Consider the following 56,645-nt stretch of genomic DNA (forward strand, 5'->3'; position numbering starts at 1 on the left):
GAGAACGTCTCTTTTCAAGATAGAGAGTATTTTGCACGGCTCTCGTCAGGGGAGGACTTTCTCCTACTTTCTGCTTAGCCTTATGCTACGATCGATCTTCTTTCCGCAAATTATGTCCGGTGTTCTCTCCCGTTTTCGGAGGAGTGCTGCGTGAGCCGGCAGATGCTTCTGTTGGGCGTTTGTCTTTGTTGTTGTGCTTGGACATATGGTTCCCTCCCTTACTCGATGAGTGGCTGCCTATGTAGTATGTCCCCACCTGTGAAATGAAAAAACACCTTGACCCGCTATGCAGGCCAAAGTGCTTGTTTGTTGTTTTATGACAATGAGAGAATCGAATTATTTCACGACTAATTTTGCTACCATTTTGCCATGATCCGGTCCACAGATCACGTTGCAAAAGATGGTGTACTCACCGGCTGTATCGATTTTCATCGTTTTGCTGCCATCTTTTTGAAGGTCTACATCCAGCCCTTGGATACCAATACCGTGAAAGCCTTCTGTCGACTTGAAGTTGATCGTGAACTCTTCGCCAGCTTTTACTTCAAAGGTTTCTTGATTGAATTTCCAGTTACTAGCTTCGATATTCACTTGTGTACCAGTAGTCGCCGCAGGAGCCGCTGCATCCGTGCTAGCAGCTTCCTTGTCTCCGCCGCATGCCGTCATCAACATGGCAGACAATGCAACTGAAGAAATCAATAGACCCCACTTCTTGTTCACGTTTGACCCCTTCTTTCTTCTTTTTCTACACTTCCATCTTACTCGATGAAATCAATCCAAAATCTGGGATCGTGTGAACGAACAGTGACGAATTGGGGAACGATTGATGAACACGAGCGTTCATGATTGATTGATCGCGTACACCGTGATCTCTGGAAAGCAATTCAGCCGGATTGGCAGCCTGGAAGTACCAAGCCCGCGACTGATGCCAAATACGCCAACGAATTGATCCTCTTTTTGCCCGATATGAAAATGCTTGTAGGCACCAACAGTACGATTGAACAAGCGAATTTGTCCCCCGTGGGTGTGTCCGGTCAAGAGAAGGTCAGCTTTCAAACGCTCGTTGTGAATCAATGAGATTATCTTGGGAGAGTGGGCCAAAAATATCGTCAAGTTCGCCTGCTGGAACTCTTGCCTCGGACGCCGTTCATTGCCGTAAACCGAATTATCGAAGCCGTATATCCAAATGCGACTGCCGTCCTTTTCGATCACGGCACTCTCGTTTTCCAACACCGTCATCACCTGCTGCCAGGCCTCTTTTTGGGAACCGTAGACAGCATCGGAATAAACCTTTTTGCGAAATCTTCCTACTTCTCTCTCGTAATTGCCAGGAACGAAGCATATCCCATCCTCGCTCTTTATTTTCGCTAGCTCATTCAACACACGCGTCAACTGCCCGCTGTGCTGTGTCAAATCTCCGGTCACCATCACCAAATCCGGCTTGTGAACATTCACCAGTTTGTGCAACTCTCCATTCCAAAACCGTGTTCGTCCATGAGGATCGGAAAGATGAACCAATGTAAGTGGGGGTACAGAAGGGATCGTCAGCTTCACTACCGATGTTTTGACATAAGTCGTATGGTAGGCAAGAAAGATTATTCCTACCAGGATACACAAAATAATCGTTGTCATCATTTTCGGAACAATCCTCTCTTTTCCCCGTCTTATGATTTAGAGGAGTGGATCAGTGATGATTATTAGGAACGCTCAAGGTATGCTTACTTTTTTCTCGTTCGTGATTCTTTTCACCTTTTTTATCCAGCCCTTTCCTGCGTCGGCCTGTAGTTGTGCCAGACCTCCTGACCCTTTAACAGCAAAGGATCAGTCTGCTGCTGTATTTACAGGCAAGGTGCTTCAGGTAAATGAGCGAACTGACTCGCTTCGTTGGCTTCCCTTTTGGGATAAACCAGAGCGAGGGGGCTTTGATGTTATTTTCGAGGTGCAGTCCACGTGGAAAGGAGTGGATCAGACACAAGTTCAGATCGTCACTGGCGGTCTTGGAGGCGGATGCGGCATTCCTTTTCAACCAGGTCAAGAATATCTTGTCTATGCCTCTTATTGGGAGCTAAATGAGCTAGAAACCAATATCTGTACACGAACAGTCCTCAAAGCAGATGCAGGAGAAGACTTGCAAGTATTGGGGTCTGGAACAGTGCCTGTCCCTTCAGCAAATCTTAATTGGAATGATGATTTAACCTCGGTTATTGTCATCATCTCAGGAGGAATCTTGTTCTATCTCATTTGGTTCCAAACAAAACGGAGACGATAGATCACCTCGTCTCCGTCCTCACTATATTTCATGGAAGATATGCCTTTGCCCGATACTCCGAGAGATTAAAGGACTGCCAGCTATTGTCCTCATACAAAATCTCTTTCCGCTCTTGCAGCAACTCCATGAATTTTTCTTCTACCTTTTTGTCCCGCACAAGCTCCATAACCACTGGTATGGCGTCATAAGACAGCTCGCTCAAATACTCGATATCGATGTGTCCAGTCGCATGATAGCGCTGTACATTGTTTTTGGCAATGATGACGTCCATATTGATGTAATTCAGAATGACGTAACTCACGAGTGTCACAATCGCGTAATACTTGATCAGAGAAAAACCGTTACGCCAAATTTTCAAGAGAGCAATGATAAACAGCACAAACAGAAAAATCATGAAAACGTGAGCTAACAGCCGCGTATGCGTATACCCATAAGCATCCTCATACAATGAGAGGCGAAAATAGGCGGACACGAGCATGAAGCCCGTGCAAATCGTCAGCATACTCAGCAGAACCTGAATGATCCGGTAGAGCATTGCTTTTGCCCGTGATGCGAAGTACATCGTGCATAGGAGAATCAAGAAATTAATAACGGTGACCGTCACCAGCTCATTGAAGCCATTTCTAGCATACTCGGCGTACGTCAATTCATCTGGTAAAACTCGCTTCGCCCCGCTGAACAAATACGATATCTGAATGTATGTAAACGCTGTGTACACAATATTGATGATCGCCAGAATCGTTACGAGAATCACTCCGTCCCAGACGATCTTTTTGTCATCTTCAGGTACAGGCAAATCCACTACTTCTTCTCGTTTCCCGAAAAGAGAATACATGTAAGCAAACACAAGGATCGTAATGAGCCCGATTAGCAGCATTCGAAAGATTGCTTCAAGTGAATTGACATCAATCACCCTCCGCGGGATTTGACCCAGAAAATGTCCAAACACACTATCCGCATTCGAGAGCAAGGAAAGTACAATCACCAGTAGAGGCACCGAGATGCCGATTCCGATGAAAACCTTCTTCATCACCCCATACTTCTCCTGATTCACCCTACCCTTGATCCATTCCTTTGTCAGCCTAAATGGCAGGCGCGTATGCTTCGGGGTGTAAAGAAGCAATGTCTCCATCATTTCCATAAAAAAGCCTGCCTCGTACCATTTCGCTTGATGACGCTTGGTGATCAGGATCGTTTGGATCACGAATAGTAGCGGGATCAGCAACAGATTGAACAGGTGAAAATGCGGATTGGAAAATAGAAAAAAGGTTAGCGCCAATAGAAAAATCGGAAGAGTCCATATCCAGTCGAATACTTGCTTTCGAGAAAAGCTTATATGAATACGTTGTCTAGCCTGCCAAATAAAAAGAACGTATAAGCCGATTACGAACAATAGATACGAGATACCCAATCCTTTACCGTAAAACATCCAGTCAAACAGTAAACCGATCCCAAATGCCCCCAGCAATAGCCACTGCAAGCCTTTTTGTACTTGCTTAACATCAGCCAACTTCTTCACTCCTTACTCATGCTTTTGCCCTAAAAAAGGTAAGAGCAGACTCCACGAAGGAGCTGCTCTTGTAAGTACGTGCAAATTTGGATAAATGTTACATTTTTAGCCAAGTATATCTACTTTAAATTTTCGGCAATCATCAGTAAATCTTTTTTCGTCGGGGCAGAATTCATGGCACCCACTTCGATGAGTCTATTCTTGTCCTCTTGGTAGACCTTTACGACCTTCTCTTCAGTTCCATCTATTAGCTTCCTAGCTATATACATTCCCTCATATTTTTGCACTTTCACTTTTTCTACGATGGCATCCTCTCCTGCTTCTTCCTCAATCCATTTCACACCCTCAAAGTTCGTGATGGCGATGTATACGTCCCCGTCCTTCTCTGCTCCTGCACTCCCTTTGTACAACGTAAAGACTCTATTTATTACCGGCTTAGGAGATACTTTTCGCATGACGATTTGTTTCTTGTCCTTCTCCGCCTCTTTGTGCATTTCTGCGAATAATTCTGGTTGGCTATAATCAAATGGATACTCGACATGTCCTTTTACAAACTTGTAACCACCTGCTATCTCTGCTGGTACTTCATAAAAGCTGCTCACTTCTTTCTGCAACGGTGCTGTGGTCAGATGTTCGACAGGAATATATGTGAAGGAAACACGTTTTTTCGGATTGTCCGGTCCAGGTATATAAATAGCTGCACCTTCTCCTGGCTTAAGCGAATTTCGTGCATCTTCAAAGGTCTTTATACTTTCAGCGCTACCTTTTTGTAGTGGAGTAGTAGTTTGTTGCACTTTCACAACTGCTTCCCCTTTTTCATTCTTCAATTCGTATACCTTCATGGCTGCATAGGCAGACGTTCCTCCGAACACAAGAATGGCTGCAACAATTAATCCCAATCTTTTTTTCATTTGTTTTCCCTCCGATATACTTTTTCGTTCCTTGATTCTTTGAAGGACCTGTTCCTTGACATCGAAATCATCGGCGGCGGCGGTTAGCTGTTGTTTCCAATCATCGGGTTGCTGAGATCGAGTCATGTCTATCACCGCCTTCACTCACGAGCATGTAAGATTTACATTTTTTCAATGCCCGTTCATACTGTTTTCGCAGCGTAGCTGGCTTTGTATCAAACAACAAGGCCAGCTCGTCGTAGCTGCGTTCTTCCACCACACGCAAGATCAGCAGATTCCGCTCTTTTACAGATAGCTTTGATATTGCTACATGAAGAGGGTTGTTCAAATACTCCGTATCCTCTACTTTCTTTTCCCCCTCATGGCGACTGACCGTCTGAATCCCCGCTCGCAAAAAAGTGACCACGCGATTCAGCCTCGCTCTGTTTAAGAGGTTCAGACAATGATGATACGCAATCTTATACATCCATGCCGAGAAAGAAACGTTGTGTCGATAGCTATCTAGCTGCTCGAATGCTTTCAAGAAAACCTCCTGGACAGCATCCTCCGCTTCCTGTCGGTGTCCCAGCATGTGATAGCAGTACACGAACAACGGCTTTTGCATCGCATCGATGATCAAACCAAATTGGTCGATATCCCCGGCTCTGACCTCCTTTAGCGCTTGCTCCATTTCGTTATGATCCAAGCCCTCTCACCTCCGATTCGCACGTATAACAAACAAAGGCGTCATTTTGTGACACGATTTGGAAATTTTTCTTTCATTAAGGAAAATCCGCACAAAAAAATCCATACCTTCGTATGGATTTCAAGTGTTATTACCATTTCACCTTATATAGCTCCTTGTTCTTTTTCATGTAGAGGACATATTGTTTCGCTACGTTAATCTCTACAATGGCATCTTTCTCGAAATCGACGATTTTTTCTTTTTCGTCCGAATCGATCTCTGCACGGTACAACGCATTGTCATGAGTACTATAGTAGATGCTTCCATCCACTACTTCTACGATATATCCGTTGAGAGCTTTCATATCCTTTAAGATCTTTCCATCCTTGGTCATGAGGACATGTTTAAAATTACTATCCCGAAAAGAGATCGCATCAGTATAGACACCAATCGGGCTCTGGTTTATATATATTTTTGTGTCATCATCGGTCAGTTTTGTTTCGTCCGTTCCGTCCAGCCTCATTTTATATAGTCCCTGATCCACACTGTCGTGAAAATAATACCAATCATCTGATACGGTTGCGAAATCTACGTTTTCTCGTACTATATCTTTCTTGTCAGATTTTCGTTTTGACTTGTACAATACGAATTTGTTATCACTTGTATACGCCGTAAAGTGTATATAGCCATCTACAACGGATAGGGACGTAATTTTTTTCCCTGCAAACTCGAGTGCTTCTGGCGTATTCCGTCCATGTTTGATCGTGTAAAGCGTGCTTTTGAATATCCCTCCAAGCTCTCTTGGATCCGTGACACGCAAGTAATAAATCCCATCCTCATCCTGATGAATTTCACCCGTTAAATGATTGGCCTTGCTTACTTTCAGTGCTTCCTGTTTTTCCAATCTATCCTTGTAGATTGTTCCTCTCGAATGGTTGCCATTCTCAGGAACATAGTAGTAAATCCACTTCGAGTTGATACGGATACTGCCATCAACCAATGCCTCTATCTCTTGTCCATCTTCATCTTCCATGAACAGACTTAACTTAATAGTATATTTCCCTGGCTCCTCCGGGATAAATGTTCCCGTAACCTCATATTTTTTACTTTTTTCTTTTATTTTCACTTCGTCCATCTCAAGCTCTTCGTCGGGGCCTTCGATACTGAATCTCGCTTCTTCTTTTATCTCCCCCCTCTTGGCAATCGTTGCTGTTATCGTGACCTTCTGACCAACTTCTACTTGCCCACGGGGAGAGAACGCAAGACTACCTCCCACTACCGCTTTTGACTCGGGAGCCCCATGAATCGTCGGAGGGACTGCACCATATAAAAAAATAAGCGAAAAAAAGATCGTCAAAATCCGTCTTATCGTCTGCATGCTGAAGACATCCTACCTTCCTTTTGTATGTACATTCCATTTATTTCTAACTATATGAAGAGAACCATATTTTGTAAAACACTTTGTCCTTTTCAATAAAAAAACCTCTTGCATTCGTGTCAGTTATCTGCACGAATACAAGAGGTCTCTGTATGCAATTTTAGTCGTCACATTTCTCCGCTTTGCCTTCGGCGAGTGCCGTCTTAAACGAAGATCCACACCCACAAGAAGCGACAGCATTCGGATTCTCGATGGAGAAGCCTCCGCCCATCATCGATTCCTTGAAATCGATCTCTGTACCTTTAATGTATGGATAGCTGTCCTTATCGACAACAATTTTCACACCGTTTTGCTCGAAGGTCTCGTCGCCTTCTTTCATCTCTTCGTCCCAGCCCATCCCGTAGGTAAAGCCGCTGCAACCACCTGTTCTGACACCTACCCGCAAAAACACATCGGGCTTGCCTTCTGCTGCCAGCATTTCTTTTACCTTCAGACTGGCGCGCTCTGTCAATGTAATCATGCTTCTTTCCCTCCTTCACAGGCTCATCGTTCCTGCACTTGTTACAACCAGTATATTCAGTTTACTAAGAAACGCTTCTTCCCACAAGGTTCCCCTGCACTTTACGCGCTCATTCTCTCTTTACAAATAAATAAAGAAGGGTTTCCCCTTCCTATGCAAAATGTGCATTGTTTTCCATTAGATAAAATCTATAAGCTTTCTTCCGGTTCTCTGCCTTAGACAGACTATGATCGATCTGGTTCAGTTCGTTGTGTAGTTGATCAATTTGTATACTGTATTCTAGGACATCTGGATGATCTAACCCAAACTCTAACCCCATATTTACCATACGCTGTCGAAGGAGTTCGATTTTCTCGAGCAAAACGTCCCGCATTTGAAGCTCCTCCTAGTAATAGATCAGGCTTTCTTACTATATTTTACAAGAACAGCTAGAATTTCGCAAACAAAAATTCCTTTATTTCCGAAAATATACCAAAAATACGACGGTAATGGTTACATTTTTACATTCGCGACTTCCTACAAGAGAGTTGGAGAACTTATGATATTGTTCGTACTTACCAAGAGGTTTATAATATAGGTGCTCTTGTTGCCCGAGATTTACTCTATTCCTAAGAGCCTTTCCACTCCCATGGAACGAATATCGATTGGGTACGACTGGATTAAAGCTCTTTCATCTAAGAACCATTGACTTTGAAAGGAAGTGTTTGGAATGGCGCTTGAAACGATTGCCATACAAGACAAATCTCTCGCCGGAATCGCTGAAAAAGTTATGCATGGCGAAAGACTTACCTTGGAAGACGGTGTCACCCTTTTTAATTCCAACGATCTTTTGACGATTGGACAATTGGCTAACGTTGTTAACTATCGCAAGAATCAGGATAACGTTTACTTTTTGCAAAATCTGTACATCAACCCAACCAACGTATGTGAAGCTCATTGCAAATTCTGTGGCTTCCGCCGCGATGAAGGGGATGAAGGTGCCTACACGATGAGCATGGAAGAGTTGCTTCATTATGTAGAAACTCGCTTCCATCCCGGTATCCGTGAATTCCATATCGTTGGCGGACATAACCAGCACAAGCCATTTGACTACTACCTCGACACCCTTCGTACCTTGAGAAAAGCGTACCCGGATGTGACGATTAAATCGTACACAGGTGCAGAGATTGAGTTCTTCTCCCGCATCTCCGGTCTATCCATCCGCGAGGTTTTGCAAGAGCTGATGAAAGCTGGTCTCCAAAGCCTTACTGGTGGTGGCGCTGAGATTTTGACTGAGCGCTATCGGATGAAAATGAGCCCGGAAAAAGCAAGTACAGACATGTACCTGCAAGTACACCGCACGGCTCATGAGTTAGGCTTGAAAACACATACCACCATGCTGTACGGCTCCATCGAGACATTGGAAGAGCGCGTGATCCACATGCTCCGCCTGCGCGAGCTGCAAGATGACACAAACGGCTTCATGGTGTTCATTCCATTGGCAGTTCAACCGATCAAAGCAACAGCAGGCATCAAACGCCGCAACTCTGCCATTGATGATTTGAAAACAATGGCAATCAGCCGTTTGATGCTCGATAACTTCCAGCATATCAAAGCATACTTCATCAACATCGGTACCCAGCTCACTCAACTTTCTCTGCAAATGGGAATTTCCGATGCTCACGGAACCTTGATCGAGGAGCGCATCAGCCACTCAGCCGGTGCACTTACCCAGCAAGCTCTGACTGTAGATGAGTTGGTTTGGTTGATCAAAGGCGCAGGAAAACGCGCCCTGGAACGCGATACCTTCTACAACGTGATCAAAGAACATTAATCCATAAAAAAGCTGATGCTCCAAATCACTTGGGCATCAGCTTTACTATTTTGATACGCGCACGGTTGATCATGCTCCCCAATGAACATCCTAAGAGAACAATCTACAGAGGAAAATCTGCATCCAGCAGCTCTTCTTCCTCCCGTAATTTATTCTTGATTTTTACCAGTAATTCATCTGCTGTTGGAGCTTGTACCAATGTGCCGTTTACGAGCGCAAATGGCTCCATGTAGCATTCACCGCAATACCCCAGACAGCCGTACTCGAGTACGTCCACATCCAGCTCAGGATCATTTTCCAATGCATCCACGACGGATTGCGTATAGGAGGAAACATTGCTCGCGCAAAATTCTACTAGTGGTTTCATCTATTGTCACCTACCGATTATTTCGACATCATCATGTACTTTATTGTACCGCGACTTTGATAAAAATCCAGCGGAGAAAACGGGAAAAAGATTCTGCTTGCATTTTTAGTGAAAGAGACTAAAAATAGAGTGGGTGCTGTAAAAAACGGACAGAAGAAAGGACTAGACCTTCTATGAAACGACTTGTGATCCTTGGAGGAGGATACGGGGGTCTTCGTATTATTGAGCGAGTCCTGTCCCCTGATTTACCAGATGACGTGTTTATAACCCTCGTAGACCGTATGCCGTTTCATGGCTTGAAAACAGAGTATTACGCTCTGGCGGCAGGTACTACACCGGAATCTCACCTGCGTGTTACATTTCCAAACGATCCACGCCTGACCGTCAAATACGGTGAAATTGCTGGCGTGGAATTGGACGAGCAGGTCGTCAATTTTGCTAACGGGGACACCCTCTCCTACGATTGGCTAGTAATCGGATTGGGTTGTGAGGATCGTTACCATGATATCCCTGGTGCTGATCAATTTACATGTTCGATCCAAACCATGGGAGCTACTCGCAACACATACATGGCAATCAATAATGTGAACCCATACGGTACGGTTAGCGTTGTGGGCGGTGGTCTTTCCGGGGTGGAAATGGCTGCTGAGCTGCGCGAGAGCCGTCCCGACCTGAATGTACGCATCATCGACCGTGGTCAAAGCATTTTGAGCCCATTCCCGAAAAAGCTTCAGGAATATGCTTCTCAATGGTTCATTGAACACGATGTACAGCTTGTTTCCATGGCAAATGTCACTAGCATCGAGCAAGGGATCGTGTACAACCACAATCAGCCTGTTGAAAGTGATGTTATTGTATGGACAGCAGGTATTCAAGCAAACAAAATCGTGCGCTCTCTGCCGATCGAAACAGACAACATCGGACGCGCCAAACTAAATCAGTATCATCAAATCCCATCCCATACGAACGTGTATGTAGTAGGTGACTGTGCAAGCACCATCATCGCGCCGAGCGCGCAAACAGCCGAGATCCAAGGCGATCAAATTGCCTTGATGTTGAAAAAAGACATCAAAGGTGAGGAGTATCCAGCTTCATTGCCTGCTCTCAAGCACAAAGGCTTCCTCGGTTCCCTCGGCAAAAAGGAAGGCTTCGCCAGCATGGGAAAAATGTCTCTGGTCGGTCAGATGGCTCGTGTCATCAAGAGCGGTCAGCTATGGATGTATAAAAAGCATATGGGATAGTGCACAAGCCTGTTGGCCGGATGGCCTAACAGGTTTTCTTTTTGTATATAATCTCCAAGCGAAACCCACATAATATGCTAGACCAGAATAACTAGCTTGGAGGTTTTTTCAATGGAACCAAATACATACGAGGATATGAAAGATACGCTGGCTGACAATTACATGCCGATGACTTCCTTTCGAAGTGGAGTCGAAGAAACAGTCAGACCAGATGTAGAATGCTACACCATTCAAATTGTAAACATCGCGCTGGTCGGAGATTCAAAATCATGGGTTCTGGTAGATGCAGGGATGCCACAATCTGCCGAACAAATCATCGAGATTGCCCGGGAGCGCTTTGGGAAGGAAGCCAAGCCAAGAGCCATCATGCTTACTCACGGCCATTTCGATCATGTCGGGGCAGTCATCGAGCTCGTAAAAGCGTGGAAGGTTCCTGTCTATGCCCATTCGCTTGAAATCCCTTATTTGACAGGCCAAAAATGCTATCCGGAGCCAGATGGAACGGTTGAGGGCGGGCTGCTTGCGAAGATTTCGCCGTTGTTTCCAAATGAACCAATCGATTTGGGCAGCCATGTTCATCCTTTGCCCGAAGACGGGAGTGTTCCCGGAATGCCTGGATGGCGCTGGATACATACACCTGGACATTCGCCAGGGCACATTTCCTTCTTTCGTGATGAAGACAGAACTCTCCTCGCAGGAGACGCTTTTGTTACGGTAAAGCAGGACTCATTGTATCAAGTCGTGACTCAGCAAAAGCAATTGACCGGTCCTCCTGTTTATTTGACAACCGATTGGCAGGCAGCTCGGCAATCCGTCGAAAAGCTTGCCAATCTCGCCCCTGCGTATGCAATCACCGGTCACGGTCCACCTATGTATGGCGAGGAGCTGGCCGATGGATTGGTCCAATTGGTTGCGGAGTTTGATCGGGTAGCTGTCCCCAAGTATGGACGTTATGTGGACAAGGAGATGTAGGCAGACAAAAAGGCTGACGTCGGGGTGGTATGGGCGTCAGCTTTTTTGGTAAGACGATACCTTCCTATTCAACCAACTTAGGCTGGAAGCGCTTGGCCAATAATCGCGTAGCTTTCGCAGGATCAATCTCGTACACAAGTAGCTCTTCGCCCCCTGAAGCCGCCACACATAGCCGTTCCCCGGTCGGCGAGATCAGCGTCGTCGTCACTTGTTGATTCGGAATCGCGTAGTTCACGCTGGCAAAGTAGATGTTGTTTTCCAAGCTTCGGCAAACCATTGCCCCGTTGTAAAAATCGGGATTGCTGACTTCTCCTGTAAACATCGGATGGAAAACGATGCTGGCCCCGCGGCGTGCCGCCCACCGTACCGTCTCTGGATATCGCCATCCCTCATGACAAATGACAATGCCAAACGACACATCCTCTATCGTAAACAATAGGCGCCCTTCGCCCGGAACATAGTCAAACTGATCCTCCTCTGGATCGATCTGATTTTTTATTTGCAGCCCAAGATCTTCTCCCTGTTTCCCCACAACAAAGGCGACTAGATGATAGCCGCGCTCATCCTTCCATTCCATCGGTAAAATGACGGCGAGCTGGCATTCCTTCGCCAGCGCACGAATCTCTTCTAAAGCTCTGCGTTGTACCTCATGATTGTATGCCTCCACTTCATAGCCTACACCACGCAGCCCTGGAATCACCGATTCAGGAAAGCAAATCAGATCGCAATTGTTTTGCGCAGCGTTGATCATCTGCTGTTTGATGATCGCTAGCCCCTCCGCCGCTGATTGGGGGAACCTCGTCTGAGCCAAGCCTATTTTCATGGGGGATACCTCTTTCTATGGAAGATTTACTAGAGAAAAACAAGGAAAAAACAGGAATTTTCAATATCATTCCATTATACAAAATAATTCTTCCCATGCAAAAAAACCGTCAAGATTATTCCTGACGGTTCCCTTATTTTGCTGGTTTATCGCTTTTGGACACGTAAAACTGGTACTTTTTTCGGTTCAAAGGTGTCTGCCAGTACCTTCTCTTGAATAACGTTCAGCTTGAGCAAACTCGAAATTTTCCCGGTATCCGCCTTCGACATGAGGCGCCAAAGCGAAGGATCTGGCAAGGCATTGTAAAGGCGTTCATCGTTGTATTCTCGCCGGTCCTGATAGGAGATCAGCAGCTTGTATTCTCCTTCCTCTGCGCTGCCTGCTTCGCTGTAAGCTTCAAGTAGCTTACTACGTAGCTCGTTCAACTCTTCCTCTACCTGCTTTTGAATTTCCTTTAACTCGTAGTAGCGAGCAATCGGTTGGTCCATCCGCTCTTCCTCCTTTGGTTACCCCTGTACCCAAAATCCATATGAGAAAAAGTCGGTTGATAGAACCATTCGCTGGCTACGAAAAACAGCCTCCTTTTTCATTTCCGTCATGAAAAGGAGGCTGCGTATCAAACTCTATAATTTTTACTTTTCAATCATTGTGTTGATCGCTTCACCCGGGTGTTTTTTCAAGAAAGTAGAGTACTCTACTTCCCATGGATTCCATTTGCCTTCCCCTTGGTAGCCCCAGACGGAATTGATACGAGAAACGGTATCTGTGTTGTTCATTCCTACTAGACGTTGTTCCCCTACCAGCTCAAATGTGCCGTTCGCATCCATATCGACTGGAGTCAAAGAACCGAATGGATAGGAGAATACAGAAACAGCATCTTCGGTTGGCTGTACTTTCCCTGCTTTGTCATACAGCTTGGCCGCTACGTATACATCCTGGTTGGCACTCACGTCAAGCGTCAGCGGCTTATCCAAGTGGGAGCCTTTGCCCTCTACTTTAAAGCCATCCACGAATTTCCCCTCGTAACGGATTCCTTCATTTTCCTTTTCACCAAAAATCACGGCTGGCTTGTTGTTTTCAAAGGTAGCGATTACGTGGCTGTAAACACCGCCGCTTCCGCCAGTCGCTGTTTTCACAAACGCATCCGCAACATGATCACCCGTGAAGTCTACGAGAGTCAGCTCGCCTTCATAGCCGCCCAGCTCTTTGATATCCGTTTGGCTATAAGCGCCGGATTTTCCGTCTTTCACTACGATGTTCATATTGGAGGAATAGATGTCGTCCGCTTTTTCCTTTTCGCCAATCAGGTATACGACGTCATCCTTCTTATCGCCATTCACGTCAGCCGTTTTTTGATCGATCACATAGGTGTTTTTCGCGAGCTTCAATTCAGTTGCGGCAGAGAACAGCTTTCCTTTTTCAGAGTCTGCGTGGGCTACTTGTGTATTTATTGCAGAAAATCCAGCTACGCCTACAACTCCTGCAAGCAGCAAATATGTAACAGGCTTCATCCATTTTTTATTCATCGTTATGGCCTCCACTAGATGGTAAGTTATTGGTTACATTTACTACTATAGGACGAAGCCTGCTCTATTTCGTTACAGAATGTTTACGAATGATATACAAAAAGTAAACAGCACGTTATCCAGCACACTTTGAAGTGCTGATAGATGAACGGTGTGATTTCAACTGGAATTTAAACTATCAAAAAAGCGACCAGACGTAAGCATCTGGTCGCTCCTTTTATTCGGCATCTGCTGTCGAAGCAATCGGCTGCACGCCCATGCTCTCCAGCTTTTCATAGATATCCTTTAATTTCGGATTTCCCTCACCGACAATTTCCCCGGAAATTACGACAAGCGGATACCATAAATCTTCCTCGATAATGCGATTCGCCCAGCTTTTGTCATCGTCTGTCTGCGGCTGTTGAAAGTCGCTATAAACGATGCGGATGCGGTCACTCCCATACTTGCGAGAGAGTGCCGCCTCCAGCCACTCGGCTGTTTCCTTTGCAGATGGCAAATTGACGCAGCTTGCGCACAATTGCTCTGTCCCAAAAACCTTGATATCGACAGTCACTATATCCGCCCTCCCCCGGGTCAGCTAGCTTAGGACAATGCTTGGTCTAGGTCCTCGATCAAGTCCTGGACATCTTCAATACCAACAGAGATGCGCACCAAGCCATCCGTAATGCCCAGCTCAGCACGGCGCTCTGCCGGGATAGAAGCATGTGTCATGCGTGCAGGTACGCTAATCAAGCTCTCCACTGCACCCAGCGATTCTGCCAGCGTGTAGTATTTTACCTTTGCCAACACTTCGTCAGCACGCTCTGCGCTGCCTACGTCGAAGGAAATCATGCCGCCAAAGCCACGCGCTTGCTTTTGAATCAGCTCATGACCGGAATGGCTGGACAGACCAGGATAAATGACGCGTTTGATGTCGCTGCGCTCAGACAGCCATTTTGCCAGCGTACGAGCATTGTGCTCATGCTCTTCCATACGAATTCCCAGCGTCTTCATACCGCGCAGCAAGAGCCAAGAATCTTGTGGTCCAAGCACACCGCCAATAGCATTTTGTACAAAATGGAGGTCTTCGCCCACTTGCGCATCTTTTGCTACGACCAGACCTGCTACTACGTCGCTGTGTCCACCCAAATATTTGGTTGCGCTGTGGAACACGATGTCAGCACCGAGATCCAGCGGATTTTGCCAGTATGGTGTCATGAACGTGTTGTCTACCACGAGCAGCACGCCTTTTGCTTTCGCGATGCCTGCCAACGCGCTGATGTCGCTTACTTTCAGCAGCGGGTTTGTCGGTGTTTCCATAATGATTGCTTTGGTTTCCGGGCGAATTGCCGCCTCTACCGCTGCCAGATCACTCGTATCTATATAAGTTGCTTCCAGACCCATACGGGAGAATACACGCGTAACGACACGGTAAGTACCACCGTATACATCGTCACCTACTACGAGATGGTCGCCTTTGTTGAACATGGAGAGGATTGTGGAGAGTGCCGCCATACCAGAACCAAATGCAAAGCCGCGTGCGCCGCCTTCGATTTCTGCGATGTACGTTTCCAATGCGTGACGGGTCGGGTTCCCGGTACGGGAGTATTCGAAGCCCTTGTGAACGCCAATGGCTTCCTGTTTATACGTACTTACCTGGTAAATTGGAACGGATACGGCTCCTGTATGTGGATCTCCATCGATTCCGCCGTGGATCAAACGAGTTTTGATACGCATCTTAAATTCCCCCCTGGTAAATTTTCTTGCTTAGATAACGTTCGCTGCCGTCGGCAAACAGGGTAACGATATTCGTCCCTGGAGCTGCTTCTCTTGCTTCGCGCAGTGCCGCTGCCATGGCTGCACCTGAGGAGCTTCCTACAAGCAATCCTTCCTTGGCAGCCAACTGCTTGACCAGATCGAATGCTTCCACATCGAGAATCGTGTGAATGGCATTGAAGTAGCTCGTATCCATGAATGGAGGCAAAAACTCCATGCCGATCCCCTCTGTTTTATGCGGGCCGGATTCTCCCCCATTCAAGATGGAACCTTCTGGCTCGACAATGACCGTTTTTACGTTTGGGTTTTGTTCCTTCAAGTAACGAGCAGCACCCATGAAAGTACCGCCAGAGCCTGCACCTGCCACAAATACGTTTACTTGGCCATCCATTTGACTCCAAATTTCCGGACCTGTTGTCTTGTAGTGTGCGTCTGGATTCGCCGGGTTAGCAAATTGCTGTGGAACAAAAGCACCCGGAATCGATTCTGCGAGTTCTTTTGCCTTGGCGATTGCACCCTTAATCCCCAACTCTGTCGGTGTATTGACGACTTCTGCTCCGAGGGCACGCATCAGCTCTTGCTTTTCCTCGGAAAACTTCGCTGGTACGCAGAAGATGACTTTATAACCAGTTCCTACAGCGGCCAGCGCTACACCAATTCCTGTATTTCCTGCTGTCGGTTCGATAATGGTACCACCTGGGGCCAATTGGCCGTTCTCTTCTGCGGCACGAATCAATTCCATGCCGAGTCTGTCTTTTACGCTGCCTCCTGGGTTAAAATACTCCAGCTTGGCGAACAAGCGGACACCCTCAGGGAGCTCAAATTGTGTAATTTCGACGATCGGCGTATTACCAATCAGTTCCTTCACATTGCGAAATACGTTCACGAAGATCTGACTCCTTATATTGAAGTACTTGCTTCTTTCTTTTTCATTATAACATGCAAAGATTACAAAAAGTCCATGCTACTAAACTTCGGTGTGTCGGCTGAACTTCAAAGTGTCAACAGGGCATGTAAGCCATGGATTTCTCTCCATGGTATGATTATAATAAAGGAGAGGTTTTGGAAAGGAGTGAATGTAACATGGATATCATGGATCAAGTACAAGAAGTTCTCGATAAACTGCGCCCTTACCTGCAACGTGACGGCGGAGACGTACAACTCGTTGATGTAGAAGATGGCATCGTGAAGCTGCGCCTGATGGGTGCTTGCGGTAGCTGCCCTTCCTCTACCATCACCCTGAAAGCAGGAATCGAGCGTGCACTGGTGGAAGAAATCCCAGGCATCAAAGAAGTTCAACAAGTATTCTAATCCAGTCACATCGACATGAAAGCAGCTACAGCAAACGCGTAGCTGCTTTTTTCATTTCCCCTTCTCCCTTCCTTTTTCCAAAAAGGCAATGACGCGCTTCCCGTATTCCTCAGGAACTAATGCATAGCTGCGGACATGACCCGCTCGCGGTACGATCCAAATCTCGGAATCTTCGTCCTGGGTCAGCTCAAAGAGTCGTTCGCTATTAACCAGTGGAATCGTCGTATCGCCTGTCCCGTGTATAAAAAGAATCGGTTTGTTCGCTTGCTGGACTGCCTGATACGGATTGACGTCTCGCGGGTTGGCACCTAGCAAAACAGGACATAAGGTAAGGATGAGCCAGTTGAATGGAAAGCGGGGCAGGCCCGTCCACTGCGGCAAGTTCTCAGCCAAGTATTCACGCAAGGAATAGAACGGTGAATCTGCCACAATCGCAGTGATGCGCTCATCCGTTCCACCTACCATCAAGGAGGTTGCGGCCCCCATAGAAAACCCGACGAGACCGAGTTTGTGCTCCGGCTTCTTCGCTGCTGCAAAATCGATGGCCCCAAGCAGGTCTTGCTGTTCTCGAAGACCAATCGTCGTCAGTGCTTTGCTGGACTCCCCTGCATTGCGAAAGTCGAACATCAATACATCAAAGCCAGCCTGAACCAGTCTTGCCGCCAGAGACAATGCTGGCAAGTGTGGCTCTAATCGGTTTTGACTGTACCCATGAGCAAAGACCAGCGTCTTTCCATTCGAAACCCGCCCATTTTTTTCTGCGGACAAGTACCATCCAGCCAACGAAATCTTTGTTTCCCTGCTCGAAAAAACAACGGGCTCCACCTGTTCGATTCCATAATCTCGGGGTTCCATGTGAATCGGTTTTCGTACAGGATGTGTCAAGCTCCAGGTTACGTGAAACGAAACAGCTACTGCTGCAAGCAAGAGAAGCGTGAAGAGTCCTGAAATCAAAACAAAGAACGTGTTCATACGGCAGTTAGTGGTCCCCTTCCACTTAGCACCGCTACGATATTAGCAGCAGCCAGCCTCGCCATCTCTGCCCTCGTTTGCACAGTTGCACTACCGATATGTGGCAATGCGACTACATTCGGCAGTCGCAAGAGCGGGTTATCCATCGGGACAGGCTCGACCGCAAAAACGTCCAGGCCTGCTGCCCAAATTTTTTTATCTACCAACGCTTGGTACAGTGCAGACTCATCGACTGTCCCACCACGAGAAACATTGATAAACACAGCCGTTTCTTTCATGAGCGAAAATTGTTTTTCCCCCATCAACATGCGTGTGTCCTCTGTCAGCGGTGTAAGCAGAACGACGTAATCGGATTCTTGCAGAAGCTCCGCCAAATCAGCATACCGTGCTCCTGTCTCTTGCTCAGCCTGCGGTTTGCGATTCCGGTTGTGATACAAGATCCGCATGCCAAATCCTTTGGCGCGTCTCGCAACCGCTTCCCCAATTCGCCCCATCCCAATAATCCCGAGAGTCGAACCATATACATTTTGCCCAGCCATAAGGGTCGGACTCCACGATGTCCATTCCCCCTGCAATAAAAATCGATTGGCTTCCGTCAATCTGCGGCCTGTTGCCATCAATAAAGCGAAAGCCAAATCGGCTGTAGACTCTGTCAGCACATCGGGCGTGTTGGTTACGATGACCTCGTGTCGTCTGCACGCTTCCAAATCAATATTGTCGTAACCGACCGCCATATTCGCCACGATGCGGAGTCGTTTTGTACACGCCAAAAATTCCTCGTCCACTCGTTCTGTCAGCATGGTCAAGACGGCATCTACATGTTCAATCTTTTCCAGCAACAATTCACGCGGGATCGGCGTATTTTTTGTCCATTGCTCGACCTGGGCTACTTTTTCAAGCATCGCGATCACTTCAGGATTGAGTTTCCTCGTAACGAAAACTTGTTGCTTGCTCATCTTTTTTCCTCCACAACCAATCAATTTGTGGAATGGATACGCCATAATGCTGTGCAATGAATAGCGGGTACTTTCGAAGTCCGTCTTCCATTTTGGTTAGCTCGTCTTCCAACTGCGTTTGCCATGCTTGAATGTTGACTTCCTGACGCTCTTCTACCGGCAACTCCATATAGGTCTCCACGAGCTTCAAAAACCTGCCTGGGTAGAGCATGAGCGCAAAAATCACGGCATATTCATCTGGCTGTAGAGCGGACACGCTGTTGTAGCCGTCGAGAAAGCTGGTCACAGCCTCTTCATTCCAGCCGTTTCGCTTTGTCTCGGCTTTGATCCACTGCCCCACGTCACGAGTACGCATATCAAGAACCCAGTTCCATTCACCTGCCATTAGACGTACATCCTTCTCTTTCCATAGCATATACCCTTGATCAAAATTTTGGTAGGCTACTTTCCCGAGACTAGCTGTTTCCTTCACGACTTTGTCGTATCCAGCATCCAACAAATATTGAACGGACAATTCACCGAGCTGGGTAATGTACGTGAAGCAAGTCAACAAATACTCATCCATTGGCGTGAGCTCTACATTTTCCTCATCCATCTCATCCCGATAATCATTATAATTCCGTAGCTTTTTGCGCCACGTACTCGGCCAGTTGCCAAGAGAGCTAAAGGGGATAAACATCTTGTCAGATGAAAAATCACTCGTGGCCAGGTGGAACTGTGCGAGTGATTGGCCACTGGCATAATATGGATTGTCGGGTACCGCTTCCCGCACGCCTCTGTATAAATAGTAAAGCTGCTCATCATCAACGATGTGAGCCTGCCCGCTTGTTGTGTTCACCAGCTTTAACAGGCGAATGTTCTGCTGTTGACTCAAATGCTGTTTTACTTTCTCAATAAACTTGCTTTTGTATTTATATCCGGCTGGCGCCTCGAACAAGTAGTAAAGGCCTCGATCCGTTTCCAGTACCTTACTTGCCCCCGTCGTGCGATATCCCTGGAGTTCAAATCCGTACTTCTCCTGAAGAAGCTCTTTTTCTTCCATACAGTCGTTCACCCTCCTTGCATACTGCTCTTCTGGCATTGTATGTCGTTAGATCGGGATAGGTGCCTATCTGTATGCAGATACTAGATACATTCATGCCGACTTTCCGGTGGCTGAAAAGTCGGCTTTCTTAACACGCATGTTAAAAAGGAGGAACGACAAGCATGAGTGAACATCCACTAAATAGCGAGAGTTGTCTGGACTTCGTGATTGAGCTGTTGAAAAAACGAGGAGTCAGTATGAACGACATTGCTGAAATTGTCATGTTCCTACAGTCAAAATACATCCCGGACATCACCTTGGACATGTGTCTGGACAGTGTTGCTGCTGTCTTGAAAAAACGCGAGGTCCAAAACGCGTTACTGACCGGGATTCAACTCGACATCCTCGCCGAACAAAAGCAGCTACTGCCTCCGCTCCAGGCGATTATTGAATCAGATGAGCCTCTATATGGCATAGACGAGGTACTCGCCCTCGCCATCGTCAACCTATACGGGAGCATCGGATTCACCAACTTCGGTTATGTAGACAAGCTAAAGCACGGCAAACTCGCCGATCTCAACGACAAGCGTTTTGGTGTCCATACTTTTTTGGACGACCTCGTCGGTGCGGTTGCAGCCGCCGCCTCCAGTCGTATTGCCCACCGCCAGAAGCAGCAGGAGGAATGCGCAGAATCATAATGAGATTCGTTGCTGCCATTCAGGCAAATCTGCCGCAATATGGGTAGGCGCAGCGTGATGCTTGTCTGCTTCTTCACGCGTGGAATAGCCTGTCAAAACGAGTAAGCTGTCCAAGCCGCTGTTGGCTCCTGCCTCAATGTCCGTATATAAATTGTCCCCGACGATCAGCGTGTCTGCCGCAGCAGTACCAAGCTGATCCAAAGCGTAACGGACGATGATAGACTCTGGTTTGCCCATCACGATTGGTTTGGTCGCGGAGGCAACGGAGACGGCTGCCACCAGTGAACCATTGCCGGGGAACAAACCGGCATCCGTGGGCAGGGCTGCATCTGCATTTGTAGCGATAAAAGTGGCTCCTGCACGGATCGCGCGGGCGGCGATCGCCAGCTTTTCATATGAAAAAGCCCGATCAATCCCGACAATGACATAAGCCGGATCTTCTTCTGTAATCACATAGCCTGCATCCGTCAGTTCATCATGCAAGCCTGCCTCTCCAATCACGTAGACGCGTGTACCCGCTGGTGCCTGCTCTCGTAAATAGGTAGCGGTCGCCATGCTTGTGGTATACACGTCCCGAGCCTGTGCTTCTATGCCCATTGCTACCAACCGTTCTGCGACGTGCTGTACAGAGGCTGAAGAATTGTTGGTCAGGAACAAATACGGAATCTGATGTGTTTTTAAGTGGGTGATGAATGCTGCGGCTCCCGGAATCGCTTCTTTTCCCCGATAAATCGTCCCATCCAGATCAAGCAAGTAGCCTTTATATTGCTTCACTTTGGTCCATCTCCCATCTGTTGTCGTAAGCCGGTTGTTCAAGCTCTCCCCTCTTAGTGTAAACCTTCGTCCTTCCTATCGCAAAAAAACAGGAAACGGCCTTCCACCGCTTCCTGCTTTTTGTCTAAATCGTCGCTTTCTCTCATCGCCACAATTCTGTCCAGCCGAACAATCCACGTCAGTCCCGTTATTTTTTGAATCTGACCATGATTGGCGTGCCGTCTTCCAGGTTCATTTCCCCTTTATGACGGACATACACGACCTGGTTTCCCGGAAATGTCGGTGGATTTTTGGGATCAAAATCCCGCCAGTTTTTTTGCTTGCCAACTGCGTACTCCATGTATTGCGTCGCGTTGACAAGCACATTATTATCATCATCCGCCTGTACATCCGGCGGCAACTGCTCGATTTTTCCGTTACGGATGCCAAGCTTCTTAATTACTTTGTCGTGTTGGTAGTCATATGCTTGGATGACGACATCATTACCGTACACTTGCAAGCGCAGCCCTTGCTTGAAAGCCCCTCCATCCGGCGTGACCTTTTCGCCCCCGTCTGGACCGGCTGACATCCATCCCGTTTCAATGCCAGCCGTGTTTACGACGGTAAAGCCGCGTTTGTCTCCGCCTTTGACTTTCTTTTTGCCTGCCCAGTCCGGCAGGTTCAGATCCCAATGGGTGTGGCTTGAGAAGAAAACCACTTGCGGATAGTCTTTCAAGATGTCAAGGAGCTTGTCCACATTCAGGTAATCGTTCTTGTATGGATTTTGTTTGGAGCCCGAGATACTGTCCGGGAGCACATGGTGGGAGAATACAAAAATAGGCTTATTCTTGTCCTTCTTGCTATACCGCTTCAGATTATCTTTCAGCCAATCCAGTTGCTCGTCGCTCATGTATACTTCATCCCACAATTTTGGATCGTGGTATTTCATATATTTTTCTGTACCGAGGAAGAGAAAGGGATATCCATTGATTTCTTTTTGGTGATAAACTTTGTCTTCTCCGCTAAATTGGTAAAAGTTATCGAACAACTCTTCTTCCGTTGTGCCGTTTGGCCAGCTACTTTGTGCAAGCGTTTGGGGATTTTTCCACTTCGGCACATAAAACTCATGATTGCCGATGCTGTACCACACGTTTTCAGGGTGAGGATTTTTATCGAGCACATCTTGCACGGCTTGATATTCAAAATCGTAGCCGCGAGGAGTAATATCACCGTTAATGATCAGCGCTTCGGACTTTGGATTTTCCTCATGGATGTCTTGCAAAACGTGATCAAAATCTCGGAGGTCTCCTTGGATGTCACTGATCACGTCAAAGGTCATCGTCATCTTTTTCTCAGAAAAATTGTCTTTTGCATGAGCGGAATCAACGACTGGCAGGATTCCACCCAACAAGATGGCAGAAGCAGCGATACTTGATACCATTTTTTTCATTACGGATCTCTCCTCATCTGTTTTTCGTCACGACGACAATCCGAATTACCAACATTAACTTGATATCACCCCGCCTTTCTGTTGTTTTTCTGTGTGTTTTGTTGCTTCTTTACACCATAAATAGTAGATGTCCAACATAAAGAAAACGTTAAACCAACATTAAGATTGCTAGAATGGAGCAAAAAGGTACTTAATGCCTGCCTGAGTATAGAAAAAAAGACACAGGACCCTAACCGAATCCTGTGCCGTGGAAATCTTGTAAACAAAAGAAAAAAATCCACCCAACTCGAGTGGACTTTCGTTATGGCTTGCTTATTTCGCTTCCTTGATGTGAAACACGCATTTGTCTCCGCCTTTTGCCATGCACGTGGTTTGCTCGACATTGGCATTCAAAACCCGGCGGAACAAGGAAAGCTCACAGCTACACGCTTGGTTGAATTCACGGGCTACTTGCGAGATTGGGCAATTGAACTCCTGAATCCGATAACCGTCTCCATTTTCGTCCTTTTCCCATTCCACCATGTAGCCTTTATCGTTTTGCAGCTCGGCCAGCTTGGCTACACGATTTTCCAAGTCACCTTGCATGTGGGAGCGATAAGTCTCCTCCAAACGATTCTCGCGGCGTCTAAATAGCATCTCTATTTTGGACAAACCGTCGATTTCCTTTATGTCCTGTAAAAAATCTAATGTCAAATGAGAATAATTGCGCGGAAACAGTTCGTCTGCTTCCTGCGACAATGAATAAACATTCGTTGGGCGCCCCATCGCTTGACGAACAAGCGTAGACTTGATCAAATTATCTCTCTCCAGGGTGTTCAAATGACGTCGAACCGCCATTTCCGTAATCCCTAGCTCGACGGCCATGTCGCTGACAGGGAGTGAACCTTTGACCTTGAGCATGTGCAGGATTTGATCACGAGTGGACGTTCCTTCGTTTGTCATACGTATCACCGTCCTTTCTCCCTATTGTAGTGGATGAAGACGTTTTAGTAAACAAACGAAAGTCTTTTGTATAAAATATCCGCTACGTTGGTGATGGATTGAAAACACTTTTTAAAACAGTTCTTTTTTCAGGAAGGCTCTCACCTGTGGCTCAAACTGACGAATGGTACCGGCAGCCTCTTCTACCAGGCTGTACATCTCATTGACCGGCACACTTGTATAATCATTGACCAGGTGCTTGCGGAAATCAGTTACACGTGTCAGGATCAAAGCCTGTTCATTCGTGATGACTTGCTCATCCCGCAAAATTTCCACGATGTCGCTGTAGCTTCCTGGATCTCGCATAATGAATCCGTCGATCAGTGCGTTTCCGACATCCACTATTCCTTCGATAGACAAGTGCAGGGCTCGCTCCATCGCTGCAACAGCAACTTCATCTGCCAAAACGGCTTTGGCTCCTCGTTCGCTGAGCTTGTCCAACAGATCAAGCATACGAGACATATGTTCCAATACTTGGTCGATTCGTTTTGTATTCACGTCGTACATATATTTCTCCTTACTTTCGCTTTTTTGATTTGCGTTTTGAGTAGTAAACGGTAAACACAAATGTTAGCACCAGGACGAGAAGCACCAATTCCCCTTCCTGCAAATAGGAATTGCTCACCGGTTTCACCTCTTTTCATCCCTCAGTATACCAAATTTGTACGACCTGTCACGAATCACGTTCGTCTTTTGGTGCTGAAAAGACGACTTTTTGATCGTTCACTTTATGTTACAATGATGGGGTGAATTTTTGCCGGCAAGTATAAGGGGAGGAACACACTGTGGAACGCGAATTGGCTCTGGAAATTGTGCGGGTAACCGAAATGGCTGCACTCGCCTCTTCTCACTGGATGGGACGCGGGAAAAAGAATGAAGCAGATGGAGCAGCGACCAGCGCCATGCGCGCCATGTTTGACACGATCAACATGAGGGGTACCGTCGTCATTGGCGAAGGTGAACTGGATGAGGCCCCCATGCTCTATATCGGTGAAAAGCTCGGTAACCCGGAAGCAGGCGGTCCTGAGGTAGATGTGGCAGTTGATCCGCTTGAAGGAACGACGATTGTCGCCAAGGGTCACAACAATGCCATGTCTGTTATCGCCATTGGCGACCGTGGTACACTGTTGCATGCACCAGACATGTACATGATGAAAATGGCCGTCGGCAAACGAGCTGCCGGACTAATCAACCTTTACGATCCCGTGGATAAAATGATAGAGGTTGTAGCAAAAGCAAACAACAAGCGCGTGCAGGATGTGACCGTCATTATTCAGGAACGCGACCGCCACCAGGCGATTATTGACGCCATTCGTGAAAAGGGTGCGCGCGTGAAGCTTTTTGGAGATGGCGATGTGGGTGCGGCGATTGCTGCTTGTCTGCCGCATACAGGGATTGACCTGTTCCTGGGGATCGGTGGTGCGCCAGAGGGTGTGATCAGTGCTGCGGCGATCAAGTGCCTGGGTGGCGATATGCAAGCCCAGCTCAAGCCACAAAACGACAGCGAGCGCGAGCGCTGCATCAAAATGGGGCTCGTCAATCCGGAGCAGCTCTTGACGCTGAACGATCTGGTCAAAGGGGACGACGCCATTTTTGCAGCAACAGGTGTCTCTGATGGAGAGCTGTTGCAAGGCGTGCGCTATCTCGGTGATGATATGGTGGAAACTCATTCGATTGTCATGCGTGCCAAAACCAAAACCATTCGCTTTGTCCGCGCTGTACACAATACCGAACACAAACCAAATCTTTTATGGAAGTAGAGGGATACCTATATGGCAAATGATTTGTTCTACTTGTACGACGAAGCTGAGGATACTCGAACGCGCTTTGTCAGCTTCACAGGCGAAGCTACGCGTTTTGACCTCGCGATTACCACGACCAACCGTTTTTATGGGAAGGCGATTGTCATCAATATTCAAAATGGACGCTCCGCTATTATTGGACATGATGATCTGGAAGAAGAAGGCTATCTGGAATTCGCGTTCAACTTGAATGAGCGTGAAGCAGAAGAATTGAAAGCATTTTTGGAAGCAGCCATTTAATTACCAAAGGAAGAGCCATTGCGGGCTCTTCCTTTTTTATTTGTAGCCCCCGCCCATTTCCTGCTGGACAATGCTCCTTACAGGCGTATGCCTCGTATACTGCTACTGCACAGATGCACAGACAGATAACGAGAGGAGTGCGATTCGCATCATGCAATCTTATCCATACGACCAAAGCTCATACGACCAAAACCAATACGATCAAACTCAATATGATCAAACTCAATACGATCCAAACGAATACGACCAAAACCAATTTGTTCCTGCACAATATGACCAACCTCCTTATTACCCAGCAGACCAGGATTTTCGATACATTCCAGAAGATCAGGCACATCCAGTCTTTTTCCGTAGAAGACGAGGTCCTGAAGTCGTTGTCGTCCCACAGCCATATCCTTGGTGGGGATGCAATACATGCTGGCCTGGCTATTGGCCCACATGGGGCTGGCCTGGTTGGGGTGGACCCGGTGGCTTTGGTGGACCCGGTGGCTTTGGTGGACCTGGTGGCTTTGGTGGACCTGGTGGCTTTGGTGGACCCGGTGGTTTTGGTGGACCCGGTGGTTTCGGCGGACCCGGTGGTTTTTAGATCGAAAAATGAAAAGAGCCCTGAGATACAGGGCTCTTTTTTATGCTTCGGTTATGTTGATTCATTTTTAGGAATCACGCTTTGGTGTATTTGGTCCTGTTGGGACTTTATCGCGTTCGCGATTGGGTTTCAATTGATTGGGACGGCGCTCTCGTGAGTTGGCGTCCTTGCCGTTTTTATCGGGTCGATCCTTTTGAAACTTTGGCTTCTCCCCGCGCTCATTTCTGTTGCGATCAGCCCCAGCATTGTTCTGGCGATCCTGTTTATTTTGACGCGGGTGATAGCGTCTGCGCTCTTTTCGTTCTACATAGGGCGAAGAGCCACCCTCTTCACGGGGAATGTCCTGACGAATATCAATGATGACATCAAAGGCAGCTTCGTCTTGCCCGCTTTGGTCGTCACCGTTGCCAACGTTTGCTTTTACCTTGCGCAAAACGAAGTACGGACAACCAAAATTGCAGAACTCATGCAGGTACTCATCCAAAGCGGCGATCCGCTGCTCGAACGGTACTTTGCGATTAGCGTCAGTATAAAACCCACGAAGACGAAGCTGACCATAGCCCCAGTCCCCTACAATATAATCGTACTTGTCGAGGATATCGCTATAGCGCTCCTTGAACGCTTCAAGGTTCCAGCCGTCTCGATTTACTTCCATGACTTCATAAGTACCGGCTTGCGTGCGAATCAAACTCGCTTCCTCCTTACGCATGTATACTACGTCCATCTTATCATATTTCACGCAACATGAGCTAAATTTCCCACGATAACTGACCTGTGCCTTTGGACATTCTATCGTGTAGGGGGTGTTACCATTGAAAAAGACATGGTTGTATCCTGCAATTGCAGGTATTGTGCTCTTGGCTTCTGGTTGTGCAAATAATGCTGCGCCTAATTACACGCATCCGAACAAGACGATGTCGTACCAGTCTGCTCCGCACGTTCGAAATTTTGATGGAATGCACGTCCGTAACTACGATGGCATGCGCTCGACGAACATCGACGGGTATCATCACACTCGTAATTACACGGGTACAAGCACCACTAATTTCGACGGGCTTCATACCCGCAACTATGACGGAACACGTGATGGACTTCACGTCCGTAATGGCATGGGTCTGACCAACAATGCTGGGATTAACTATGGTGTATATCCAAATGGTGCCTATCCGCATGCAAATGTAAACAACTACAACGCCTACACAAGCGGTATGAGACCGTACAATGCCTTTACGGATCATAAAGCAGGTATGGGTACAGCAGGTGTTTACAATACTCCTACCGGAAGACACCATTCCATTTATCAACAGCATGCTTGGAACCGCGGTGGAGCAGGTGTCATGCAAACCGGAATGCCACACATGGGCTATGCGCAGACTGACCGTCAGCATATGAAAACTGCCAGTGTAACAAACGTCTACGTAGACCGTGATGCATTGGCAAAAGCTGTAGGGAATGTCACTGCAAGTTGCCCTGGTGTTCAGCGTTCTACGGTCTTGGTAACGGATAAAGAAGTTTTTGTAGGTGTGCACACACAAGGAGCAGATGCGCACACAGCGAAAAAACAGGCAAAAATGAACGCCGAATCGGTTTCACCACGCTATTACAAAGTGTATGTTACCGATAATCCGAATGACATCCAAGAAATCGCTCGTGTAGCAAGCCGCTCCAGCAACGTGAGTACAGCGCGTACAGAAGATGCGAAAAGCATTGATACGCTTATCAAGCGTATGGGTGGAACATCCCATAACGTGTCTACTCACAAAGCTACAACCAGTCGCTAAAGCCCTCTCCCCCATGTAGTGAAAAACCCCCTCTTTTCCGCTCGTATGGGCGGTTGAGGGGGTTACTTATTATTGCGCTTTTGGCATAGATTCTTTCGCAATCGTTTCCTTCGCGGCACTCGCCTGCTCGTGAGCGTGATACGAGCTGCGCACTAATGGACCTGACTCCACGTGACTAAAGCCACGCTTCATGCCTTCATCCTTCAAGTGAGCGAATTCATCTGGATGGTAAAACTTTTCTACCTTCAAATGCTTCTTGGTCGGTTGCAAGTACTGGCCAATCGTCATGATGTTGACGTCGACAGAACGCAGGTCATCCATCGTTTCGATGATTTCCTCCATCGTCTCCCCTACACCAATCATCAGACTGGACTTGGTCGGAATGCTCGGCTGGAATTCCTTCGCCTTTTTCAACAGTTCCAGCGTCCGATCGTATTTGGCTCTTGCCCGTACGCGATCTGACATCCGGCGAACCGCCTCAATGTTGTGGTTTAGTACGTCAGGCTTTGCGTCCATGACCACTTTTAACGCATCCCAGTTCCCCATAAAATCAGGAATCAATACTTCCACGGAGGCAAATGGCAGTCGACGACGAATCGCACGAATCGTATCGGCAAAAATCTGTGCGCCTCCATCTGCCAAATCATCACGAGCAACTGAAGTAACAACGACATGCTTCAAACGCATTTGTTCTGCTGCTTCTGCTACACGTTCTGGTTCAGCTATATCCAGCTCCGTTGGTAATCCAGTTTTTACTGCACAAAACCGACAGGCACGGGTACATATATCACCCAAAATCATGAAAGTTGCTGTACCGCTTGCCCAGCATTCATGAATGTTGGGGCATTTTGCTTCTTCACAAACGGTATGTAGCGTCTTCGTGCGCATGGTTTGCTTAAGCTCTTTAAAGCTGGCTAGTTCTGATCCTGAAACAAGGTTGATCTTGAGCCACTCCGGCTTGCGTTGCGTCATAGGGCTCACTCCTCATGTGACATCATGGTACAAGACAATAACAATCTCCATTATAGAGGTTGGATTTCGGAGGGGCAACCTCTTTCCTCCCCCGGAAACAATTACCCGATCCGATGCACGGCATGGTGGTTCCCTTGACGAAGCAATGGCCCAAGCATGCGCAGCTCTCGCTCATGACATGTGAAGAGAAACACCTGCTGTTCTTGTGCCAGCATCACTATATAGTCAAGCGTTCGACGCAGGCGCTCGTCATCATAATGGACAAAGTGATCATCGAAAAAGAGCGGCAATGGCTCCGACTGCTTGGCATGATGCACCAAGGCCAAACGTTGGGCAAGGTATAGCTGATCAATAGTCCCTGTAGAACATTGATCCTGTTCGAGCACCATTTGCTTGGTCGGTTCCAGCAAACGGACGGCAAATCCGTCACGGGGATCGAGTCTGACATCCCGATACGCTCCCCCTGTAATATGCTCGATGATCTCCGAAGCCTGCTGGTTCACAGCAGGTGTGCTATCCCGCCGCCATTCCCCTACTGACTCTTGCAGCATTTCCCGAGCCAACTGAAGGGCATCTCGCTTATTTTGTAGCTGACGAAGTGCTGCCTGCGCTTCCTCAAGCTCATCAGTCGCGCGAGATAATGACAGGCTCTCATGAACCGCCATCTCCCCATTTCCTCTGGCTATTTGTTCCCGCAGTTCCTGTAGTCTTTCCTCAATCTCCACCATCTCGATGCGCAATTTGCCTTGCTCCGTCTCAAGCGCGTTTTTTTCCTGATCCAGCAAGGCCCGAAGTGCCTCACCCCAGCTTGCAGACAAATCGGCCTCCTGCTTCGTTTTGGCCATCTCCGATAGAAGCTGCTCAGATTGTTGCTTGCGTGTGCTTTTCAGTAGCTCTTCCCGTCTTTCCAAAAATGTATCCCAATTACTCGCACCCCATCGCTGAACGAGTGTGGCGAGTTCAGCATCGAGTGAAGCGATCTCTTCTTGTACCCTTTGACTTTCTTGTACCGTATCATGATCTGCTGCCTGTTTAGATCCGCCCGTACTCCCTTTTACTCGGAGCAAGAAAACCCCAAAGCCGAACAACAACAAAGCGGCAGTCACAGAAATTCCTCCCAGAACGGGTTGTCCACTCACAAAGCCGATTCCCCCGAGAACAGATAGTATCCCTGCGCCGACCCACATGAGTACAGCTCCCCGCTTCCTTTTCGCTTGATTGCCTTGTCGGGAGCTGCGTGAGGCTGTACTTCGCGGACTTGTAGAAAGGGCGGATACAGCCAGGGTCGCCAAACGAATATGCAATGCTTCTCGCTGCTTGAGCCATTGTGTGCCTTTTTCATAATCATGTTGTAAGGGAATGAGACGTTCATCACCCTGTTGTACAGCATCCGTCGGCATGTTTACCTGAGTAAAACCGCGTTTTGCCTCTTCGTGAATAGCTAACTCAACCTCAGAGCGAGCTGTTTGCTCCCACCACGCCCAGTCTTGTTGACTGACAGGAGCATGACTTCGTTGCCAGCGTTCCTGCAACGCTTTTGCTTGTCCGGTTGAGCGCTCCAGACGCTGCTGCAATCGGTTCCGCCGCTGCTCTAATTGCTGACATTCTTCTGTGGCTTCCGCGATTTGCAGCGTCAGTTGGCTGATCGTTCGCCACGCTGCTTTTGCGCTTTCCTTCTCCAGCTCTTTTTGGGCCACCTTCGTAGCGGCTTTTCCCAAAAGGGTATTTTCGGCCCGTTCTTTTTTGCCGATGAGGGCAACCTCCCGATCCAGCTCCGCCAAAATTTGTTGGACAGCCGGATTGGCTTCTTCCGCAGTCGTAAAAGTCGGAATCAAATGTTCAGCCGCCTGAAGCGGTTCCCTCCTGATCCATGTCAAATCCGTAAATAGACTGCGTGTAAGGCCCGTATGCTTTTCGATAAAATTCCGTTCCTTGCGTCTGTCTTCCAGATATAGATCCGTCATTTCCGTCCATTCGGGGTCCAAAAAGAGGCGCGCCTCCTCCCGTTCCTTCGTTAACTGGCGATGCAGGCGATAGGTTTTCCCCGCTAATTTGTACGAAATAATCGTTTCATACGAGCCACTCTGCCACGGACGGTATTTTTCATATTCAGGCAAGTATCTCGCTGATTTGACGTAATCGCGCTTCATTCCATACAAGGCAGCGAAAATACCTTGTAGGATCGTTGATTTTCCTGACTCATTGGGGGCATAAAACAGATTGATGCCTGGAGCAAAACGAAAAGTAGCATCCTGCCATTTTCCGAAGCCCCTTAGCACTAGCTCCTCTATTTTCATCGAATGGTCCCCCCAATCCGCGCCAAAGCCTCTTGCTTGGCTAGCCTGACGATTTCTCGCTCGTCCTTATTTTGCGCACGGGACTCTGCCTCTGCCAGTTTGGAAAGCCATCTCCCCCAAACGCCACCCTCTGCGATCAGCTTGTCCTCATCCACATCAGGCCAGGTCCGGTCTGTCAACTGCAGCACAAAAAAACGGGAAAATCGTTGTTGAAGAACGGACAATGGAGGCTGAAAATGCGCAGCACGTTCTCCTGTCAGCGTGATGTACATCAGATCGGAATCCTTTTCCTCTGCGAGTTGCTGCTCCATTCTGTCAATGAGCTGCTCAGTGGTTTCAACTCCTTTTCCTTCGATTTCCAGCTTTCGAATTTTACGTGACTGGACAGGAATCGCCGTGAGCTGCAATCTGCCATCATGATCCAGCTCTCCATACAAGACGTTTCGTTCTCCCGCTTCCTTACTCGTCAATCCTTCTGGAGAGCCTGGGTAAGCTGCGAACGGTTGTTTTTTGACAGGATGCATGAATTGCTCCGGCTTGTGGATATGTCCCATCGCAACATAGTCCATGCCCGTCTGTACGAGCTGCTGCAAGGTTACAGGCGCATACGGATGATGCTCTTCGTCACCTGAATTGGAGAGCACACTGGCATGCAGAACCATCAGATGATGGGCATACCCTTCCAATTTGCCTGGAAACGTATCGAGTGGCGATTCGTACACATGTGGCTGCCCGAAGCCCCAGCCGTAAATCACACACGACTTTTCGGGAAATTCATACACACCCCATTCCGGTGTAAACCAGTAGACGTTTCCTGGCCATTCCAATGTTTGATAAAACGAATCTGCTCGCCACGGATCGTGATTGCCAGGTGCGATAACGACAGGGATTGGTGCGATACTGGCAAACAGATCACGTAAAAACATCGCAGTTGATCGTCTTCCCCCGTGGTACTCTAACAAATCTCCGGCAATGAGCCAGAAGTCTGCTCCCTTTTGCCGAACAAGGTCACGGATTCTTTTCATCGTTTGACGAAAATCATCCTGACGCAGCTCGTAACGCTCCCCCAACATTTGAAGCGGCGCATCCAGATGGACATCCGCTGTATGAATAAATGACAGCAAGACCAATTTCACTCCTCACATGAAACAGACGAACATACTTTCCCTTTATGATACAGAGGAAAAGGCTGGATGAAAAGCATCTGTCAGAACGAAAAAACTTCCGCCAGTAATGACGGAAGTTTGGAGTATTGGTTTTCACTTGAGCAATTGGAGGAATTCACGCATGAAGCCTGGCAAGTCTGGCCATGCGTGTCCGGAAACAAGATTGCCATCGACATGGAGTGTTTCTGTTTGGTAGATCGCTCCGCACGCTTCTACATCGGGTCTGCATGCCTGATAAGCTGTGATTTCACGTCCAGCTAAGTGCTCGCGAACAATAGTCAATACTTGAGAGCCATGGCAGATGGCTGCGACTGGCTTGTTCGTCTCGAAAAAGTGCGCCACAATCGGCTTCAGGTGTTCATTGAGCCTGATATGCTCAGGTGCTCGTCCACCCGGAATAATCAAGGCGTCAAACGCCTCAGGGTTAATGTCTGAGAATGCAACATGGGCGGGAAGCTGATAAGCTGGCTTTTCTGTGTATGTCTCACTGTGTGCTTCGAAATCATGGCAAACGGTGTGCAGGGTTTTCACGCTTGGTGCTGCAATAACCGTTTCATACCCTTCTTCTAAGCAGCGGTAATACGGATAGAAAACCTCCAGTGCCTCTACAGCGTCACCTGTTACAATCAACACTTTTTTGCTCATCACACAGCCTCCTCAGGTCGATTTTTTAAGGAATACACTCCTCCTGATTTCAATTCTTTGGCTGTACGGTGTGCTCCTGCCTCCTTTCCTGCAAATTTACAAAACTTTCCTCAACAATTGCCAAAAAGCTTTCCAAAAGTATCTTGGATAATCCACTCCAACTGGTAGAAACTACAACAAAAGACTACGAGGCTGGAGGGAGACGGCATGCGAGTTTTCCGCCTAATCATTCAGATCAGCTTGTGCGTGGTTGCAGCTATTTCACCACTAGAATCCGTCGCCGGAATTGCTCCGTCCGCCAATAAGCAAGACCCGGTTCTTCAAGAGCGCTTGCAAGTTTTTTTGCGCTTGGAATCAATGTATGGTATTCCGTGGAATTATTTAGCAGCCATTGATCAATACGAGCGAACCATGAAAATACGCCGGAAAAAGCAGGAGCAAGAAAACGTTTCGCGGCTAACAGCTTTGGACATACCTAGCGAACGTTGGGCAGGTGCATTTAATCCTGATGCAGAGGATACGAATCCGGTATCCATTCAATTTTTTGAAGGCATGGGGATGGATGGCGATGGCGATGGTGTCGCAGATCGTCACAACGATCTTGATGCACTCACGACCTTCATTCATTACCTATCCCAATACGGCTTCTCCCACCAGGATTGGCAAATTGGTCTCTGGTCGTACTACCAGCGGGATCGTTCCGTAAAGACGATCAGGCAGTTCGCGCAGGTGTATGCAAAGTATCAACACCTGGACCTAGATGAGCGGCATTTTCCTATCCCCGCGAGGTACGATTACAGCTACCGCAGTACATGGGGGGCTCCGCGCGGCTGGGGTGGGCGTCGTATCCACGAGGGGACCGATATTTTTGCGAGTCACGGCACCCCTGTACTCAGCACAGCGTACGGAGTCATCGAAGTAATCGGCTGGAACAGGTTTGGCGGATGGCGAATCGGCATGCGCGATATGGGCAATGTGTATCATTACTTTGCCCATCTGTCCTCGTTTAAAAAGGGGTTGAAGCCGGGTGACATCGTGGAGCCGGGTGAAGTCCTTGGATATATCGGCAGCTCTGGATATGGGAAGCCCGGCACCTCAGGCAAATTCCCTCCCCATCTGCACTACGGTATGTATCGGGAAACAGGTGGAGCAGATTGGTCATTTGATCCCTATCCGTATTTACGACGCTGGGAGCGGCAAAAGAAGCGGCAATGAAGTCGCTTCTTTTTTTATGAGCAGCTCTTTTGATTGACAGACATCTTTCGTAAAAATACAATAAAAGCAGAAAAACTGGACAATCGTCCAAAAAAGAGGTGAGAAAGTGACTACCCAGAAAAAAGCCGAAGCAAAACGGGCATTTCTGATTGAGCAAGCGACTGCTTGTCTGGCTGAAAAAGGGTATGCACATGTTTCCTTGCGTGACATTGCCAAGGAATCTGGCGTCTCACTTGGCATTCTGCATTATTACTTTGCAAGCAAAGAAGAGCTTTTACTCGCTGTTATCTCTAGCTACAAAGGACGTTTTATGGAGGAGTTGGAACGCGAAGTGCTCGCAGCTCCATCTGGCGAATGGTCAGCAGCTCTAGCCCGTGTCTTGTGCCGGAGTCTACAAGAGGATCGGAAGCTGCATCGGCTCTGGTATGACTTGCAGGTACAGGCCATGTACGTTCCTGCGTTTGGTGAACAGGTAAAAGGGATTCGGTCCCGTCTGCATCAGCTCATCTCTCGAATGCTCGTACGATTGCAGCGCGAAGAACAATCTTCATTGACCATAGACGAAGATTATGCCATCTCACTCATTTACTCTGCAATCGACGGATTCCTTATTCAATTTTTGCTCGATGAGTTACAGAAGCCGGAAGAAGCGATTGCCCGTTTTGAACAGGCCTTTGTCCATTTGATGCATACATTCTTCTCTTCTGAATCTTTATCTTCTGAATCGAGGTGAATCATAATGGCTGTCATGTCCATGCAAAATCCCGCCACTGGTGAGCTACTTGGCTCTTTACAGGAAGCGACTCCAGAACAAGTAGAAGACGCGATGGCACGCGCGCGTCTTGCCTTTCCAGCTTGGTCCACTACTTCGTTGGCTGAGCGTCTGGACTATTTGACACGGTTGCGGCACTATTTGGTCGATCACGGTGAAGAAATCGCCCGAAAAATTAGTGAGGCTACCGGAAAAGTTACATTGGAAGCGTACATGACCGAAATTTTCGTCACTGTCGACACGATTCGTTTTTATGAAAAACATGCCTATCAGATGCTGGCCGATCAGCCGGTACCAACCTCTATCGTGCTGTGGCCGAAAAAATCGTATATTCACTACAAGCCAATGGGTGTCGTCGCGGTCATCTCTCCGTGGAATTATCCGTTTCAGCTTGCCATCATTCCTGTATTATCTGCCCTCGTAGCAGGCAATACCGTTATTTTAAAACCTTCCGAGGTGACTGCTTCTACCGGACTGCTCATTGAAGAGGTGTTTTCCGCTGTTTCTATGCCGGATGGTGTCGTGACCGTCCTGCATGGGGGACGCGAAGCTGGACAGGCGCTGGTAGCTGCGCGCCCAGATAAAATCTTTTTCACAGGCTCTGTCGCGACAGGCAAAAAAATTATGGCGGCAGCGTCGGAACATTTGATCCCGGTAGAACTGGAGCTAGGCGGAAAAGACCCGATGATCGTGTTTGAAGACGCTCATTTGGAGCGGGCAGCAAATGGCGCGGTGTGGGGGGCTTTTACGAACTCCGGACAGGTATGTATGTCTGTCGAACGGCTTTTTGTCCATGAAAAGGTATACCCTGAATTTCTCAAGCTGGTTACCGAAAAGACAAAGGCATTGCGCCAAAGCTATCCGAATCAGGCCGAGGTCGGTTCGATGACGTCTTCCCAACAAATCGGCATTGTCCGCGAGCATGTAACCGAAGCACTGGCTACGGGCGCGACCGCAGTCACGGGAGGACTTCCTTCCACTGGCAGCATGTATATCGCGCCGACCATTCTCACAAACGTGACATCTGACATGAAAATCATGCGGGAAGAAACCTTTGGTCCAGTGTTGCCGATCATGACTTTTGCCACCGAAGAAGAGGCTGTTCGACTGGCTAACAGCTCACCGTACGGGCTGAATGCCTCGGTATGGTCAGCCGATCAAACAAAAGCGGATCGCGTAGCTCGTCAGCTCGACAGCGGCAATGTGTGTATCAATGACGTCATTATCAGCTACGCCAATCCCCATCTTCCTTTTGGCGGGGTCAAACAGAGTGGCATCGGCCGTTATCGTGGACCTTCAGGGTTGCAAGCCTTTACGCACAGCATTTCTGTCATCCATGATCCGGGTAAACGCAAGCGCGAGTTCAATTGGTATCCGTATACGAAAGATCAGGAGCTCACCTTTATTGGTTTGACGAACCTGTTGTACGGCAAGCTCCAAAACGTAAATCGCCGGACTTTGGGTGCAATCTGGCGCGAATTCAAGCGTCTGTTCTAACCACCCCGGAATGCAGCTACTCCTTATTTCAGTGTGCCAAAGCCGACTACATCCACATGAACCTCGACGTTGAATTTCGCTTTTTTATAAAGGGCGAGACCCGTTTCGCGTGTCCACTTGCCATAATACTTTTGGCGAATGCTCTCCTCGAGCTGCGCCGGGTCAACCCCTTGCTTTTGAAAACGCACCAGCATCTCCATGCTTTCCTTTTTGATCCGTTTCTCAAGCTCCTGAACCATGGTCCGATATTGAGCCCGCTTCTCCAAATCCTTGCTGCCTGAATAGCCCACTAGCATCCCTCTTACCCGAAGCTTGATGTTGATGACAGGCTTTTTCAGGCTGCCATTGCTGCTTACTTTCGTTTTTGCCCGCACAAAATCGAAAACGACCTTTTCCGTTTGTTTTTTACCTGTCTTCGCCTCGTGCCGGAATTCGAAGCTCATACGGGGCAAGCGCTCTCTACCCAGAAACCCCTGAACCAGCTTCCCCTCTCGCTGTGAGTACATTCCGATCATCTTGTCTACGCGAAAAAGGGCCGCCTTGGTGATCTGAATCTCTCCGTCACTGTGGATAAGATAAGGAAGATTGGGGTCCATCGTGTTGCTGGTCATCATAAAAACAAAATCGTGAATGGTCGCAAAAGACGAAAAGGCCGTTTCTACTCGCGGACGGAGCAAGTTGTTCAAATACGTATTGATTTCCGGCCTGTGGTTATAGGTTCTTTTGATGACATCTTTCGCTTTTCCTTTTACGATGGCAATGTATACATTTTCTCCTACAATCGGATTGCGATAGAGATCAAGAATGACTTTTCCGATCCCTACTTTGCGGGCGTATTCTTCACTGAACAAAATCACACGTAATTGTGAGAGGGACATGGTCCTCTCTGCTTTTGTCGCGAGATTCAGCATTGCCTCGCTCGTCATGGAGGCATACGTAGTGTATACCTGCGTAGATTCCTTATTTTTGGAGGGAACCGGTACTGATACGGTGACATCAATCTTTTCACGATCCACATAATCGAAGCCCATAACCCCAATCATGGCCATGTCTTCCAGTGCCGGCCGTTCGAGTTCTCCCCCACAACCGCAAAGGCTGAGCAAAAGGATAACCGTAACAATGAACCAGCTCGCCCTCTTCATGATACCCGCTCTCCTCTACCGAACCTCAAGGAATGAAGCAATAACAAAAAAATCGGCCATAAGATCAATCCATAGGCCATATAAACAGTCACCTTGTCATAAATATAGCGTTGTTTTTCTACAGATAATGGCCCCACAATGAATAGAAACGAAATGATTGTCGGTAAAAGCAGATGCCACAGCTTCGTCTTGTCTGCCATTTCTTCCAGACCGGTACGGGCAACCCACAAGTATCCCGTACTCGTGCTGAGAATGAGAAAGACCCAGAGACCAATCCCGAGATTTTCGATCCGCTCCAAAAAAGACAGCTCTACAGCCTTAAACAAATTCAAAATGGGATAAATGAGATTGTCCATTTGCCATTCAGAAAAATAAGCTACGCTTGTGATCAGGATCATGACGTACAACAAAACCACGATCCATACCCCAATCAGTACATGCTTGTGTGCCTTGTTCTTCTCTTGGATATATGGGTAAAAAAACAGGACCAATTCATACCCAAGCATGCTCGCGTAAGAATTGTGCACCGTTTCGGCTATACTGCGCCAATCTGTATTAAAAAGAGGAAAAATATGCGTGAATCCTCCCTTTTGAAAGCCGTACTGCAATAGAAAAACCATCCAGCCCGTAAAAAAGAACGTTAGCAGACAAAAACGCGCGATCAATTTGATGCCGCCGTTCGTAATGTAGACCATGACCAATGTTAATCCAAACAGTGGCAGTGTGGCTGTCTGATTGCTCAGCATGGAGGTTTGAACCAGCCTGACGTATCCTTCATTGGCGGTAGATACGTTTAAAATGGCGTAGACGATAATCAGGATATTGAAACAGCGTCCCAGCCATTTTCCCAACAGCTTCTCATGAATCCGAAACAGATTATCCTCTGGATAACGTCGGCACAGGGCCATCATCGGAAATAGCGTTAAGCTGACGATGCATCCCAGCAAAATCGGAGACCACCACAGATTGTAGCCCATTTTGCTCGCATGGTGAGCCAGTCCAAGTAAATTAACCCCCACCATCGTATTCATAATCAATCCGATTACCAGGATCGGATTCAGGCTGTGAATTCTCCCTCTATCCATCTCCCTAGTCCTCCCCAACTGGCCGGACATGCTTCTGCTTTGCCCGGGACATGCGGTTTCGATTGACGATAAACCTCAATGGCGCACGTACGAGACTATTCATCAAATCGGTCCATTGACGCGGAACTCCCGGGGTCATGTACGGAGTCCCGAGCGAAGTCAGATTGAGCAAGTGTGCGAATAAAAACGCCAGTGCCAGCATCTGGCCGTACATGCCCAATATACCTGCCATCAAGATAAAACCATAACGAACTAGCCGAATCGCATTACTCATCAAAAAATTGGGTGGCACAAAAGAAAGCAGCGCTGATACAGAAACAAGGACGATCAGGATATTACTGGCTAACCCTGCTTGTACGGAGGCTGTCCCGATCACGATACCGCCAACGATACCGATTGTTTGTCCGATTTTAGTCGGCATGCGTATCCCTGCTTCTCTCAAAATCTCGATGACGAGCTCAATAATGAGTACTTCAATCACGGGTGGAAAAGGCACCCGACTGCGTGATTCTGACAAAATCGTCAGCAAAGCGGGTGGAAGCATTTCCGGATGATACGTCAAGACAGAGACGTAGCTGGAGGTAAGCATGATCGTGATAAATAAACCGAAAAAGCGAATCATCCGCAGCAAGCTGGCCGTTGACCATCGATTGTAAAAGTCTTCGGGGCTGCTAAACATCTCCAGAAAGGAAGTCGGACAGATAGCAGCATCCGGACTGCCATTCAGCATGATCACGATCCTGCCGTCCAACAAGGCTGCTGTTGCATTGTCAGGCCGACCGGTCAAGCCAAATTGCGGGAACGGAGAGTACGGCTTGTCCTCCAGCATTTGCTTTAAGACCGGCATTCCGACAAATCCAGGGTAAATGACATTGTCGAGCCGTTTTTTCACGCGCTCCACATTTTCTGCATTCGCGATGTTGTCCAAATAAATCACGGCTACCTTGTTCTGTGCTTGGGTGCCAATCGTGTAGCTCGATACTTTCAGATGAGGTGTAGCCAGTCTTCTCCGAAGCAAGGACAAATTGATCTCCAGCATTTCAACAAAGGAGTCTTGCGGTCCAAGGACGGTCGCCTCCGTCTCGGATTTCGTAATGGAACGATGCGCGACCTGAAATGTATTCACATGCAGAATGAGATCCCTTTCCAGGAAAAACAAGATGGTATGACCACGTAGCAAGTTACTCATCAACGTCTCCATATCGTCGAGAAGACATTCCTGTGAAAAAGGGAGCACTTGCATCGGATCTTTACCGTCGGAACGCTGCAACGGAAGAAAGACATTCTCATAAATCCGGGAAACATCCACCAGCGTATCGAGAAAAAAAACGTGTACCTCTTCGTCATTCATCTTCAATGACAAGCTGCTGAGGTCATCCACGTTTTGCATGCATTGTTTTACCATTTCCGGTGTAATTTGTTCGCTTCGCCGCGCTTGATCCGAACCCTTGTGCCGCTTTGCTTGTATGGCCTCTACCTGCGCTCTCCACCACTCAGTCGGCTTCACGCTAGATCCCCCCTTTTTTCAGGAAAATCTTTCTTACTTTGGCCTGTCCGTGGTGATTTTATCCAAAAAAATAGAAAACGGGAGCCGAAGCCCCCGTTGAAATATCTCGTTCTTCATATGAATTGATTAGGCGAACTGCTTAGATAAATTAGCCATTTCGATCGCTGCCGTTGCTGCTTCCCAGCCTTTGTTGCCTGCTTTTGTTCCCGCTCGCTCGATAGCTTGCTCGATGTTGTCTGTCGTCAGCACGCCAAAAATAACGGGTATCCCAGTCGATAGCGATAGAGACGCAACTCCTTTTGCGGTCTCATTGCAGACGTAATCGAAATGCGGAGTGGAGCCACGAATGACAGCTCCCAATGTAACAACGGCATCATAGCGACCGGATTCCGCCATTTTTTTAGCGATCAACGGAATTTCAAATGCCCCCGGCACCCAAGCCACGTCTACCTGCTCATCTTCTACGCCATGACGCTTCAGGGCATCGAGAGCCCCTCCGACCAGCTTGCTTACGATCAATTCGTTAAAGCGTCCTGCCACAATCCCTACACGCAAACCTGTTCCAACCAAATGTCCTTCGAATGTTCTCATCGCTTATTCCCTCTCCTTATCTCTGCAAATGAAGCAGGTGACCCAACTTCTCTTGTTTTGTTGATAGGTACCGTTTGTTGTGCAGATGCTCCGGCATTTGAAGCGGTACCCGTTCTTCTACTGTTAATCCGTATCCGGTAAGCCCGCGGATTTTTCGTGGATTATTGGTCAACAGCCGCATGCGTTGCACACCTACATCTCGCAAAATTTGTGCACCGATCCCGTAATCTCGCAGATCTGCGGCGAACCCTAGCTTTTCATTGGCCTCAACCGTATCCAAGCCTTCCTCTTGCAGCTTGTAGGCACGCAGCTTATTAATCAAGCCAATGCCTCTGCCCTCCTGGCGCATGTACAATAAAATGCCGCGTCCGTTCGCTTCGATCTGTTCCAATGCAGCGTGCAACTGTGGACCGCAGTCGCAGCGATAAGAGCCGAAAATATCGCCTGTCAAGCACTCCGAGTGAACGCGGACGAGAATGGGCTCATCCGGTCTGATCTCTCCCTTGATGAGAGCCACATGCTCTTTGCCGTCCAGCTCGTTCGTATAGGCCGCTATGCGAAAATCACCGTAGGCGGTCGGAAGCTGCACTTCAATTTCCTTTTTCACCATGGATTCCGTCCGCATCCGATGCGCGATCAAGTCTGCAATCGTAATCAGCTTGAGATCAAAGCGGCGTGCGATCTCTACCAATTGCGGCAGACGTGCCATGGAGCCATCCTCGTTCATAATTTCGCAAATGACTCCTGCTGGTATGCCCCCCGCCAAGCGAGCCAAATCAACTGCCGCCTCGGTGTGACCCGCTCTGCGCAACACACCGCCAGACTTCGCGATTAACGGAAAAATATGTCCCGGTCTGCGGAAATCTTCTGCGGACTTCTGATCGTCCAGCATCGCCAAGACCGTCTGAGAGCGCTCCTGAGCGGATATCCCTGTGTGTGTACACCCTTCATCGATGGACACGGTAAAAGCCGTTCCTTGCTTGTCTGTATTGGCATTTACCATCGGATGGAGCTGCAAGCGAGTCGCGTGCTCTTCTGTCACCGGTACGCAAACGAGTCCCCTGCCATGTGTGACCATGAAGTTGATCATTTCAGGCGTAGCCGCTTCGGCCATGCAGACAAAATCTCCTTCGTTTTCCCGATCCTCATCATCTACCACGATGACTGCCTTGCCCTGACGCAAATCTTCCAATGCCTCTTCTATGCGATGAAACATACTTTCTCCCTCCTACTCACGCGAAGCCATTTTCCTGCAAAAAGGCTAGACTGAGCCCGCCAGATTTTTCTGTACCGCCATGATTTTGATACCCTAACAAACGCTCCACATATTTGCCGATGACATCTGTTTCGAGATTCACCAAGTCCCCAGGTCGTCTGTCTGCAAGACTCGTATTCGCCAGCGTATGCGGAATGATCGAAACGGTAAAACCGTTATCGTTTACGTCCACCACGGTGAGACTGATGCCATCTATGCAAATCGATCCTCGGGCAATGACGTACTTCAACAACTGCGGTTTGGCCTCAATCCGAAACACGACTGCATTCGCATTCACCTCTCGTGAAGCAACTATTCCGGTCCCGTCTATATGTCCGGAGACGATATGCCCGCCAAAACGGTCCCCCAGCCGCATTGCTCTCTCCAGATTCACTCGCTGTCCGCTTCGTAATTTCCGCAAGCTCGTCTTGTTCATTGTCTCTGGCATCACATCGACGCTAAACTGACGATTCGTATAAGAAGTAACCGTAAGGCAAATGCCATTGACCGAGATACTGTCCCCGAGCTTCACCCCTTCGAGTACCTGCTGAGCGCGGATGACCAGTCGACTCGCCTGCTCGTTCCCTTGAATTGCTTCCAACACGCCCAATTCTTCGACCAGTCCCGTGAACATGCTCTCTCCTCCTCACTTGCTACGCCTGTTTCTCCCATTGTGGGTACCCGATGATCTGTACATCACCTTTCCCCATCGGAGTGATCGTGACATTTGTCAACGGTATCGCTTCTCCCATCGTCGCAAAGCCTTGACCACCGAATGGCGAAGGCGCGCCGCTTCCCCCGATCAGCTTTAGTGCGATATGGCTCACGACCTTTTGAATCGCTCTCGCCTGCAAAAAGGAGCCGTTTACTTCTTGCCCGCCTTCCACAAGCAACGAGGTAATCCCCAGCTCTCCCAACGTACGCAGCACCTTTTCCACGCGAATGGGTGCATCCGTTGTGATGACCTTTACACCTCTTGCCGCAAGCAGCTCCTGCTTTTCCCTTGGGGCTGCATCTGTCGTAAAGATCCACGTCTTCGCATCTGCATTCTGGACGACACGGGCATCCAGCGGCGTACGTAAATGACTGTCCAAAATCACGCGAACTGGCTGGCTTCCAAAACGCTGCTCTTCCTGGCGCGCCGTCAACAGCGGGTCATCCGCGAGAATCGTCCCAACCCCAACGAGGATGGCATCGTGCTGCCTGCGCAGTTCATGCACCTCTGCCCGAGCCTCTGCTCCAGTAATCCACCGACTGTGTCCCGTGAACGAAGCGATTTTCCCGTCCAATGTACTGGCCATCTTTACCGTCACAAATGGACGTCTGGTCTGGATGTAATGGAAAAAGACTTCATTGAGCGCCCTCGCTTCTTCTTCTCTCACGCCCACAGCTACTTCCAGCCCTGCTGCCCGTAGCATCTCGATTCCTCTTCCTGCCACCAGTGGATTCGGGTCGAGCGTCGCTACAACGACACGACGTACACCGGCTGCGATCAACGCCTCTGCACACGGCGGTGTTTTTCCGTAGTGACTGCAAGGCTCCAGCGTCACGTACGCGGTCGCACCTTGCGCTTTTTCCCCAGCCATCCGCAGTGCGTGTACCTCAGCATGGGGTTCTCCTGCCCGCAGATGGGCTCCCATTCCCACGATGGTTCCATCCTTCACAATCACAGCTCCGACCATGGGATTCGGGCTGGTTTGGCCTCGTGCCGATCGTGCCATTTCCAGCGCCAGATCCATGTACTTGCTGTCCTGTTCCATACCGCACTCCTTTCTGTTCCATCATTCCAGCCAAGCACAACGCAAAAAGCCCTTGAAACCTCAAAACGTTTCAGGGCATAGGGAAAGAAGCCTTACCTCATCCGTTTTTTCACAAAAAAACAAATGAAGAAAGCACAAAATCTTCTTCCATCCGGACTGTACCGTCGGCTCTGGGTTTTCACCAGATCAGTCGCTGTAAGTGTGGTCAGCGAGTCGCGGGCTCAGACGTGCGTACGCCATTACCGCCGGTCAGGAATTTCACCTTGCCCTGAAGATTGTCGCTATGAAGTTTTATAAAAATAAAAACGCCCATGAATATTATGCTCAGGGCGTTCAGAAAGAAGCCTAGCTTCTACTGTTTTTTTGAAAAAAACAGCGAAATAGGCCGTTCCAAATACCTTCTCCCATCCGGACTGTACCGTCGGCCTTGGATTTGCACCAAGTCAGTCGCTATCAACTGCTACGATAGCGAGTCGCGGGCTCAGACGTGCGTTCGTCATTACCGCCGGTCGGGAATTGCACCCTACCCTGAAGGCTGGTATTCAGTTACGCAAAGTATAGCATATTTTTCACTATTGTCTGTAATCATTTATGGGAGAAGTGCACTTTACCTTTGCTCGCACTCTTCGAGGACGGTCAGGAGTTCTTTCAAATCACTTATGTACGCCTTTGGCACAACACCATTTTGCTCCATGTCCTGCTCGTTCCCTTGATAGGCAATAAAAGCGACTTGTCCGTCGCAGGCCGCCTTTCCATCGATCCAGGAATCCCCGATCATCGTCCAAGCTGAAACAGGCCAATCCGGCTTGCGGCTGCGAATATAGTGAATGCCCGATGGTGATGGCTTCAAGGTCGTCATTTGTTCGCGAGCTACGATTTCGTCAAAGTAGGGAGCGATTCCCGTCCCGTTCAAAGCCTCCTCTGCCGCGGCGTAGGCGTTGTTGGTCAGGATATACAAATAGTAGTTCTCTTTCAAGCGATCCAGCACTTCCACCGCATGCTTCTCCAATACAGCTCCATGCATGCCTTCCTTCTCAATCGCGGTTACTGCTTCCCACATAGCTTGTTCCAATTCACTCGTCATCTGCTCCGATTTTCTGCCAATCTCAATGAGCTGTGATGCGGTATACTTCTCCCACTCAAGTGTTGGAGAAACGATCCCATTATCCACCCATAGCTGAAAAATGGCCCTCTTCATCTCGGCAAAGTTGATCCTGGATTGCAATAAGGTGTTGTCCATATCGAAAATAATGCCTTTTGTATAGGATTTACTCATTTGTGGTCTCCTTTTTTAACAACTCGCCATGTCTGTTCTAGAGCAACGGTGTAGGCTTGAGCGTCGCCCGTCGGTGCGAGCTGATCATTATTCCACAAAGTCGCCGCTATATATTGCTGGCTATCCTTCAGGCTTTGTCCAACGATCCCTCCCGGCTCTGCCCCAGCTTTTGCGAGTACGTTGTTTTCGCTTCCACAGACTACGCGAAGAACTTGAGCGCTCTCTAGTCCATCCAGCAACTGACGATCGTCGCTGTCTGTGAGCTTCGAGAAAAGCTGTACAGAAATGGCTTCATATGTCTGGCTCTGCCCTGTCTGATGAAAAATAGGATCGTGATCCTTCTCCATGAAAGATTGATAGTGCTCTCTACTCTCCCAAACAGTAAGAATACAAGCTTCCAACGGCTGATGCTGATTCCACCCTCCGACTTGTCCCAGAAAGCCTTTTATGTCCTCTAATGATCTCCATTTCGCTTGGGCATGGGAAAACGATTGCTTCTGATTTTCTGTTACTTTACATGTAATCCATTTGATCAGCATTTCCAAGCCTCCTACGATCTTTTACAAAAAAGGAAGAGCGACAGTTCTACACTGTCGCTCTTCTCCACACACTACGGATTTTCCTTTATTGTTCCTTTTTCTTCGGGCTAGGAAACAATGCAGAAGTAACAGGGGGTAAAGAATTTGCTGCATCAATAAATTTCTGCTTGGCTACATTACCTGAAACAACAATTATCTTTTCAGTATCAAAGTAATACAAGTAGTTATTATTCAGATGATCCTTACCTATATATGCTTCGTTCCCATTTTTTAATAAGACCGTTTCTCGATCAGAACTGGGTGTAAACGAAAAGCGTTTATATACAGTAATCGTAACGATCTCTTTTTCGTTTGCAAACACCCAAGCATTCACTTCTTTTTCTGGAATATTCATTTTTGTTGCATTGAACTTTTCGAAAGGTAATTGTAAACCCTCTTTATCTGTAAACTCTGTATTCCCCAACAACCTTACAAGCCCATAAACTCCCCAATTAGATGAGGGATTATGTTCATACAAAAAAACCGCAAAATTGTTTTTCCCCTCTGGAGAACGTAAAGCCACTATACTCTTTTGTCCAAGGGTCGTTTCGAAAATGACAGAATCCTTCTTAGGAAATTCTGTAGTTCCATCTTTAAACCCAACCTCGTATTGATGGACGACAGCTTCAGAAGGAGAAGAGACATTTTGAGGTGGATCAACAACCTTTACCCACTCCACTTCTTTTAATGCATGATCCTCCGGTTTAGGAGCTGCAGTATTATTAGGTAGCACTTTATCGTTCGGATCCTTACGTTTATCTTCTTGGCATCCTAATAAGAGGCTGCATACAGCTAGGAGTATTATGGGTATTAGGAGTCTATTTCTCATTCTCAACTCTTCTCCTTCTTAGCAGTAATTAGAATTTTTCAGTTCTTGCTAGTTTGGCTTTGTGTTTTGGACCTATTACCTTGATTCTCTTTTTGTCTTGAATTTTGCAAGTGGGGGTTACATAGTAATGATCTCCTTCCCAAGTCTCCGTATAAGCACCATAATCAATCCATCCCCACTCACCAGGGCCTACTGTAATGGTAGTTGACTCTTCTGTCGTCCATGTTATGCTACCGCCTATTTCGAAGCCTGCTGTCGCTTCGATTACACCCCAATTCCATTTTCCTGATCCAGTAACTTTACCTGAAATCGTAGTGCTGGAACTTAATTTCGACGTTTCAGTCAAATCTCTACTGGTTTTATTGATAACTCTCGTTCCAGAATCCCCTAGTTTGAAGCCGCTTGCTGTCCTTTTCGCTGTAAATACCCATTCACCTTGATCACACCCAGCTGTGGGTCTTACTTTACGCGCATCCCCTCTATATGACGTCGTTGCTGTATTTGAGGTAACATGCGGCAAATTCGTGATTCTATTTTCATTTACGAAATTATAAATCTCGCTGTTCGGTACTTTATACTCAATTCCATCGATGTAATAGTAGCCACCTTGAATATTACCAATATTCTGATCTGTTTTTGCATTTGCTTGTAATCCCCCAGAAGTTACAAGAGAAGCGCCAATAATTGTAGCCATTGCTACTGAAAACAGTTTTGATTTTTTGTTCATTACCGTTTACCTTCCTTATTTTTATATTTTTACTATTCCGGTTTATTATACCAATATTTTACAAATATTCCACAAAAATAGAGATAATTCTCACAATGTATTGTTAAGCACAAAAAAAACAGAGGCTATCCCAACAGTAGATATTTCTACTTGAGAACTGCCTCTGTTCTTTTCATCTACTGTTGCTCAAATTATGTGCAAACGAAAGGGACAGCCGCTTTTGGGGGTCAGATGCCGAGTTCCTATTGCTTCTTCTTGGCGCTATCTACTTCATACGGCACATCCTTTGGAACGCCTCCAGCTGGCCAGTCTTGTGCCTTTTTGGCAAAGTCCGGACGCGGCTTGGACAAAATATAGGCTGCTAGGTCCGCTGCTTCTTGATCGGTTAACGAGCCTTGCTTGATACCGCCCATTTCCCCTAAAGGCATATTGCGCTGAATGTAGCCAGCGGCTTTGGAAATTCGGGCCATACCTGCACCAATATTGAAGGAGTTATCCCCCCATAACGCTGGTCCAGAGTTTGGGCCTGTTCCTGAACCATCAGCTGCATGGCATTGTATACACGATTTTTGAAAGAGTGCTTCTCCATTTGCCACATTCGGTTGAGGTACGCTCTTCATATCATTTTTCTCTATCCACGGGCGCTCTTTAATTCCTACTGGTACATCTGTTGAGATATATGTCAGATAGGCAACCATCGCTCTCATTTCGTCGCTGTTGTAAGGCAATGGCTTTCCGTTCATGCTTCGTTGAAAGCAACCATTGATCCGATCTTCAATAGTAATCACTTTTCCAGACCTTGGAATGTACTGGGGATAGACTGCGGTGACACCCGTTAATGGGGAGGTCGCATCCATTCCTGCATTACCGTGACAGCTAGAGCAGGACAGCTTATTCCCTGTGTATTCAGGGATCACTGTGCTCGTTTCATTCATCAGCTTATGTCCATACTTAATCGATTCTCCCAATGGACCTTCTGGCACCTTGTCCATACTAGGCGGGGTGTAGGAAGCTAGATTGATCGCTCCCGACGCTCCACTCGCCGTTTTATCTTTGGCCTCATTCGCTGTTGAGGTGGGTTGAGCGGTCGGCTGTGTAGCGCAGCCTGCAAAGACCAGCATCGCCACTACTACCATAGACAGCTTCTTCCAGCCTGTCTTCTCTTTTTTGATCATAGGTCTCACTCCTCCATGTTGATCGTGCATTCACACCATGAGAGTAGCAAGAGGCGTGCCAAACCATAAAAGCAGGAAAACGAACGGCTTGACGCTTCCGAACAGCAAGAAAAAGAAAAGACCATGCCAAAATGTCATGGTCAGTACGCGACAAAATGTCACGGTCGCAGCTCGTACTCTTCGATTTTTCGGTACAGATTACGTACGCTAATCCCCAGCTTCTCTGCTGTCCTGGTCTTGTTCCATTGCAGAACGTCCAGCACATGCTTGATATGTTCTCGCTCTACATTCTTCAGTAAAAATGCCTCTTCCTCCCCCGTTTCTGCTGAGGAAATGAGCTTCTTATCTGACAGATGATGAGGTACTGACTGCTCATGAGGAAAGAGATCCTTGTCGTCAATTTCCTCTCCTCTTGCCAAAACGACAGCACGCTCGATCATATGAGCCAACTCCCGAACATTTCCCGGGAATGTGTAGGCCAAAAGAGCGGCCTGTGCTTTCACAGAAAGCGGTTTGACTGGATACTTACGCTTGAGTCGATTCAAAAAGAAAGCCGCTAGTGGCAAAATGTCCTCACTTCTCTGAGAGAGAGGTGGAATCGTTATATCCATGACATGCAGCCGGAAATAAAGATCGGATCGGAACGTTCCTTCTTCCACTTTCTTTTCCAGGTCGGCATTGGTAGCAGCAATGATCCGAACATCCACCTTGTGCAGAATCGGGCTCCCTATTCGGCGAAATTCGCCGGTTTCCAGAAAACGGAGCAGCTTGACCTGCAAAGGAAAAGGCAAGTCCCCTACTTCATCCAAAAAGAGCGTTCCCAGGTGGGCAATCTCGACTAGTCCCTTTTTCTGAGCAGTTGCACCTGTAAAGGCTCCCTTTTCGTGCCCGAACAGTTCACTTTCCAGCATCGTTTCTGGTATCGCCCCCAAATTGATCGGTACGAATGCCTCTGATGCTCTCTCACTACATTCATAAATGAGTCTCGCGATGACATCCTTCCCTGTCCCACTTTCCCCTTTCAAGAGGACGATAAAGTCCGTACTGGCTACTCGCTTGGCAGTTGCTAGGACCTCTTTTAGCTTCGGGCTTTCTGCAACGATTTGAAACGTCGTTTTCCCGTTTGTCGATAGAACTTCTCTCAACTGTTGGTTTTCCTCTGTCAACTGCTGTTTTTCGACGGCCTTGGAAATCAATACCTCCAATTCATTGAGGTTGTATGGTTTTGTCAAATAATCATAAGCGCCGCGTTTCATTGCTTCGATTGCTGTTTCGATTGTTCCGTGTCCGGTAACAACAATGATTTGAATGGCAGGAGAGGTTTCCTTGCACCATTGCAGAAAGGAGAGGCCGTCCATCCCGGGCATTTTCAAATCAAGCAAGATCACATGTATCGTTTCGCTAGTTACTAGCTGCTGTGCACTGATTCCGTCAGATGCTTCCAGCGTGGTATATCCCTTTCTCTTTAATCGACTGGTTAATAGATGGCGGAAATCTGCTTCGTCATCAACGATGAGTATACGAGTGTCAGCGTGCATCTTTTGTTCATTCCCCCTTTGCCGACGGCAGGATGACCGTAACCGTTGTGCCTATGTTTGGTGTACTTTCGATCTCGATTTCTCCGCCTAAATTCGTCACAATCCCGTAGCAGACCGATAACCCGAGACCAGTCCCTTTTCCAGGAGGCTTGGTTGTATAAAAGGGCTCCAAAACATGGGGCAAATCTGCTGCGGGTATACCGCATCCATCATCTCTGATCGACAGACGGATTCGATCATTCGATGGAGAATCCGTTGCTATCTCAATATTTCCACGCTCCTCGGTCGCGTACAGCGCATTGGTTAACAGATTGAGCACGATCTGCTGAAGCTGTCCTGGCGTAGCGAGAAGAAACGGAGCAGAGGCCAACAGAGACTGGTTTACCGTTACCTGTTTGACACGTATTTCATGGGACAAAAGAATGAGAATATCTGATAATACTTGATGAATATCTACTTTTTCTACGGTAATGGGTGATTTCCCTGAAAAGTGCAGCAATCGGGTCGTGATTTCCTTGCAACGGTTAATTTGTTTGTCCATCGTGTCCAAGTATTGGGTAAGCTCTCCCGAGTCCTGTAAATCTCGAATATCCTCGTCCACTAGACGGTCTCGCAAGTCCTGTCCATACAGCGACAGAATCCCTAATGGATTATTGATTTCATGAGCAATGCCCGACGCCAAGAGTCCAATAGCAGCGAGCTTGTCTGCTTGTGCGATTGCGGCTTCTAGCTCTCGTTTCTCCGTGATGTCCTCGATGACCTCCAGAAAAGCAGACGATTCTTTCTCCGGATGCAGAGGGAAAACTTGATGTCGATAAAAACGGACCCGCCCATCCTGATCGACTCTGGAGGAAATAAGGTCAGTCTGCTTTTGGTTCACCATTTGTCGCGTTCGGAGCATGCAACTACTGCATGAACTAAATTGCTGACCAATCGTCAGATGGCAGTCTTTCCCCAGAAGATGAGCCGTATCCTGGAACCACGCTGACGCTGTTTGGTTAATCCAGCGAATGCGAAACGATTCATCTACAAGAATGAGCCCCATCCCCATACCACTGACAACTAGATCAAGCCGCTTCTTTTCTTCGAGAAGCTGGTTGGTCTTCATCTCCAGACTCTGTGCCATTTCATTGCAGGACGCTGCCAACCTGCCAATTTCATCTGAGGTCGTCACTGGTATTCGTACGGATAAGTCGCCACCTGCGATTTTTTGCACAGCGGATTCGATCTTTTCCATTAATCGGCTAAACGAGACAGAGAACACAATGCTAATTCCTAAAACGATAAATGCGATGAATAAAGTCGTAAAGAGCAGAGATTGTTCCAATTTTGAAAAGGCAGCAAACACCGTTTGACTCGACTGTTCCAGCATAATGACCCAATGTGTGACAGAAGAGCGCATGGCATAATTGACCATGACATCTCCATTAAAAGCTTGATATGTACGGATAACAGGCTTGTCGGTTCGATCTGGTAGTGTCCATAAGGGAGGAACCGCTTGTTCATAATAGGTCAAAGAGCCATCAGAAGGCTTGCCCAGCATAAACGGATCGGCAAACCTATCGCTTTTCCCATCTGTGACGAACAAATAGGCCTCGTTTTCATAGCGTGCTCGCAGTGTGACTTGTTCGAGTAACTGTTTTACATTGAGCTTTGCGTACATGCCACCTTTTACACCTCTGGCAGATACATGAGGGATCGCGACCGTTACCAGCAGCTTCCCTTCCGCTGATCGGACAATGCTTCCGATGTATGGTTTTCCAGACTGGATGGTGGTAAGAAGTTGGTTGTCTCGCTCCATAGGTGTGTCCAGCTTTTGATGTTTCCAGCGATTCAGCAAATACTGCGGCTCTCCATCCTGATTAAAAAGCGCGACTTCCTCCATGTAAGGCGAAGTCTTCAATAACGTATTCAGCAAGAAATAAGCATCCTCATCACTAGGGCGCTCATTGAGAAAACGCTGCTGAACCACCTGCATGGATTGGGACGTATGTAAAAAAAGCATATCCAACTGGGCTAACGTATTTTCCACGTAGATCTGATTGGCTCTGTCTACCTCTTCTCGAACCTTATCTTTACTGGTATGCAAATTGATATACCCAAGAATCAGAAAAGGGATGATGGACATGCATAGACCAAACAGGAGCATTTTTGTCTTCAGTCGATTGATGCGTGGTAGTCTGCTCCTCCTCATTTGTTCCCCACTCCATACCATTCTTGTGCCAGTGACCACTGCTGATCGGTTACGCTAATAGGAAGCTTGGACAGGGAAGTAGCATTGACAGCTAACCGCACGTCATCCGGCCATTCGATTGACAGATCTGTCGGAGGGACTCCATCCAACACCCGAGCTACCATATGAGCAGCTTGCATGCCTTGTGAATGAAAGGAAACGCCGTAAGCGGCATACAAACCAGCCTTCACCTGCTCGGGGTATGCGCCCATGACAAACAATTGCTTATCGATCAAAAGAGGCAAGCAATCGGTAATCGCGTCTTCCAGAACATAGCTAGGTAAAGGAAGCATGGCGTCGTATTCTCCTGGAGAGAGCCTACTGAGCAATTGCTCCAAGTCTTTAGGGGAAGCAACATGCTTCACCTGCAAGCGAACACCTAGCAACGAAGCAGCCGACCTTGCTTCTGCGATGGCTTGTTCTGTCGTAGGAGCATGAGAATCGGCAATGATCAGAATATGCTTGGCATCAGGCAACAAACGAGTGGTCAGCTCCAATCTTTTCCCAATCACATTCATTTGGCCATTGCTGATTCCACACGTAACCGTCCCCTCGGTCTCAACAAGGGGTAGTTCGACCATTGAGGCGACACCAATAAAAACAATGGGAACCGTCGTTGACGCCTGTTGAATTAAAAAGGTCTCGTGCGCCCCTGTCGTGACGATTACATCAGGCTTTTTCGAAATCAAGCCCTGGACAAGCGAGCGCTCCTCTTCAAGCGTCCGAACCGTATTCAAATAAACGGGCACATACTGAATACGTGCTCCTTCACTGAGACCTAATGATTGCAATCCCGCCTTTAATCCCGCTACTTTATCTTTTCGATCCTCATTGGCAATCACAATTCCGATCGTGTAAAGATCGACATCCTGTTTTCGCTGACTACTGGACCAATCGAGCAGAGTTCCTGCCACTAACAAGATGAGAAAAAGGATTTTGCTTTGTTTCTTCATAGGTATCACATCCAACTCTCATCATAGCGGCAAATGATTGCTGAAAATGTGAATAATTAACAAACCTTAGAAAACCTTGGTCAATGAATACGGACTGATCTAAATAATACGTTTTTCATATTAATCATGATCATTTTATATATTTTTCATATTAACTTACACTTGTTATAATCCGCTTAAATTGGGAAGATAGAGACAGCTCCACCTCGGGAAAACGCTCCCGAAATCCCTTTATGACGTTAACCAGCATACCGCCCACTGCCGAATCTACAAATGCAATGGACAAATGTCCAATTTTCCCTTGGCTCGCCCGTTTTGTTCTCATAACGGCTTGCTCCAACTGGGAAACCATTCTCCTGGATTCATCCAAAAAAACCGCGCCTGCTGCCGTAAGACGAACCTGTCTCTTGGTCCTCTCCAACAGCTTTACGCCAAGTTCTTCCTCGAGACTTTGTATTTGTTGCGTCAATGGTGGTTGCGTCATATTCAGTTTACTCGCAGCGCGATTGAAATGCAGTTCTTCTGCTACTGCAATAAAGTAGCGTAGTTTTTTCAAGTCCATGATTACGCTATTCCTTCTTTCCTAAAGCCTTATGAAAAAAGCGACAGCAATGCGCTGCCGCTTTTTCCTATTCAACGATTACGGAGTGCTGTTCGGTGTATCCCCAGGAATCCTCGGCACATCCGGCTTGCCTTCCGGGTTGTTGTACAAATACGTCGGTACATCGCCAATGATCAAGGAGTGGGTGATCGGGATTTTCGTCGTGACCGTCTGCTCCTCAGTCGCAAAAGGGATCACGATGCGCAGATCGACTTCCACGAAAATATATACCGTCGCCAACACCATATTGATACCTGCTTCCTTCAGCTCTGTCTCCAGCTTGGTCTTGACCGAGCCGATGGGCACGAAAGTCACTGGCAAATTCGGCCCCATGGATGCCAAAAAGGAGTTCCCGGTAGCCAATCCAAGCGGGATCGTGCGGTCTACTTTTTCTTGCTCGAACTCTTGGAGCTTGTTCTGGACCCTCGCTGTTGTTTCGCCCACGATTCTTGCATATTCCTTGAAGTTGAACTGATACGCCTGAATCTGCCCCTCGTTGTTCTTCTCGATTTTGACAATCTGATTGAAGTCGACGCCTTGCTGCGAAATCCGCTTGGTTACGGCATCAGTTATTGCTTCTTTCGCCAATTGCTCGGCTTTTTGCGTCGCCAGAATCAAGAGAGTAGGCTCCAATCGATTTTGCAAAAACACAAGTGTCTGTATCGTCAAAACAAAAAAGATAACCAACGCGATCAAAAACGCTTTCGTACGTGAAAGCGGGTTTCTCCAACGCCGACGGGGTCGAAATACGGCCAATCCCGACACCTCCCAACTGGTACATCCTATGGTTAGCAGGTGGAAAAAAGACTACGTGTATCGGGAGGCCGTTTTCTATTTTTTGGGAGAAAAAACGAGGTACAAGCCAAATCCGATCAGCCCTGTGACAAATAGCAATTGGGCAAAGATTAGCATTCCAAATAAAGTGGAGGCACCCGCCAGAAATGGAGCCATAAGAAAACCAGCGAAATACCCGCTTCGACTCAGAAGCCCCTGCACCCCCATCACCTTGCCGCGTAGCTCATTTTGGGCTTGTTGCAAAAGCGTGCTCTCATAAACCTGTGCTGCGCCGGAAAATAGACCCGCGAAAATCAAGAGCAAAAGCACAAACACAGCATGGGTTGCCGCGAATGCCCCTACAATTCCCACGGAAAAAACGGCATAAGCCACGAGCATCCCATTCACCAGCTTCACCCGCAAACGAGCTGCCACATAAGAGCCGATCAAGCCTCCGACGCTCATCGCCGTCCACATTAATCCGTGCAGAGTAGCGTCACTATCACGCAATTGATCCGCCCAAAAAGGCAACCCGTAATTATACGCAGACGTACTGAGCGATACGAGAAAAGCTAACAGGCTAATCGTCAGAAGCACAGGTGTATCCCGCAAGTACCGAAGGGTGACACGAAAGCTACTCGCTGCTTTTGACGTAGCAAGCACATTGTCTCCCTGCTCCTCCCAACGAAGTCTCGTCAGAATCCATGCAGAGAAAAGAAAGCTGGCGCCATCCAAGACGATCACAATCGTATAACCATAGTGATCTGTTAGCCATCCTCCCAGCATGAAGCCCATGATGCCTACCAATGACTCCATCCTGACCTTTAATCCATTGACCTGAACCAGTTGCTCACTCCCAAAAATTTGTGGCAAGGATGCCTGGAAGCTAATATGAAACAGCGTATACAGCATGCCATTGAGAAAAGCCGCTGCGATTAATACATACGGTGTCGGATAAAAAGCGATGGCCAAAATAGCAAGACCGGCCCCCAAATCGCTTACGATCATGGTACGCCTTCTGTCCATTCGATCAGCCAACACGCCTGCCAAGGGACTAAACAGCATCCCCCCTAGTTGCCTTGCAACGAAAAAAGCGGTCATCCAATACGCACTATGTTCAAATGTAAAAATCAACGCGCTACACGCGATCAAATTCATCCGTGATCCCAAGGATGACAACGCATTGACATACAAGTACCATTTCTTATTCATCTCCATCCAAACCTCCCGATCATGACAGGTGGTTTGAATCAACGCCCCCCTCTAGTGGGTGCGTACACTGATTATGGCAGTTGACATGCACATGCCTCCTCTTGAATGAAATCAGGATAAAGCATTTGTTACTCGAAACATTCTGAAGGGGGACGCTTCCCCAAATCGTCCTGTTCGGCATTTGTTGCCGTACTTCCATAATAGGTGGTGAGTCGGCTGATTGTCGATAGCACAAAAAGGACGCTTTTTCTTTCAAAGCGCCCCAATCTCAAGTAATCCTGTTGATTTACAATGCAATAATAATGGTAAATAATTCCCTTTTGGACGAGCTCAGGCTATCACTACTCTTGAAATTTGATCATATGGTATAGGGAGTATGACTTTCGTTTGGGAGGTTATTTATGAATCTGGAACGTCTGGAACAAGCATTTGGGGCCCTCGTTTCGCCTACTCCTGCCCAGCTTAGACACGCTCTCATTTCCCTGTCTCCCTGCATGGAACAGCTCGGTCCATACATCCCGGAGCCGCTAAATCTGCCTTATGGA

60 protein-coding genes and 2 riboswitches (1 of these 62 running past the window's edge) are annotated in these 56,645 nt (G+C 47.7%); of the genes, 14 read left to right on the forward strand and 46 right to left on the reverse strand.

Features of this window, described 5'->3' with window-relative positions; all coding sequences use genetic code 11:
* Positions 1–336 precede the first annotated feature (336 nt).
* Together ASG16_RS07740 and ASG16_RS07745 are read right to left on the reverse strand one after the other, a co-directional pair.
* Positions 337–717 carry a cupredoxin domain-containing protein gene (locus ASG16_RS07740; RefSeq protein WP_056491731.1) on the reverse strand — a complete coding sequence of 127 codons (381 nt, stop codon included), beginning with the start codon at positions 715–717 and terminating at the stop codon, positions 337–339.
* A 120-nt stretch (positions 718–837) separates the two neighbouring features.
* On the reverse strand, positions 838–1,632 hold the full coding sequence (locus ASG16_RS07745; RefSeq protein WP_056491734.1) for a metallophosphoesterase: 795 nt from the start codon (positions 1,630–1,632) through the stop codon (positions 838–840).
* Positions 1,633–1,687: 55 nt separating this feature from the next.
* Between ASG16_RS07745 and ASG16_RS07750 the strand changes: the two genes are divergently transcribed.
* Positions 1,688–2,266, forward strand: coding sequence for a netrin-like domain-containing protein (locus ASG16_RS07750; RefSeq protein WP_241970716.1), 579 nt, complete (start codon positions 1,688–1,690; stop codon positions 2,264–2,266).
* Between the two features lie 28 nt (positions 2,267–2,294).
* On the opposite strand, the gene ASG16_RS07755 is transcribed toward ASG16_RS07750, so the two are convergent.
* The 6 genes from ASG16_RS07755 to ASG16_RS07780 all read right to left on the reverse strand — a co-directional run bounded on the left by ASG16_RS07755 (position 2,295) and on the right by ASG16_RS07780 (position 7,622).
* Entirely contained in the window at positions 2,295–3,776 is a 1,482-nt protein-coding gene (locus tag ASG16_RS07755; RefSeq protein ID WP_056491740.1) for a DUF4153 domain-containing protein, read from the reverse strand.
* Between the two features lie 119 nt (positions 3,777–3,895).
* Positions 3,896–4,687: a hypothetical protein gene (locus ASG16_RS07760; RefSeq protein ID WP_241970717.1), complete on the reverse strand. Its 792-nt coding sequence runs from the start codon at positions 4,685–4,687 to the stop codon at positions 3,896–3,898.
* A gap of 100 nt (positions 4,688–4,787) precedes the next feature.
* Positions 4,788–5,372 (reverse strand): RNA polymerase sigma factor, encoded by a 585-nt coding sequence (locus tag ASG16_RS07765; RefSeq protein WP_056491746.1) that lies wholly within the window; start codon positions 5,370–5,372, stop codon positions 4,788–4,790.
* Positions 5,373–5,502: 130 nt separating this feature from the next.
* Positions 5,503–6,729: a DUF5050 domain-containing protein gene (locus ASG16_RS07770; protein ID WP_056491749.1), complete on the reverse strand. Its 1,227-nt coding sequence runs from the start codon at positions 6,727–6,729 to the stop codon at positions 5,503–5,505.
* Between the two features lie 160 nt (positions 6,730–6,889).
* Positions 6,890–7,249 carry an iron-sulfur cluster insertion protein ErpA gene (erpA, locus tag ASG16_RS07775; protein WP_007716763.1) on the reverse strand — a complete coding sequence of 120 codons (360 nt, stop codon included), beginning with the start codon at positions 7,247–7,249 and terminating at the stop codon, positions 6,890–6,892.
* Between the two features lie 151 nt (positions 7,250–7,400).
* Complete coding sequence (locus ASG16_RS07780) at positions 7,401–7,622, reverse strand: aspartyl-phosphate phosphatase Spo0E family protein (protein WP_056491752.1); 222 nt, start codon at positions 7,620–7,622, stop codon at positions 7,401–7,403.
* Between the two features lie 336 nt (positions 7,623–7,958).
* Here ASG16_RS07780 and mqnE point away from each other — a divergent pair, with 336 nt between their 5' ends.
* Positions 7,959–9,062, forward strand: a complete 1,104-nt coding sequence (gene mqnE, locus ASG16_RS07790) for an aminofutalosine synthase MqnE (protein ID WP_048034525.1) — start codon at positions 7,959–7,961, stop codon at positions 9,060–9,062.
* Between the two features lie 103 nt (positions 9,063–9,165).
* Here the strand turns inward: mqnE and ASG16_RS07795 are convergent, their stop codons facing one another.
* Positions 9,166–9,429: a DUF1450 domain-containing protein gene (locus tag ASG16_RS07795; RefSeq protein WP_056491755.1), complete on the reverse strand. Its 264-nt coding sequence runs from the start codon at positions 9,427–9,429 to the stop codon at positions 9,166–9,168.
* 173 nt (positions 9,430–9,602) lie between these two features.
* On the opposite strand from ASG16_RS07795, the gene ASG16_RS07800 reads away from it, so the two are divergent.
* Entirely contained in the window at positions 9,603–10,670 is a 1,068-nt protein-coding gene (locus ASG16_RS07800) for an NAD(P)/FAD-dependent oxidoreductase (protein WP_056491758.1), read from the forward strand.
* 111 nt (positions 10,671–10,781) lie between these two features.
* Positions 10,782–11,642, forward strand: a complete 861-nt coding sequence (locus ASG16_RS07805; RefSeq protein ID WP_056491761.1) for an MBL fold metallo-hydrolase — start codon at positions 10,782–10,784, stop codon at positions 11,640–11,642.
* Positions 11,643–11,706: 64 nt separating this feature from the next.
* On the opposite strand, the gene ASG16_RS07810 is transcribed toward ASG16_RS07805, so the two are convergent.
* The 6 genes from ASG16_RS07810 to cysK form a co-directional block, all read right to left on the reverse strand.
* Positions 11,707–12,465: a carbon-nitrogen hydrolase family protein gene (locus ASG16_RS07810; RefSeq protein ID WP_056491764.1), complete on the reverse strand. Its 759-nt coding sequence runs from the start codon at positions 12,463–12,465 to the stop codon at positions 11,707–11,709.
* A gap of 146 nt (positions 12,466–12,611) precedes the next feature.
* The gene (locus ASG16_RS07815; RefSeq protein WP_048034529.1) at positions 12,612–12,953 is read right to left on the reverse strand and encodes a hypothetical protein; all 342 of its coding nucleotides are present in this window, start codon (positions 12,951–12,953) and stop codon (positions 12,612–12,614) included.
* 144 nt (positions 12,954–13,097) lie between these two features.
* Positions 13,098–13,991 carry a YybI family spore inner coat protein gene (locus ASG16_RS07820; protein WP_056491767.1) on the reverse strand — a complete coding sequence of 298 codons (894 nt, stop codon included), beginning with the start codon at positions 13,989–13,991 and terminating at the stop codon, positions 13,098–13,100.
* Positions 13,992–14,208: 217 nt separating this feature from the next.
* Positions 14,209–14,544 (reverse strand): YuzD family protein, encoded by a 336-nt coding sequence (locus ASG16_RS07825; protein ID WP_056491770.1) that lies wholly within the window; start codon positions 14,542–14,544, stop codon positions 14,209–14,211.
* Positions 14,545–14,573: 29 nt separating this feature from the next.
* Positions 14,574–15,707 (reverse strand): bifunctional cystathionine gamma-lyase/homocysteine desulfhydrase, encoded by a 1,134-nt coding sequence (locus ASG16_RS07830; protein WP_056491773.1) that lies wholly within the window; start codon positions 15,705–15,707, stop codon positions 14,574–14,576.
* Position 15,708: 1 nt separating this feature from the next.
* Entirely contained in the window at positions 15,709–16,632 is a 924-nt protein-coding gene (gene cysK / locus ASG16_RS07835; RefSeq protein ID WP_007715789.1) for a cysteine synthase A, read from the reverse strand.
* Positions 16,633–16,829: 197 nt separating this feature from the next.
* On the opposite strand from cysK, the gene ASG16_RS07840 reads away from it, so the two are divergent.
* Entirely contained in the window at positions 16,830–17,057 is a 228-nt protein-coding gene (locus ASG16_RS07840; protein WP_007715787.1) for a NifU family protein, read from the forward strand.
* 51 nt (positions 17,058–17,108) lie between these two features.
* On the opposite strand, the gene ASG16_RS07845 is transcribed toward ASG16_RS07840, so the two are convergent.
* The 3 genes from ASG16_RS07845 to ASG16_RS07855 are packed head-to-tail and all read right to left on the reverse strand — an operon-like array spanning position 17,109 to position 20,027.
* Positions 17,109–18,029 (reverse strand): alpha/beta hydrolase, encoded by a 921-nt coding sequence (locus ASG16_RS07845; RefSeq protein WP_056491776.1) that lies wholly within the window; start codon positions 18,027–18,029, stop codon positions 17,109–17,111.
* Positions 18,026–18,985 carry a 2-hydroxyacid dehydrogenase gene (locus tag ASG16_RS07850; RefSeq protein WP_056491779.1) on the reverse strand — a complete coding sequence of 320 codons (960 nt, stop codon included), beginning with the start codon at positions 18,983–18,985 and terminating at the stop codon, positions 18,026–18,028. Before ASG16_RS07850 ends, ASG16_RS07845 begins: the two co-directional genes overlap by 4 nt.
* Entirely contained in the window at positions 18,942–20,027 is a 1,086-nt protein-coding gene (locus ASG16_RS07855; RefSeq protein WP_056491782.1) for a YutH/CotS family kinase-like spore coat protein, read from the reverse strand. The genes ASG16_RS07850 and ASG16_RS07855 overlap by 44 nt, the downstream gene beginning before the upstream one ends.
* Positions 20,028–20,191: 164 nt before the next feature.
* Here ASG16_RS07855 and ASG16_RS07860 point away from each other — a divergent pair, with 164 nt between their 5' ends.
* A complete protein-coding gene (locus ASG16_RS07860; protein WP_056491785.1) occupies positions 20,192–20,707 on the forward strand; it encodes a phosphatidylglycerophosphatase A family protein in 516 nt (171 codons plus the stop codon).
* On the opposite strand, the gene nucF is transcribed toward ASG16_RS07860, so the two are convergent.
* The 5 genes from nucF to ASG16_RS07885 form a co-directional block, all read right to left on the reverse strand.
* Entirely contained in the window at positions 20,702–21,481 is a 780-nt protein-coding gene (gene nucF / locus ASG16_RS07865) for a 5' nucleotidase NucF (protein ID WP_056492405.1), read from the reverse strand. The two genes, ASG16_RS07860 and nucF, sit on opposite strands and share 6 nt — an antisense overlap.
* A gap of 187 nt (positions 21,482–21,668) precedes the next feature.
* The gene (locus tag ASG16_RS07870) at positions 21,669–22,910 is read right to left on the reverse strand and encodes a DUF4073 domain-containing protein (RefSeq protein WP_056491788.1); all 1,242 of its coding nucleotides are present in this window, start codon (positions 22,908–22,910) and stop codon (positions 21,669–21,671) included.
* Positions 22,911–23,222: 312 nt separating this feature from the next.
* Complete coding sequence (locus ASG16_RS07875; RefSeq protein ID WP_007715773.1) at positions 23,223–23,852, reverse strand: helix-turn-helix transcriptional regulator; 630 nt, start codon at positions 23,850–23,852, stop codon at positions 23,223–23,225.
* 111 nt (positions 23,853–23,963) lie between these two features.
* The gene (locus tag ASG16_RS07880) at positions 23,964–24,398 is read right to left on the reverse strand and encodes a DUF86 domain-containing protein (RefSeq protein WP_056491791.1); all 435 of its coding nucleotides are present in this window, start codon (positions 24,396–24,398) and stop codon (positions 23,964–23,966) included.
* Between the two features lie 10 nt (positions 24,399–24,408).
* Complete coding sequence (locus tag ASG16_RS07885; RefSeq protein ID WP_016742285.1) at positions 24,409–24,516, reverse strand: hypothetical protein; 108 nt, start codon at positions 24,514–24,516, stop codon at positions 24,409–24,411.
* Positions 24,517–24,676: 160 nt separating this feature from the next.
* On the opposite strand from ASG16_RS07885, the gene glpX reads away from it, so the two are divergent.
* The 3 genes from glpX to ASG16_RS07900 all read left to right on the forward strand — a co-directional run bounded on the left by glpX (position 24,677) and on the right by ASG16_RS07900 (position 26,519).
* Positions 24,677–25,651 (forward strand): class II fructose-bisphosphatase, encoded by a 975-nt coding sequence (gene glpX, locus ASG16_RS07890; protein ID WP_048034537.1) that lies wholly within the window; start codon positions 24,677–24,679, stop codon positions 25,649–25,651.
* 12 nt (positions 25,652–25,663) lie between these two features.
* Positions 25,664–25,933: a DUF3055 domain-containing protein gene (locus ASG16_RS07895; protein WP_048034538.1), complete on the forward strand. Its 270-nt coding sequence runs from the start codon at positions 25,664–25,666 to the stop codon at positions 25,931–25,933.
* A gap of 151 nt (positions 25,934–26,084) precedes the next feature.
* Positions 26,085–26,519 (forward strand): hypothetical protein, encoded by a 435-nt coding sequence (locus ASG16_RS07900; protein WP_082517259.1) that lies wholly within the window; start codon positions 26,085–26,087, stop codon positions 26,517–26,519.
* A gap of 67 nt (positions 26,520–26,586) precedes the next feature.
* Here the strand turns inward: ASG16_RS07900 and ASG16_RS07905 are convergent, their stop codons facing one another.
* Positions 26,587–27,243 (reverse strand): YutD family protein, encoded by a 657-nt coding sequence (locus ASG16_RS07905; protein WP_056491800.1) that lies wholly within the window; start codon positions 27,241–27,243, stop codon positions 26,587–26,589.
* Positions 27,244–27,322: 79 nt separating this feature from the next.
* Between ASG16_RS07905 and ASG16_RS07910 the strand changes: the two genes are divergently transcribed.
* Positions 27,323–28,300, forward strand: a complete 978-nt coding sequence (locus ASG16_RS07910) for a YhcN/YlaJ family sporulation lipoprotein (RefSeq protein ID WP_053079625.1) — start codon at positions 27,323–27,325, stop codon at positions 28,298–28,300.
* Between the two features lie 69 nt (positions 28,301–28,369).
* Here ASG16_RS07910 and lipA read toward each other — a convergent pair whose 3' ends face one another.
* The 4 genes from lipA to ASG16_RS07930 form a co-directional block, all read right to left on the reverse strand.
* Positions 28,370–29,272, reverse strand: coding sequence for a lipoyl synthase (gene lipA / locus ASG16_RS07915; RefSeq protein ID WP_056491803.1), 903 nt, complete (start codon positions 29,270–29,272; stop codon positions 28,370–28,372).
* A gap of 101 nt (positions 29,273–29,373) precedes the next feature.
* On the reverse strand, positions 29,374–31,569 hold the full coding sequence (locus ASG16_RS07920) for an ATP-binding protein (RefSeq protein ID WP_056491806.1): 2,196 nt from the start codon (positions 31,567–31,569) through the stop codon (positions 29,374–29,376).
* A complete protein-coding gene (locus ASG16_RS07925; RefSeq protein WP_056491809.1) occupies positions 31,566–32,693 on the reverse strand; it encodes a metallophosphoesterase family protein in 1,128 nt (375 codons plus the stop codon). Before ASG16_RS07925 ends, ASG16_RS07920 begins: the two co-directional genes overlap by 4 nt.
* A gap of 135 nt (positions 32,694–32,828) precedes the next feature.
* The gene (locus ASG16_RS07930; RefSeq protein WP_056491812.1) at positions 32,829–33,380 is read right to left on the reverse strand and encodes a DJ-1/PfpI family protein; all 552 of its coding nucleotides are present in this window, start codon (positions 33,378–33,380) and stop codon (positions 32,829–32,831) included.
* 207 nt (positions 33,381–33,587) lie between these two features.
* Here ASG16_RS07930 and ASG16_RS07935 point away from each other — a divergent pair, with 207 nt between their 5' ends.
* From ASG16_RS07935 to ASG16_RS07945, 3 genes are all read left to right on the forward strand, one after another.
* A complete protein-coding gene (locus tag ASG16_RS07935) occupies positions 33,588–34,595 on the forward strand; it encodes a M23 family metallopeptidase (protein WP_056491815.1) in 1,008 nt (335 codons plus the stop codon).
* Positions 34,596–34,701: 106 nt separating this feature from the next.
* Positions 34,702–35,328 carry a TetR/AcrR family transcriptional regulator gene (locus ASG16_RS07940; protein ID WP_056491818.1) on the forward strand — a complete coding sequence of 209 codons (627 nt, stop codon included), beginning with the start codon at positions 34,702–34,704 and terminating at the stop codon, positions 35,326–35,328.
* A gap of 6 nt (positions 35,329–35,334) precedes the next feature.
* Positions 35,335–36,864, forward strand: coding sequence for an aldehyde dehydrogenase family protein (locus ASG16_RS07945; protein WP_056491821.1), 1,530 nt, complete (start codon positions 35,335–35,337; stop codon positions 36,862–36,864).
* A 23-nt stretch (positions 36,865–36,887) separates the two neighbouring features.
* Here ASG16_RS07945 and ASG16_RS07950 read toward each other — a convergent pair whose 3' ends face one another.
* The 18 genes from ASG16_RS07950 to ASG16_RS08035 all read right to left on the reverse strand — a co-directional run bounded on the left by ASG16_RS07950 (position 36,888) and on the right by ASG16_RS08035 (position 56,100).
* On the reverse strand, positions 36,888–38,006 hold the full coding sequence (locus ASG16_RS07950; RefSeq protein WP_056491824.1) for a Ger(x)C family spore germination protein: 1,119 nt from the start codon (positions 38,004–38,006) through the stop codon (positions 36,888–36,890).
* The gene (locus ASG16_RS07955) at positions 38,003–39,091 is read right to left on the reverse strand and encodes a GerAB/ArcD/ProY family transporter (protein ID WP_056491828.1); all 1,089 of its coding nucleotides are present in this window, start codon (positions 39,089–39,091) and stop codon (positions 38,003–38,005) included. The genes ASG16_RS07950 and ASG16_RS07955 overlap by 4 nt, the downstream gene beginning before the upstream one ends.
* A 4-nt stretch (positions 39,092–39,095) precedes the next feature.
* Positions 39,096–40,598 carry a spore germination protein gene (locus ASG16_RS07960; RefSeq protein ID WP_056491831.1) on the reverse strand — a complete coding sequence of 501 codons (1,503 nt, stop codon included), beginning with the start codon at positions 40,596–40,598 and terminating at the stop codon, positions 39,096–39,098.
* Between the two features lie 126 nt (positions 40,599–40,724).
* Entirely contained in the window at positions 40,725–41,189 is a 465-nt protein-coding gene (gene ribH, locus ASG16_RS07965) for a 6,7-dimethyl-8-ribityllumazine synthase (RefSeq protein ID WP_015893048.1), read from the reverse strand.
* A 16-nt stretch (positions 41,190–41,205) separates the two neighbouring features.
* A complete protein-coding gene (locus ASG16_RS07970) occupies positions 41,206–42,405 on the reverse strand; it encodes a bifunctional 3,4-dihydroxy-2-butanone-4-phosphate synthase/GTP cyclohydrolase II (protein ID WP_056491834.1) in 1,200 nt (399 codons plus the stop codon).
* A gap of 16 nt (positions 42,406–42,421) precedes the next feature.
* Positions 42,422–43,078 (reverse strand): riboflavin synthase, encoded by a 657-nt coding sequence (locus ASG16_RS07975; protein ID WP_056491837.1) that lies wholly within the window; start codon positions 43,076–43,078, stop codon positions 42,422–42,424.
* A gap of 19 nt (positions 43,079–43,097) precedes the next feature.
* The gene (ribD, locus tag ASG16_RS07980; RefSeq protein ID WP_056491839.1) at positions 43,098–44,204 is read right to left on the reverse strand and encodes a bifunctional diaminohydroxyphosphoribosylaminopyrimidine deaminase/5-amino-6-(5-phosphoribosylamino)uracil reductase RibD; all 1,107 of its coding nucleotides are present in this window, start codon (positions 44,202–44,204) and stop codon (positions 43,098–43,100) included.
* Between the two features lie 135 nt (positions 44,205–44,339).
* A riboswitch (FMN riboswitch) is annotated at positions 44,340–44,484 on the reverse strand.
* A 112-nt stretch (positions 44,485–44,596) separates the two neighbouring features.
* A riboswitch (FMN riboswitch) is annotated at positions 44,597–44,744 on the reverse strand.
* A 67-nt stretch (positions 44,745–44,811) separates the two neighbouring features.
* Positions 44,812–45,480 carry an HAD family hydrolase gene (locus ASG16_RS07985; protein ID WP_056491843.1) on the reverse strand — a complete coding sequence of 223 codons (669 nt, stop codon included), beginning with the start codon at positions 45,478–45,480 and terminating at the stop codon, positions 44,812–44,814.
* The gene (locus tag ASG16_RS07990) at positions 45,477–46,019 is read right to left on the reverse strand and encodes a YdbC family protein (protein WP_056491846.1); all 543 of its coding nucleotides are present in this window, start codon (positions 46,017–46,019) and stop codon (positions 45,477–45,479) included. Before ASG16_RS07990 ends, ASG16_RS07985 begins: the two co-directional genes overlap by 4 nt.
* A gap of 85 nt (positions 46,020–46,104) precedes the next feature.
* A complete protein-coding gene (locus ASG16_RS07995) occupies positions 46,105–46,887 on the reverse strand; it encodes a hypothetical protein (protein WP_056491849.1) in 783 nt (260 codons plus the stop codon).
* Positions 46,888–46,915: 28 nt separating this feature from the next.
* Positions 46,916–47,614, reverse strand: a complete 699-nt coding sequence (locus ASG16_RS08000; RefSeq protein WP_056491852.1) for a hypothetical protein — start codon at positions 47,612–47,614, stop codon at positions 46,916–46,918.
* A 242-nt stretch (positions 47,615–47,856) separates the two neighbouring features.
* Positions 47,857–48,789, reverse strand: coding sequence for a c-type cytochrome (locus tag ASG16_RS08005; protein ID WP_056491855.1), 933 nt, complete (start codon positions 48,787–48,789; stop codon positions 47,857–47,859).
* 158 nt (positions 48,790–48,947) lie between these two features.
* Entirely contained in the window at positions 48,948–50,327 is a 1,380-nt protein-coding gene (locus ASG16_RS08010) for a sigma-54-dependent transcriptional regulator (protein WP_056491858.1), read from the reverse strand.
* A gap of 7 nt (positions 50,328–50,334) precedes the next feature.
* Positions 50,335–52,521, reverse strand: a complete 2,187-nt coding sequence (locus ASG16_RS08015; protein WP_056491861.1) for an ATP-binding protein — start codon at positions 52,519–52,521, stop codon at positions 50,335–50,337.
* Entirely contained in the window at positions 52,518–53,513 is a 996-nt protein-coding gene (locus ASG16_RS08020) for an ABC transporter substrate-binding protein (protein ID WP_056491864.1), read from the reverse strand. Before ASG16_RS08020 ends, ASG16_RS08015 begins: the two co-directional genes overlap by 4 nt.
* 151 nt (positions 53,514–53,664) lie before the next feature.
* On the reverse strand, positions 53,665–54,075 hold the full coding sequence (locus tag ASG16_RS08025; RefSeq protein ID WP_241970718.1) for a LysR family transcriptional regulator: 411 nt from the start codon (positions 54,073–54,075) through the stop codon (positions 53,665–53,667).
* A gap of 78 nt (positions 54,076–54,153) precedes the next feature.
* The gene (gene yunB, locus ASG16_RS08030; RefSeq protein WP_053079626.1) at positions 54,154–54,879 is read right to left on the reverse strand and encodes a sporulation protein YunB; all 726 of its coding nucleotides are present in this window, start codon (positions 54,877–54,879) and stop codon (positions 54,154–54,156) included.
* 66 nt (positions 54,880–54,945) lie between these two features.
* A complete protein-coding gene (locus ASG16_RS08035) occupies positions 54,946–56,100 on the reverse strand; it encodes an MFS transporter (RefSeq protein WP_056492408.1) in 1,155 nt (384 codons plus the stop codon).
* A gap of 401 nt (positions 56,101–56,501) precedes the next feature.
* Between ASG16_RS08035 and ASG16_RS08040 the strand changes: the two genes are divergently transcribed.
* Positions 56,502–56,645, forward strand: the start of a protein-coding gene (locus tag ASG16_RS08040; protein WP_056491867.1) for a cysteine dioxygenase. Its footprint extends 336 nt past the window's final position; 144 of the gene's 480 nt are visible here — the first part of the coding sequence; it begins with the start codon at positions 56,502–56,504; the stop codon falls past the right edge of the window.

The sequence above is a fragment of the Brevibacillus sp. Leaf182 genome (assembly GCF_001423865.2).
In the GTDB taxonomy this organism is placed as follows: Bacteria; Bacillota; Bacilli; order Brevibacillales; family Brevibacillaceae; genus Brevibacillus; species Brevibacillus brevis_C.

What these genes read in the sequence shown, in the direction of transcription:
- ASG16_RS07905 (WP_056491800.1), bottom strand. Translation starts at nt 27,243, where the DNA reads ATGGACGTAGTATACATGCGTAAGGAGGAAGCGAGTTTGATTCGCACG.
- lipA (WP_056491803.1), bottom strand. Translation starts at nt 29,272, where the DNA reads ATGACGCAACGCAAGCCGGAGTGGCTCAAGATCAACCTTGTTTCAGGA.
- ASG16_RS08000 (WP_056491852.1), bottom strand. Translation starts at nt 47,614, where the DNA reads ATGAACAAAAAATCAAAACTGTTTTCAGTAGCAATGGCTACAATTATT.
- ASG16_RS08035 (WP_056492408.1), bottom strand. Translation starts at nt 56,100, where the DNA reads ATGAATAAGAAATGGTACTTGTATGTCAATGCGTTGTCATCCTTGGGA.
- ASG16_RS07845 (WP_056491776.1), bottom strand. Translation starts at nt 18,029, where the DNA reads ATGAACACGTTCTTTGTTTTGATTTCAGGACTCTTCACGCTTCTCTTG.
- ASG16_RS07820 (WP_056491767.1), bottom strand. Translation starts at nt 13,991, where the DNA reads ATGAATAAAAAATGGATGAAGCCTGTTACATATTTGCTGCTTGCAGGA.
- ASG16_RS07880 (WP_056491791.1), bottom strand. Translation starts at nt 24,398, where the DNA reads ATGTACGACGTGAATACAAAACGAATCGACCAAGTATTGGAACATATG.
- ASG16_RS07745 (WP_056491734.1), bottom strand. Translation starts at nt 1,632, where the DNA reads ATGATGACAACGATTATTTTGTGTATCCTGGTAGGAATAATCTTTCTT.
- ASG16_RS07810 (WP_056491764.1), bottom strand. Translation starts at nt 12,465, where the DNA reads ATGAAAATAGGCTTGGCTCAGACGAGGTTCCCCCAATCAGCGGCGGAG.
- ASG16_RS08025 (WP_241970718.1), bottom strand. Translation starts at nt 54,075, where the DNA reads ATGGACTTGAAAAAACTACGCTACTTTATTGCAGTAGCAGAAGAACTG.
- ASG16_RS07995 (WP_056491849.1), bottom strand. Translation starts at nt 46,887, where the DNA reads ATGAGAAATAGACTCCTAATACCCATAATACTCCTAGCTGTATGCAGC.
- ASG16_RS07930 (WP_056491812.1), bottom strand. Translation starts at nt 33,380, where the DNA reads ATGAGCAAAAAAGTGTTGATTGTAACAGGTGACGCTGTAGAGGCACTG.
- ASG16_RS07815 (WP_048034529.1), bottom strand. Translation starts at nt 12,953, where the DNA reads ATGGACCAACCGATTGCTCGCTACTACGAGTTAAAGGAAATTCAAAAG.
- ASG16_RS08020 (WP_056491864.1), bottom strand. Translation starts at nt 53,513, where the DNA reads ATGAAGAAACAAAGCAAAATCCTTTTTCTCATCTTGTTAGTGGCAGGA.
- ASG16_RS07870 (WP_056491788.1), bottom strand. Translation starts at nt 22,910, where the DNA reads ATGAAAAAAATGGTATCAAGTATCGCTGCTTCTGCCATCTTGTTGGGT.
- ASG16_RS07795 (WP_056491755.1), bottom strand. Translation starts at nt 9,429, where the DNA reads ATGAAACCACTAGTAGAATTTTGCGCGAGCAATGTTTCCTCCTATACG.
- ASG16_RS07800 (WP_056491758.1), top strand. Translation starts at nt 9,603, where the DNA reads ATGAAACGACTTGTGATCCTTGGAGGAGGATACGGGGGTCTTCGTATT.
- ASG16_RS07955 (WP_056491828.1), bottom strand. Translation starts at nt 39,091, where the DNA reads ATGGATAGAGGGAGAATTCACAGCCTGAATCCGATCCTGGTAATCGGA.
- ASG16_RS08010 (WP_056491858.1), bottom strand. Translation starts at nt 50,327, where the DNA reads ATGCACGCTGACACTCGTATACTCATCGTTGATGACGAAGCAGATTTC.
- ASG16_RS07920 (WP_056491806.1), bottom strand. Translation starts at nt 31,569, where the DNA reads ATGAAAATAGAGGAGCTAGTGCTAAGGGGCTTCGGAAAATGGCAGGAT.
- ASG16_RS07750 (WP_241970716.1), top strand. Translation starts at nt 1,688, where the DNA reads ATGATTATTAGGAACGCTCAAGGTATGCTTACTTTTTTCTCGTTCGTG.
- ASG16_RS07895 (WP_048034538.1), top strand. Translation starts at nt 25,664, where the DNA reads ATGGCAAATGATTTGTTCTACTTGTACGACGAAGCTGAGGATACTCGA.
- ribH (WP_015893048.1), bottom strand. Translation starts at nt 41,189, where the DNA reads ATGAGAACATTCGAAGGACATTTGGTTGGAACAGGTTTGCGTGTAGGG.
- ASG16_RS07770 (WP_056491749.1), bottom strand. Translation starts at nt 6,729, where the DNA reads ATGCAGACGATAAGACGGATTTTGACGATCTTTTTTTCGCTTATTTTT.
- ASG16_RS07975 (WP_056491837.1), bottom strand. Translation starts at nt 43,078, where the DNA reads ATGTTCACGGGACTGGTCGAAGAATTGGGCGTGTTGGAAGCAATTCAA.
- ASG16_RS07860 (WP_056491785.1), top strand. Translation starts at nt 20,192, where the DNA reads ATGAGTGAACATCCACTAAATAGCGAGAGTTGTCTGGACTTCGTGATT.
- ribD (WP_056491839.1), bottom strand. Translation starts at nt 44,204, where the DNA reads ATGGAACAGGACAGCAAGTACATGGATCTGGCGCTGGAAATGGCACGA.
- ASG16_RS07990 (WP_056491846.1), bottom strand. Translation starts at nt 46,019, where the DNA reads ATGCTGATCAAATGGATTACATGTAAAGTAACAGAAAATCAGAAGCAA.
- erpA (WP_007716763.1), bottom strand. Translation starts at nt 7,249, where the DNA reads ATGATTACATTGACAGAGCGCGCCAGTCTGAAGGTAAAAGAAATGCTG.
- ASG16_RS07970 (WP_056491834.1), bottom strand. Translation starts at nt 42,405, where the DNA reads ATGTTTCATCGCATAGAAGAGGCATTGGAAGATTTGCGTCAGGGCAAG.
- ASG16_RS07950 (WP_056491824.1), bottom strand. Translation starts at nt 38,006, where the DNA reads ATGAAGAGGGCGAGCTGGTTCATTGTTACGGTTATCCTTTTGCTCAGC.
- ASG16_RS08015 (WP_056491861.1), bottom strand. Translation starts at nt 52,521, where the DNA reads ATGAGGAGGAGCAGACTACCACGCATCAATCGACTGAAGACAAAAATG.
- ASG16_RS07840 (WP_007715787.1), top strand. Translation starts at nt 16,830, where the DNA reads ATGGATATCATGGATCAAGTACAAGAAGTTCTCGATAAACTGCGCCCT.
- ASG16_RS07985 (WP_056491843.1), bottom strand. Translation starts at nt 45,480, where the DNA reads ATGAGTAAATCCTATACAAAAGGCATTATTTTCGATATGGACAACACC.
- ASG16_RS07830 (WP_056491773.1), bottom strand. Translation starts at nt 15,707, where the DNA reads ATGCGTATCAAAACTCGTTTGATCCACGGCGGAATCGATGGAGATCCA.
- ASG16_RS07855 (WP_056491782.1), bottom strand. Translation starts at nt 20,027, where the DNA reads ATGGAAGAAAAAGAGCTTCTTCAGGAGAAGTACGGATTTGAACTCCAG.
- mqnE (WP_048034525.1), top strand. Translation starts at nt 7,959, where the DNA reads ATGGCGCTTGAAACGATTGCCATACAAGACAAATCTCTCGCCGGAATC.
- ASG16_RS07900 (WP_082517259.1), top strand. Translation starts at nt 26,085, where the DNA reads ATGCAATCTTATCCATACGACCAAAGCTCATACGACCAAAACCAATAC.
- ASG16_RS07935 (WP_056491815.1), top strand. Translation starts at nt 33,588, where the DNA reads ATGCGAGTTTTCCGCCTAATCATTCAGATCAGCTTGTGCGTGGTTGCA.
- ASG16_RS07875 (WP_007715773.1), bottom strand. Translation starts at nt 23,852, where the DNA reads ATGACAAACGAAGGAACGTCCACTCGTGATCAAATCCTGCACATGCTC.
- ASG16_RS07780 (WP_056491752.1), bottom strand. Translation starts at nt 7,622, where the DNA reads ATGCGGGACGTTTTGCTCGAGAAAATCGAACTCCTTCGACAGCGTATG.
- ASG16_RS07850 (WP_056491779.1), bottom strand. Translation starts at nt 18,985, where the DNA reads ATGAGCAAGCAACAAGTTTTCGTTACGAGGAAACTCAATCCTGAAGTG.
- ASG16_RS07760 (WP_241970717.1), bottom strand. Translation starts at nt 4,687, where the DNA reads ATGAAAAAAAGATTGGGATTAATTGTTGCAGCCATTCTTGTGTTCGGA.
- ASG16_RS08005 (WP_056491855.1), bottom strand. Translation starts at nt 48,789, where the DNA reads ATGATCAAAAAAGAGAAGACAGGCTGGAAGAAGCTGTCTATGGTAGTA.
- ASG16_RS07945 (WP_056491821.1), top strand. Translation starts at nt 35,335, where the DNA reads ATGGCTGTCATGTCCATGCAAAATCCCGCCACTGGTGAGCTACTTGGC.
- ASG16_RS07805 (WP_056491761.1), top strand. Translation starts at nt 10,782, where the DNA reads ATGGAACCAAATACATACGAGGATATGAAAGATACGCTGGCTGACAAT.